Source organism: Kitasatospora sp. NPDC101108, from assembly GCF_055584725.1.
Window position 1 is genome coordinate 51201 of the sequence record NZ_JBVJLM010000018.1, and the last position, 53651, is coordinate 104851.

General features: G+C 72.1%; 51 protein-coding genes and 1 pseudogene (1 of these 52 only partly in view). 37 read left to right on the forward strand and 15 right to left on the reverse strand.

All coding sequences use genetic code 11. From position 1 onward, the window contains the following. Together ACZ6Z8_RS30110 and ACZ6Z8_RS30115 are read left to right on the forward strand one after the other, a co-directional pair. Window positions 1-1066 carry the 3' portion of a hypothetical protein gene (locus ACZ6Z8_RS30110; RefSeq protein WP_465613194.1) on the forward strand. 839 nt of this gene lie to the left of the window's left edge, so 1066 of the gene's 1905 nt are visible here — the last part of the coding sequence; the start codon falls outside the window, past its left edge; the stop codon is at window positions 1064-1066. Next, complete coding sequence (locus ACZ6Z8_RS30115) at window positions 1056-4220, forward strand: hypothetical protein (protein WP_465613195.1); 3165 nt, start codon at window positions 1056-1058, stop codon at window positions 4218-4220. Before ACZ6Z8_RS30110 ends, ACZ6Z8_RS30115 begins: the two co-directional genes overlap by 11 nt. 281 nt (window positions 4221-4501) lie before the next feature. Here the strand turns inward: ACZ6Z8_RS30115 and ACZ6Z8_RS30120 are convergent, their stop codons facing one another. After that, entirely contained in the window at window positions 4502-4648 is a 147-nt protein-coding gene (locus ACZ6Z8_RS30120) for a hypothetical protein (protein WP_465613196.1), read from the reverse strand. 103 nt (window positions 4649-4751) lie between these two features. On the opposite strand from ACZ6Z8_RS30120, the gene ACZ6Z8_RS30125 reads away from it, so the two are divergent. The 6 genes from ACZ6Z8_RS30125 (at window position 4752) to ACZ6Z8_RS30150 (ending at window position 12684) form a co-directional block, all read left to right on the forward strand. Then, window positions 4752-6911 carry a major capsid protein gene (locus tag ACZ6Z8_RS30125; RefSeq protein WP_465613197.1) on the forward strand — a complete coding sequence of 720 codons (2160 nt, stop codon included), beginning with the start codon at window positions 4752-4754 and terminating at the stop codon, window positions 6909-6911. Window positions 6912-7019: 108 nt separating this feature from the next. Further along, complete coding sequence (locus ACZ6Z8_RS30130) at window positions 7020-8219, forward strand: hypothetical protein (RefSeq protein WP_465613198.1); 1200 nt, start codon at window positions 7020-7022, stop codon at window positions 8217-8219. 48 nt (window positions 8220-8267) lie between these two features. After that, window positions 8268-9620, forward strand: a complete 1353-nt coding sequence (locus ACZ6Z8_RS30135; RefSeq protein WP_465613199.1) for a hypothetical protein — start codon at window positions 8268-8270, stop codon at window positions 9618-9620. A 120-nt stretch (window positions 9621-9740) separates the two neighbouring features. Then, window positions 9741-10655, forward strand: coding sequence for a hypothetical protein (locus ACZ6Z8_RS30140; RefSeq protein ID WP_465613200.1), 915 nt, complete (start codon window positions 9741-9743; stop codon window positions 10653-10655). A gap of 41 nt (window positions 10656-10696) precedes the next feature. After that, window positions 10697-12139, forward strand: a complete 1443-nt coding sequence (locus tag ACZ6Z8_RS30145; RefSeq protein ID WP_465613201.1) for a collagen-like triple helix repeat-containing protein — start codon at window positions 10697-10699, stop codon at window positions 12137-12139. Further along, the gene (locus ACZ6Z8_RS30150) at window positions 12136-12684 is read left to right on the forward strand and encodes a hypothetical protein (RefSeq protein WP_465613202.1); all 549 of its coding nucleotides are present in this window, start codon (window positions 12136-12138) and stop codon (window positions 12682-12684) included. Before ACZ6Z8_RS30145 ends, ACZ6Z8_RS30150 begins: the two co-directional genes overlap by 4 nt. On the opposite strand, the gene ACZ6Z8_RS30155 is transcribed toward ACZ6Z8_RS30150, so the two are convergent. Beyond that, on the reverse strand, window positions 12663-12968 hold the full coding sequence (locus ACZ6Z8_RS30155; protein WP_465613203.1) for a hypothetical protein: 306 nt from the start codon (window positions 12966-12968) through the stop codon (window positions 12663-12665). The two genes, ACZ6Z8_RS30150 and ACZ6Z8_RS30155, sit on opposite strands and share 22 nt — an antisense overlap. A 199-nt stretch (window positions 12969-13167) precedes the next feature. Here ACZ6Z8_RS30155 and ACZ6Z8_RS30160 point away from each other — a divergent pair, with 199 nt between their 5' ends. The 5 genes from ACZ6Z8_RS30160 (at window position 13168) to ACZ6Z8_RS30180 (ending at window position 17780) form a co-directional block, all read left to right on the forward strand. Next, the gene (locus tag ACZ6Z8_RS30160; RefSeq protein ID WP_465613204.1) at window positions 13168-13899 is read left to right on the forward strand and encodes a PP2C family protein-serine/threonine phosphatase; all 732 of its coding nucleotides are present in this window, start codon (window positions 13168-13170) and stop codon (window positions 13897-13899) included. A 599-nt stretch (window positions 13900-14498) separates the two neighbouring features. Then, the gene (locus tag ACZ6Z8_RS30165) at window positions 14499-15872 is read left to right on the forward strand and encodes a helix-turn-helix domain-containing protein (RefSeq protein ID WP_465613205.1); all 1374 of its coding nucleotides are present in this window, start codon (window positions 14499-14501) and stop codon (window positions 15870-15872) included. A gap of 179 nt (window positions 15873-16051) precedes the next feature. Beyond that, window positions 16052-16459: a hypothetical protein gene (locus ACZ6Z8_RS30170; RefSeq protein WP_465613206.1), complete on the forward strand. Its 408-nt coding sequence runs from the start codon at window positions 16052-16054 to the stop codon at window positions 16457-16459. Further along, window positions 16456-16914 carry a hypothetical protein gene (locus ACZ6Z8_RS30175; RefSeq protein ID WP_465613207.1) on the forward strand — a complete coding sequence of 153 codons (459 nt, stop codon included), beginning with the start codon at window positions 16456-16458 and terminating at the stop codon, window positions 16912-16914. The genes ACZ6Z8_RS30170 and ACZ6Z8_RS30175 overlap by 4 nt, the downstream gene beginning before the upstream one ends. Window positions 16915-17498: 584 nt before the next feature. Then, window positions 17499-17780 carry a hypothetical protein gene (locus ACZ6Z8_RS30180; protein ID WP_465613208.1) on the forward strand — a complete coding sequence of 94 codons (282 nt, stop codon included), beginning with the start codon at window positions 17499-17501 and terminating at the stop codon, window positions 17778-17780. On the opposite strand, the gene ACZ6Z8_RS30185 is transcribed toward ACZ6Z8_RS30180, so the two are convergent. Beyond that, window positions 17777-18190: a hypothetical protein gene (locus ACZ6Z8_RS30185; RefSeq protein ID WP_465613209.1), complete on the reverse strand. Its 414-nt coding sequence runs from the start codon at window positions 18188-18190 to the stop codon at window positions 17777-17779. The two genes, ACZ6Z8_RS30180 and ACZ6Z8_RS30185, sit on opposite strands and share 4 nt — an antisense overlap. 352 nt (window positions 18191-18542) lie before the next feature. Here ACZ6Z8_RS30185 and ACZ6Z8_RS30190 point away from each other — a divergent pair, with 352 nt between their 5' ends. After that, entirely contained in the window at window positions 18543-19007 is a 465-nt protein-coding gene (locus ACZ6Z8_RS30190) for an HK97 gp10 family phage protein (RefSeq protein WP_465613210.1), read from the forward strand. Between the two features lie 63 nt (window positions 19008-19070). After that, a complete protein-coding gene (locus tag ACZ6Z8_RS30195; protein WP_465613211.1) occupies window positions 19071-19343 on the forward strand; it encodes a DUF2829 domain-containing protein in 273 nt (90 codons plus the stop codon). 77 nt (window positions 19344-19420) lie between these two features. Here the strand turns inward: ACZ6Z8_RS30195 and ACZ6Z8_RS30200 are convergent, their stop codons facing one another. From ACZ6Z8_RS30200 to ACZ6Z8_RS30210, 3 genes are all read right to left on the reverse strand, one after another. After that, window positions 19421-19660: a hypothetical protein gene (locus ACZ6Z8_RS30200; RefSeq protein WP_465613212.1), complete on the reverse strand. Its 240-nt coding sequence runs from the start codon at window positions 19658-19660 to the stop codon at window positions 19421-19423. A gap of 253 nt (window positions 19661-19913) precedes the next feature. Beyond that, on the reverse strand, window positions 19914-20444 hold the full coding sequence (locus ACZ6Z8_RS30205) for a hypothetical protein (RefSeq protein ID WP_465613213.1): 531 nt from the start codon (window positions 20442-20444) through the stop codon (window positions 19914-19916). 71 nt (window positions 20445-20515) lie between these two features. After that, window positions 20516-20815, reverse strand: a complete 300-nt coding sequence (locus ACZ6Z8_RS30210) for a hypothetical protein (protein ID WP_465613214.1) — start codon at window positions 20813-20815, stop codon at window positions 20516-20518. A 233-nt stretch (window positions 20816-21048) separates the two neighbouring features. Here ACZ6Z8_RS30210 and ACZ6Z8_RS30215 point away from each other — a divergent pair, with 233 nt between their 5' ends. The 10 genes from ACZ6Z8_RS30215 (at window position 21049) to ACZ6Z8_RS30260 (ending at window position 37794) form a co-directional block, all read left to right on the forward strand. After that, the gene (locus ACZ6Z8_RS30215; RefSeq protein ID WP_465613215.1) at window positions 21049-21513 is read left to right on the forward strand and encodes a hypothetical protein; all 465 of its coding nucleotides are present in this window, start codon (window positions 21049-21051) and stop codon (window positions 21511-21513) included. Then, on the forward strand, window positions 21510-22082 hold the full coding sequence (locus ACZ6Z8_RS30220; protein WP_465613216.1) for a hypothetical protein: 573 nt from the start codon (window positions 21510-21512) through the stop codon (window positions 22080-22082). Before ACZ6Z8_RS30215 ends, ACZ6Z8_RS30220 begins: the two co-directional genes overlap by 4 nt. A 76-nt stretch (window positions 22083-22158) precedes the next feature. After that, window positions 22159-27171 (forward strand): hypothetical protein, encoded by a 5013-nt coding sequence (locus ACZ6Z8_RS30225; protein ID WP_465613217.1) that lies wholly within the window; start codon window positions 22159-22161, stop codon window positions 27169-27171. Window positions 27172-27183: 12 nt separating this feature from the next. Then, the gene (locus ACZ6Z8_RS30230) at window positions 27184-28359 is read left to right on the forward strand and encodes a hypothetical protein (protein WP_465613218.1); all 1176 of its coding nucleotides are present in this window, start codon (window positions 27184-27186) and stop codon (window positions 28357-28359) included. 21 nt (window positions 28360-28380) lie between these two features. Continuing rightward, window positions 28381-28707 (forward strand): hypothetical protein, encoded by a 327-nt coding sequence (locus tag ACZ6Z8_RS30235; protein WP_465613219.1) that lies wholly within the window; start codon window positions 28381-28383, stop codon window positions 28705-28707. Between the two features lie 67 nt (window positions 28708-28774). Then, window positions 28775-30079 (forward strand): hypothetical protein, encoded by a 1305-nt coding sequence (locus ACZ6Z8_RS30240; RefSeq protein ID WP_465613220.1) that lies wholly within the window; start codon window positions 28775-28777, stop codon window positions 30077-30079. A gap of 35 nt (window positions 30080-30114) precedes the next feature. Next, window positions 30115-31953: a hypothetical protein gene (locus ACZ6Z8_RS30245; RefSeq protein ID WP_465613221.1), complete on the forward strand. Its 1839-nt coding sequence runs from the start codon at window positions 30115-30117 to the stop codon at window positions 31951-31953. 25 nt (window positions 31954-31978) lie between these two features. Beyond that, window positions 31979-33796, forward strand: coding sequence for a hypothetical protein (locus ACZ6Z8_RS30250; RefSeq protein ID WP_465613222.1), 1818 nt, complete (start codon window positions 31979-31981; stop codon window positions 33794-33796). A 15-nt stretch (window positions 33797-33811) separates the two neighbouring features. Next, a complete protein-coding gene (locus ACZ6Z8_RS30255) occupies window positions 33812-35737 on the forward strand; it encodes a hypothetical protein (RefSeq protein WP_465613223.1) in 1926 nt (641 codons plus the stop codon). Window positions 35738-35748: 11 nt separating this feature from the next. Further along, window positions 35749-37794: a hypothetical protein gene (locus ACZ6Z8_RS30260; protein ID WP_465613224.1), complete on the forward strand. Its 2046-nt coding sequence runs from the start codon at window positions 35749-35751 to the stop codon at window positions 37792-37794. Between the two features lie 110 nt (window positions 37795-37904). On the opposite strand, the gene ACZ6Z8_RS30265 is transcribed toward ACZ6Z8_RS30260, so the two are convergent. After that, entirely contained in the window at window positions 37905-38420 is a 516-nt protein-coding gene (locus ACZ6Z8_RS30265) for a hypothetical protein (protein ID WP_465613225.1), read from the reverse strand. An 18-nt stretch (window positions 38421-38438) separates the two neighbouring features. Continuing rightward, window positions 38439-39272: a GntR family transcriptional regulator gene (locus ACZ6Z8_RS30270; RefSeq protein WP_465613226.1), complete on the reverse strand. Its 834-nt coding sequence runs from the start codon at window positions 39270-39272 to the stop codon at window positions 38439-38441. Between the two features lie 135 nt (window positions 39273-39407). Between ACZ6Z8_RS30270 and ACZ6Z8_RS30275 the strand changes: the two genes are divergently transcribed. From ACZ6Z8_RS30275 to ACZ6Z8_RS30330, 12 genes are all read left to right on the forward strand, one after another. After that, window positions 39408-39632, forward strand: a complete 225-nt coding sequence (locus ACZ6Z8_RS30275; RefSeq protein ID WP_465613227.1) for a hypothetical protein — start codon at window positions 39408-39410, stop codon at window positions 39630-39632. Continuing rightward, window positions 39629-39757 carry a hypothetical protein gene (locus ACZ6Z8_RS30280; RefSeq protein ID WP_465613228.1) on the forward strand — a complete coding sequence of 43 codons (129 nt, stop codon included), beginning with the start codon at window positions 39629-39631 and terminating at the stop codon, window positions 39755-39757. Before ACZ6Z8_RS30275 ends, ACZ6Z8_RS30280 begins: the two co-directional genes overlap by 4 nt. Beyond that, entirely contained in the window at window positions 39758-41494 is a 1737-nt protein-coding gene (locus ACZ6Z8_RS30285) for a hypothetical protein (protein WP_465613229.1), read from the forward strand. A 31-nt stretch (window positions 41495-41525) separates the two neighbouring features. Next, window positions 41526-41756 (forward strand): hypothetical protein, encoded by a 231-nt coding sequence (locus tag ACZ6Z8_RS30290; protein ID WP_465613230.1) that lies wholly within the window; start codon window positions 41526-41528, stop codon window positions 41754-41756. 161 nt (window positions 41757-41917) lie between these two features. Continuing rightward, the gene (locus ACZ6Z8_RS30295) at window positions 41918-42259 is read left to right on the forward strand and encodes a hypothetical protein (RefSeq protein ID WP_465613231.1); all 342 of its coding nucleotides are present in this window, start codon (window positions 41918-41920) and stop codon (window positions 42257-42259) included. Between the two features lie 52 nt (window positions 42260-42311). Continuing rightward, window positions 42312-42758: a hypothetical protein gene (locus ACZ6Z8_RS30300; protein ID WP_465613232.1), complete on the forward strand. Its 447-nt coding sequence runs from the start codon at window positions 42312-42314 to the stop codon at window positions 42756-42758. 5 nt (window positions 42759-42763) lie between these two features. Beyond that, on the forward strand, window positions 42764-43843 hold the full coding sequence (locus ACZ6Z8_RS30305) for a hypothetical protein (RefSeq protein WP_465613233.1): 1080 nt from the start codon (window positions 42764-42766) through the stop codon (window positions 43841-43843). A 76-nt stretch (window positions 43844-43919) separates the two neighbouring features. Then, on the forward strand, window positions 43920-46187 hold the full coding sequence (locus ACZ6Z8_RS30310) for a hypothetical protein (protein WP_465613234.1): 2268 nt from the start codon (window positions 43920-43922) through the stop codon (window positions 46185-46187). A 201-nt stretch (window positions 46188-46388) separates the two neighbouring features. Beyond that, window positions 46389-46733, forward strand: a complete 345-nt coding sequence (locus ACZ6Z8_RS30315) for a hypothetical protein (protein ID WP_465613235.1) — start codon at window positions 46389-46391, stop codon at window positions 46731-46733. A 123-nt stretch (window positions 46734-46856) separates the two neighbouring features. Next, on the forward strand, window positions 46857-47444 hold the full coding sequence (locus ACZ6Z8_RS30320) for a hypothetical protein (protein ID WP_465613236.1): 588 nt from the start codon (window positions 46857-46859) through the stop codon (window positions 47442-47444). Between the two features lie 117 nt (window positions 47445-47561). Further along, entirely contained in the window at window positions 47562-48395 is an 834-nt protein-coding gene (locus ACZ6Z8_RS30325; protein WP_465613237.1) for a nucleotide-binding protein, read from the forward strand. Continuing rightward, a complete protein-coding gene (locus ACZ6Z8_RS30330; protein WP_465613238.1) occupies window positions 48395-48697 on the forward strand; it encodes a hypothetical protein in 303 nt (100 codons plus the stop codon). The genes ACZ6Z8_RS30325 and ACZ6Z8_RS30330 overlap by 1 nt, the downstream gene beginning before the upstream one ends. A gap of 96 nt (window positions 48698-48793) precedes the next feature. On the opposite strand, the gene ACZ6Z8_RS30335 is transcribed toward ACZ6Z8_RS30330, so the two are convergent. The 7 genes and pseudogenes from ACZ6Z8_RS30335 to ACZ6Z8_RS30365 all read right to left on the reverse strand — a co-directional run. Beyond that, window positions 48794-49363 carry a hypothetical protein gene (locus ACZ6Z8_RS30335; RefSeq protein ID WP_465613239.1) on the reverse strand — a complete coding sequence of 190 codons (570 nt, stop codon included), beginning with the start codon at window positions 49361-49363 and terminating at the stop codon, window positions 48794-48796. Between the two features lie 63 nt (window positions 49364-49426). Next, on the reverse strand, window positions 49427-49825 hold the full coding sequence (locus ACZ6Z8_RS30340) for an SsgA family sporulation/cell division regulator (RefSeq protein ID WP_465613240.1): 399 nt from the start codon (window positions 49823-49825) through the stop codon (window positions 49427-49429). Between the two features lie 147 nt (window positions 49826-49972). Further along, window positions 49973-50866: a phosphotransferase enzyme family protein gene (locus tag ACZ6Z8_RS30345; protein ID WP_465613241.1), complete on the reverse strand. Its 894-nt coding sequence runs from the start codon at window positions 50864-50866 to the stop codon at window positions 49973-49975. A 78-nt stretch (window positions 50867-50944) separates the two neighbouring features. Next, a complete protein-coding gene (locus ACZ6Z8_RS30350) occupies window positions 50945-51142 on the reverse strand; it encodes a hypothetical protein (protein ID WP_465613242.1) in 198 nt (65 codons plus the stop codon). Between the two features lie 75 nt (window positions 51143-51217). Further along, window positions 51218-51811: a hypothetical protein gene (locus ACZ6Z8_RS30355; RefSeq protein ID WP_465613243.1), complete on the reverse strand. Its 594-nt coding sequence runs from the start codon at window positions 51809-51811 to the stop codon at window positions 51218-51220. Between the two features lie 163 nt (window positions 51812-51974). Further along, a complete protein-coding gene (locus ACZ6Z8_RS30360; protein ID WP_465613244.1) occupies window positions 51975-52541 on the reverse strand; it encodes a hypothetical protein in 567 nt (188 codons plus the stop codon). Between the two features lie 157 nt (window positions 52542-52698). Next, window positions 52699-53651 (reverse strand): annotated as a pseudogene (locus ACZ6Z8_RS30365) (hypothetical protein); the annotation flags it as partial.

Genomic DNA, 53651 nt, shown 5'->3' on the forward strand with positions numbered 1-53651 from the left:
CCGGGATCACGCATCCGCCATGGTCCCCATCATCGTCTCCGGCCCGGCGGAAGCCGGGGAGAAGATCAAGTGGTTGACGTTCAGCACTCCGCTGGACGGCCGTGCCGCCGAGCTTCGCGACGCCGCGATCCGCCGAATAGCCGTGGGCCTCAACATGCCGGCGGAGATCCTCGTCGGCGGCCTCGGCGCCGCAAATCACTGGTCCGCCTGGGCGATTGAGGAGTCCGGTATCAAGCTCCACACGGAGCCGATGCTCGGCCTGATCGCCAGCGCACTGACCGAGGAGTTCTACCGGCCCGCGCTCGAAGCGCTCTACCGGGCCAACCCGAAGGCGGCGAAGGAAGACCCCGAGAACTTCGCCATCTGGTACGACACCACCGAGTTGGCGCAGCGCCCGAACCGGGGGCCGGAGGCGATCCAGGCGCACGGCATGGACCTCCTGAGCGACGACAGCACGTTGCGCGAACTCGGGTTCTCGGCCGAGGACAAGCCGAGCGAAGAGGAGCGCCGGCGCCGGCTCTTCGAGCGCCTGGTGCTCGCCAACCCCTCCCTCGCCCCCACCCTGCTCCCGCTGATCGGCATCTCCGTCCCGCAGATCACCGCCGTACCGCCTCCGGCCGCCGACGCACCGGCTGCGGAAGCGCCGGCGGTGGAGCGGGCCCCCGGGCGGTCCTCGCGCAACGACCCTCCGGCGCTCCCGGCCGCCACGGTCCAGCCGTCCGACCGCCACGTCGAGCTGTGCACCATGGCCGTCCTGCGGGCCCTCGACCGGGCCGGACAGTGGCTGATCAACAAGGGCGGCCGGGCCCGGCGCGGACAGCTCGCCGAGGTGTCCCAGTACGAAATCCACCTCCACATCCCGGCGCTGGCCCAGAACCTGGATCAGATGCTCGCGGACGCCTTCAGGGACTTCCACGCCGCGCTGCCCGATGAGCCGTGCATCCACGCCGCCGTCGACGGCTACGTGCGCGCCCTTCTCGAAGCCGGGTGCCGGCACGAACCCCGCTACCTCCTCGCCGCGCTGCGGCAGGCCGGGTGCACGCCGGAGGTTCGCGATGCCGCCTGAGCAGACCCTCGCCCAGTGGGACCGGGAGCTGCGCGATGCCGTCGACCACGCGGTGGCCGACTACCTCGCGTCCGTGCGAGCCGCGGTGGTGCTCAGCGTCAGCAGTGCGGCGGCCGCCGAGTTCGCGCCCCTCCTCGACCTCGGCGCCTGGCCCCCGGCGTCCCGGTGGGCCCAGGCCGTACGCGACCGCGTCGTCCCCGTCCTCGCCCGCCTCTACGCCGCCCGGTGGCACGCCGCTACCGGCACCGCCCCGGCGGCGGGGGTGGCGCAGGAGTGGGCGCGGCGGGCCGGGGACGGTATCGCCGGCAACTCGTTCCCGGGGCGGGTGGAGGACGCGGTGGACCGGCTGGTGCAGGACTCCCGGGCGGACGGCGAGGAGGACGTGCGGACGGCGCAGCGGGTGCGCGACCTGCTGCGGCTGGACGCGCCGGCGCGCCGGATTCGGCAGGAGTTGGAGTCGCTGCGTCGGCGGCTGGCGGACGCCTTCGGTGGTGAGAGGGAGGCGATCGAGGGGCGGATCACGGAGCTGGCGGCCGAGGGGCGTGAGGTGACGCAGTGGGCGGGGGCGTCGGAGCGGACGGCGCGGGCGGCCGCGCTGCACGCCTTCAACGGCGCCGTCTTCGACGCGGCGGTCTCGGGGGCGGAGGGGGTGTCGAAGCGGTGGGTGCGGCACCGGCCGCACGACACGGCGACGCGGGCGGCGCACGTGGCGGCGGACGGTCAGGTCCGGTCGCTCCTGGAGCACTTCGACGTGGGGGGCGAGGCACTGTTGTACCCGGGCGATCCGTCCGGTTCGCCCGACAATCTGATGAATTGTCGGTGCACCCTGGAGACCATCACCGCCGCCACAGCGGCGTCGACGGAGGAGACGGAAGCGATGACCGACACCGTGACCAAGGAGCGGCCGCGCACGGCCGACGACGCGATACCGGGGCCTGAGGAGACGGGCCAAGGGGGAGGGACGCCCGTCAGCGAGTACTGGCGCGGGGTGCTCGCCCCGCTCGGGCAGTTCGCGTCGAGCAGGGACCGGCGCCTGATTCTCCCGCCGCCGGACGGCACGATCCGCGTGCGCCCCCTGCCCCTCCCGCTGCTCTACCAGCCGACGCTGGAGTCCGGGCACGCCGGCGCCAAGCTCGGCATCGGGGTCATCGACCGGGTGTGGATCGACGGCGCGAACCTCATGGGCGAGGGCCGCTTCGACATGGCGGACCCCGACGCTGCGGAGATCGCCCGCAAGGTCGCCGGCCAGTTCGTCAGGTTCGTTTCCGTCGATCTTGACGATGACGAGCAGGCCGTGGGGTGCGTGGGGGAGGACAACCGGCTCGCCGACTGCGCGGAGCTCGGCGCGGAGGAGGTGATGGACCGTGAGGGCACGGTGTTCACCTCCTGGCGGCTGATGGGCGCCACCCTGGTCTCCCACCCCGCGTTCGCGGACGCCTTCATCAGCCCCGCTGACGGCCCCTCGGCGATCGACGAGCAGGTCATCACGGCGAGCGCGCACACCAACACCGCGCTTCCCTACGCCCCGCGCGACACCCCGTGGGACGAGGAGTCGGCGGCCGCCGCCCTCGCGGCCTACGCCACCACCGCCACCGGCGAACTCGACCTTGCCCGGTACGGGGAGGGCTTCCTGTACCAGGCGCCGCCCGGGCCGGACGGCCCGAAGGCCACCGACTTCTCCCTGCCGTTCGCCACCCTCCTTGACGGCCGGCCCACCGCCGTCTGGGCTGGTGTGCAGGCGGCCGGCGCCGCCCTCGCCGACCCGGCCGCCGCCGGGGTGCCCGAGGACCAGGTGGAGGCCGTACGCGGCACTGCCGCCGCCCTGTACGACTCGGCGGCCGACGCGTTCAAGGTGCAGGACGTCGCGCTGCCGTGGTCGTCGGGGAAGGAGGACCGGCAGACGGCGGCCCTGAGCGTCACCGAGTACGCGGCCGGCCAGTTCGCGCCCGCCTCCTGGCGCCCGAACGCGGAGTGGTTCCAGCGCCCGCGGCTCGACGGGCCGACCGCGTGGACGGTCACCCCGACCGGCCGCGTCGTCGGTCACCTCGCCGTCTGGGACCTCTGCCACACCGGCATCGACCGTACGTGCGTGACCGCTCCGCACTCGGCCACTGACTACGCCTACTACCGCTCGCGGCCTCTGCAGACGTCCGCCGGCGTCGTGCACGTCGGTCTCGTCACGATGGACATCGGTCACGCCCCGCTGCGCGCCGGGTGGGCGGCGGCGAGTGCGCACTACGACAACACGGAGGCCATCGCGGCCGCCGTGGCGTGCGGCGAGGACGAGTACGGCATCTGGCTGGCCGGCCAGATCCTTCCGGGGCTGAGCGATGAGAAGGTGGCCCGCCTCGCCCTGTCCGGGGTGAGCGGTGACTGGCGCACCATCCGGGGCAGCATGGAACTCGTTGCGGCCCTCGCCGTGCCCGTCGAGGGCTACCCGAAGCGTCGGCCGGCGATGGCCCACAACGGCTACGGCGGAACGCCGTTCGCCGTTGTGGGCGCCGGTTCCCTTCCCCCGGCCGGGCCGCCGGTGGCGGAGCCGACGTTCGCCACCGTGCGGCCGGGCGACGTCGACCCGCAGGAAGCGGCGGCGCGGTTGGAGGCGGCGCGCGCGCGGATGGCCAAGCTGCGCGGCGAGATGATCGGCCGCCGTCTCCTGGAGGCGTGCACCCGGACGGCGGTGACCGCCGCCGGGCCGGCGCCGGCCGATGAGTCGCCGGAGGAGGACGGCGAGGACCAGGCCACGGAGGACTGGGAGGACGAGATCGCGGAGGCGGTGATCGAGTTCCTGACCTCCCCCGAGGGCGCCGACTTCCTCCGCGCCCTCCTGGACGAACTCGACGACGAGGAGGACCAGGGCGAGGGCGACGACGGGGAGATGGCCAAGAACTGGGTCGACCAGGCGGGCGGCCTCCCGCCGTACATCAAGCGGATCTCGAAGCACCTGCGCGACGGCGGGATGGACCAGAGCCACGCCATCGCCACCGCCGTGAACGCGGTGAAGAAGATGTGCGCCGGCACCGGCAAGGGCGGCCCGGGCGACCGGCTCAACTTCCCTGGCGCGCAGCGGAAGGTCAACCCGGCGTCCGTCGCGCAGGCATGCGAGGCGGTCGCGTCGTGGGAAGCGAAGAAGGCCAAGTCGAAGGCGAAGTGAGGAGCGAGTCATGTGCAACTGCGGTGGCCGTAGGGCCAACCCCGATGGTGGGTCGGAGTGGAACGGGACGGCGTCCCCCCGGTGGGAGTGGACTCCGGCTGACGGCGGGCCGTCTCAGCGGTACTGGTCCGAGCCGGAGGCGCAGCGGGCGGTGGCTGCGTTCGGCGGGACGTACCGCGAAGTCGGGGCGGAGTGATGTGCGGGTGCAACGCGCGCAACGGGACCGCCGGCGTTGCCGGGTGGCCGTGGAAGTTGATCCGTGGTGACGGGTCGGAGGACTTCTACAAGGACCCGGTGACGGCGAACCAGCATGCCGCTATGACCGGTGGCACGGTGGTGTGGGCCGGGGAGGGCGAGGCGCCGAAGCAGGGGGCGTCGTAGCGGTCCGGGTTGGTGTGGTGGCGGGTTCGGGTGTCCGAGCCCGCCATCGGCCGTTCCTGGGACCGTTTCGTCGCCCCTTGATGGCGTGGCGCCCGAAACACGTGTCCGATTTGTCTGGTCAAGGTCGTACGCTTGCCTTGCTGCTGGCTGGTGGGCCGAGCACGGATCGACGTGCTCGAAAGGCCCACGATGGAACTCGACGACATCCTCGAAGCGCTCCGCATCGCGGACGGCGACGACCTGCCCGAGGCGATCTCAGCCGCCGTCCGAGCGGCCGCCGAAGAGGGCGCGGACATGGAGGCGCTCCAGGCCGGTGCGGTCCAGCGCTTCCGTGACCTCCAGACCCAGGTGGAGGAGGAGGACTCCTTCACCGAAGAGCAGCTGTCCGCGATCGAGACCCTGGTCCAGGTCGTCGAGGCGCTGCGCACCTACAACCAGGAGGTCCAGGCGGCGGCCGCCGCCGCCCGGGAGCGCCTGGCCGCCCTGTCCGGCCGGGTCGAGGGGACCGCGTCGGAGTTCCAGGCCGACGAGGAGCCCGAGGACGAGGACAGCGACGCCGGCGAGGAGCAGGGTGACGACGCGTCCGGCGGCGGCAACGCGGACGGCGGGAACCAGGGCGGGGACGGCGGCACCTCCACCGGCGGTTCGGGCGGGGAGCAGGGCGGCGACGGCGGGAGCGTGACCGCCGGTGCCAGCGGCGGCGGTACCGGCTCGCGCGGCGGGGCAATCTCGCGCCGCGCCCCCATCCCGCTGGGCATGATGCGCCGCCAGCCCGCGCAGCAGGGCGGCCGCAGCCCGTTCGGTTCGGCCGACGAGCGCGCGGTGCGCTACACCGTGTCGGCGGCCGAGGTCCCCGGCGGCTACGCCTCCCGCCGCGCGATCACCGACATCGGACAGCTCGGCGCTCTGGTCTCCAACCGCGTGGAGGCGCTGTTCCGGTCCGGCACCAGCGGCAAGGCGCCGGTGGCGACCGTGACCCGGCACGCGTCGGAGCGGATGACGATCAAGGGCGAGGCCGACACCGAGGGCGTGATCGAGTACGCCACCAACGAGAGGAACCTCAAGGGCGGCTCCCTCATCGCGTCCGCCGGCGGAACCGGCGGCATGCCCCGGCCCGGCTGGTGCGTCCCGATGGAAACCAACTGGGACCTCGTCCCGGACCCGCAGGGCGACGACGGCTTCTTCGACTGCCCGGAGGTGACGACGAGTCGGGCGGGCATCCGCTACCCGGAGGCGTACGACTTCTCGGCGCTCTGGGGCGGCACCGGCTTCTACCAGACGGTCGACGGCACCGGTCACCCGCCGTTCAGCCCGGCCGCGACCGGCGTGGGCACCATCGGCACCGACAAGAAGAGCGCGGTCGAGATCCCCTGCCCCACCTGGACCGACTGCGAGACCGAGCTGATCGGTCTGATCGTCCGGAACAGCATCCTCCTCGACAAGACCTTCCCCACCTGGGTCTCCGACTTCACCGAGCGCGTGATCAAGGCGCACCGCCGGAAGATCAACGCGTTCAAGCTGGCCAAGCTGGAGGCCCTCGCGACGTCGAAGCAGACGTTCGCCCTCACCTCGACCGGGACGGTGGAGCCGGTCTACGACGGTACCCACGGCCCGGGCATGACCGAGTCGGTGCTCAGCATCATCGAGCTGGTCGTCGAGAACTTCCGCTACAAGTACCGGCTTCCGCGCGCGGCCACCCTGGAGATGGTGGCTCCGTACTGGCTGCTCGGCCTGGTCCGCGCCGACCTCTCCCGCAAGCTCGGCAACGCGCCCGGCCGCCTGGAGGTCTCCGACGCGCAGATCACCGAGTACCTGCACCAGCGCGGCGTGAACGTCCAGTGGGTCATGGACTGGCAGGACGCCTTCGCGACGGCCGGCGCCGGCATCTGGGGCGCCCCCGGTACCTCCAGCGTCCCGACCCCGCTGACCGGCGGCCAGATCGGTGCCGGGTTCGGCACCCCGGCCGGCCTCAAGGAGTGGCCGAACTCCGTGAAGCTCGTGCTGTACCCGGCCGGCACGGTCTTCGCGCTCACCCAGTCGATCATCACGCTCGACGCCACGTACGACCACCCCTCCTTGATGGAGAACAAGTACACGGCCCTGATGACCGAGCAGGGCATCAACCTGTGCCGCCGGGCCTTCACGCCGACTCTGGTCGAGATCACCGGGCTGTGCCCGTCCGGCCTGTCGGGCGGCGTGGGCTACTCCACCTGCAAGCCGCCGGCGGGCGGCGGCTCCCTCATGGCCGAGCCGGAGCCGGTGAGCGCCGCGCCGGCGCCGACGTCGGCGGCCGCGAAGAAGAGCAGCTAGGCGGCCCCAAGGCACGCGGCGGGCGCCCTTCTTCCCCGCCCCGGAAGGGGCGCCCGCCGCGTCTGACCCCCTCTCCCCGCCCGCTGCCGCCCGTATCGGAGTGATCCCGTGGTCTTCCCGCCCTCGTCGTCGACCCCCCGCGTGGAGGTGGACGGCCCGGACATCCCGCCTCTCCCGTACGGGCTCCGCTCGACGGCGACCGTCATCGACGACGACTCGGCCGGGTGGCAGTACGGGGTGACGTACCGGTCGAAGGGGTTGTGCGGCGTCGGTCAGCACGTCTGGCCGGGCCCCTGCAACTCCCTCCTCGACCCCTCCACGCTGCCCCTGCCGGTCAACCTGGCCATCTCCTGGTCGTACGGGCCGGCCCGGACCGTGGGCGGGGCGACGACGTACCCGATCCTCGTCACCGTCGCCCCCAACCCGACCACCGGCCTTCCGGACCAGATGGTCGTTCAGGTGCAGGCGCCGGGCCGGCCCTGGACAACCGTGCCGGTACCGACGCCGGCGCCCGTGGTGGTGGGCGAGGTCACCCCGGACTTCTCCTACCCCATCACCGTACGGGCCCAGGTGTCCGGTGCCGGCGTCCCGCCGCTGGAGGAGAGGTCGGCGACGATGACGGCGCCACCGGGCCCGACCGCCTCCACCCCCCTCTCCTTCACCTTCACCGCCACCGGCGGGTCGAAGACCCGTGACGGCGGGCCGTCGTGGGTCGTGTCGGACGAGTACGCGGTGTACGCGACGGCGGAGTGCCAGCCGGGCGGCTTCGTCGACCTGGCCGCCGAGATCGCCCTCTCCCGCCTCGACCGGGGCGAGTGGCGGGCGATCGAACGCCGGCTCTGGGAGGTCTGGGCGCAGCTCGCGGGGGAGAAGGCGCACCAGGACGTGCCGCTGAACGCGACCGTCATGGACGGCCTGCGCTCCCTGGACGTGCAGATCGGTGACTGCCTCGGCGGCGTCGGTGTCCTGCACGTCCCGCGCGCGGCCGCCTGGTGCCTCAAGTGCGCCCGGGCGATCGAGCAGAACGGCGAGCAGTACCTGTCGCCGCTCGGCACGCCCGTGGTGTTCGGCTCCGGCTACAACCCGGCGTTCGGCCCGGTCGGGGTGCCGGTGCCGGCGGGCCAGATGCCGGTGTACGCGACCGGGCCGGTGACGGTGCGCCGGGGGCCGGTGATCAAGAGCGAGGTGTTCGACCAGCTCACGAACCGGTACCTCGCCGTGGCGGAGCGGCAGTACGCGGTGACCTGGGACTGCTGCGTCCTGTCCGGAGTGATCTCCCAGTGCGGGGGCTGCGACTGCCCAAGTTAGCGCCGTCGCGAGTGAGTTGAGCGAGTTCGGTACGTCCAGGAGGTCACGATGACCAGCATTGCAGCCAGCTACTACCAGGGCCAGGTGGCCCGCTTCACACGGCTGGACGCCTGCGGGCGTCCGGTCTACGGCCCCAACAACGTCGTCGTCACGGACGGATTCATCTCCGTGAAGATCGCTCCGAACGTCGACAACGGGTCGGCGATCACGGCGACGAAGGCGAACGGCTCGTCGTGCGTGAACGTCGCGGCGAAGCAGAAGATCCAGTACTACGACGTCGAACTCCAGCTCTGCGAGGTCGACCCGTCGTTGGTCGGCATCCTGAACCCCACGTGGGAGCCCTACTGTGACCGCGCGGGCAACATCGTCGGCTTCGACGCGTCCGGCGACCTCGACACCACGACCGGGTACGCGATGGAGCTGTGGATGGGCGTCGCCTCCGACGTCGACACCTGCTCCGGCGAAGGTGCGCAAGGGTCCTACGGATACCTCCTACTGCCCCGCCTAGTCGGCGGGGCGGTGGGGGACATCACCGTCGCGGGTGAGGCCGTGACGTTCACCTTCAACGGCCAGTCGAAGCGGCAGTCCGGTTGGGGGCGCGGCCCGTACCGCGTCGAACTCGCGGACGGTGTCCCGTCCCGCCTGGGCAAGCCCATCGGCCGGCGCACCGACTTCCGCCAGTTCGTCACCTCGATGGCGCCTCCGCAGCCGATGGCCGGCGCGCAGCAGCTCGACAAGCTGCCGGCCGACCCGGCCGAGATCCGGGTGACGCGGGTCGACGACACCACCGTCCGGGTCTTCGTCAACAACCACGGCTCCGGGTCGGTTGACGTCGACTGGGGCGACACCCCGGCCGTGACGTCGGTGGTGAAGGACGGCGCGTCGGCCACCCACACCTACACGTCGGCGAGCGGAGCGAAGACGATCACGGTGAAGGACAAGACCTACCCGGTGACCGGGACCGTGTCCCGCCCGGTCACCCTGCCCCTGGCCACCCCGCCCGGGGACGTCCCCGTCGTGACGTTCGCGCACGCCGTGAACCCCGACGACCCGGGCGACCAGAACTTCGTCACCGCGACGGTGAAGGTGGGGAAGTGGGGGGTGCGTACCGACGCGGAGGCGACGTCGGTCGACTCCTGCATCGGCGGTGCCGGCGCCACCGTCGCCCGCCCCGACGTCTGGATCGACTTCGGCGACGGGTCGAAGCGGATGGGCGTCCGGCTCGACCCGGCCACCGGCACGGGCACCGTGGCCCACGGCTTCCCGCGCCTGGGCTACTACACCGTCGTCGCGACCCGCGACGACAACTCGCAGGTCCGGGGGACGACGCAGGTCGCGATCCCCGTTGCCGGCGGCTCCGGGTTCGCCCCCGAGGTCGCGAAGGCCGGCGCGAAGGCGTAGCGGCACCGCGCGGGCCCGCACAGACCTCGCCGTTCTGTGCGGGCCCGCATCACGTAGCAGGCGAGCGGCAAGGGAGGCAGGGACGTGGAAGGCACAGCCGCGGACGGCACGGGGCCGGGTATGACGGTCCCCCCGCCGCCCCCACCGCCGGTGGCGCCGATGCAGCGGGGGCCGGCCACCCGCACCTGCGGCATCTGGCCCGTCGATCCGGCCTGCACCCCGTGCAACTGGCCCACCGGCCCCATCGCCACCTGGTCGGCCGCGCACGTCGCGGCCGCCGAGTGGGCGACGGAGATCCTGCGCGGCCTGACCGGCGGGCAGTTCGGGGTGTGCCACACCCTCGTCCGGCCGTGCCGGCGGCCGCCGGCGTACCAGCCGGACTTCCGCGACCCGTACCCATACGCCGGCGGGTCCGGCCTCGGGTGGGTACGGCCCGTCAACCTCGGCGGCGGCGGGTGGATCGACATGGTCTGCGGTGCCGGGTGCGCCGGCGACTGCAGCTGCGCCCCGTTGAGCCAGCTGGACCTTCCCGGGCCGGTGGCCGAGGTGCTGGAGGTGCGGCAGGACGGGGTGGTGGTGCCGGGGTCCGCGTGGCGGGTCGACGACAACCGGTTCCTCGTCCGTACGGACGGCGGCACCTGGCCCTGGTGCCAGGACATGAGCAAGCCGGACACCGAGCCGAACACCCTCTCCGTGCGGTACCTCATCGGTCGGGACGTCCCGCCGGCCGGGGTACGCGCCCACACCACCCTGGCGATGGAGCTGTACCGGCAGTGCACGGGCGACCCGGCGTGCCGGTTGCCGGAACGGGTGACGCAGGTGACCCGCGAGGGCGTGACGTACTCCATGGTCGACCCGCAGGAGTGGTTGCAGCAGGGCCTCACCGGCCTTGCCGCCGTCGACACCTGGCTCCGGCTCGTCAACCCGAACGCGATCCGGACGCCGCCGACCGTCCTGTCCCCCGACTTCCGCCCCGCCCGGCGCCGGAACCTGCCGTGGCCCGGCGCCACCCCGACGAACGGACTGCCATGGTGACCACCCCGCCGACGCCCCCGTCCTGCGTGTTCCCGCCGACCGTGCCCACGCGGGAAGTCGAGGGCTCGTACTTCGACTCCCAGGGCTGTCCGCTGCGCGGGCGGGTGGAGTTCGAGGGCCCGCCGGTCGTCACGCTCTCCAACCCGCCCATGTTCGTCTCCGCGCGCACCATCGTGCCCCTCAACGCCGGCCGCTTCTCGGTGCGGCTGCTCACCAACGACGGCCCGGGCATGAACCCGACCGGCTGGACGTACCAGGTGACGGTGTTCCTCGAGGGCCGGCCGTGCGAGTCGTACGCGATCATGGTCCCGCCGGGAACCACCACCCTGCACCTCAAGGACCTCGCGCCGTCCGTGCCGAACCCCGGGGTGTACGTGCCGGTCCCCGGCCCGCCGGGGGAGGCGGGGCCGAAGGGCGACACCGGCGCGGCGGGGCCGAAGGGGGACACGGGCGGGCCCGGGCCGAAGGGTGTGCAGGGTGATCCGGGCCCGAGGGGGCCGGAAGGTCCGGCCGGTCCGGCGGGGCCCGCCGGCCGTGACCGGCCACGCCGCCTCACCATCTACTACGGCATCCCCAACGGCGTGAACCTGCGCTACTCCGACGACTACGCCGAGCAGGTCTTCGCCCGCTACGACTACACCGTCTTCGGCACCGGGCTGGAGGTGCCGGCGCACGCGTACTACGAGTCGACGAAGCGCATCATCGCGGGGATCAAGCGGCTCAACGACCGCGCCCGCGTCCTTGGCTACGTCGATATCGGGGTGAACGCGCCGCCGGACCCGGCGCCGACGATGACGGAGATCAAGACGGCGATCGACCAGTGGTCGACGATCGGCGCAACCGACGTGTTCCTCGACCGCGCCGGCTACGACTACGGGACGACGCGGGCGCGGCAGAACGAGGTGGTGGACTACGCCCACGCGGCGGGCCTCGGCGTGTGCATGAACGCGTGGGTGCCCGACGACGCGATGGGCCGCGTCGTCGGGCCGGCCAACCCGGACGGCACCCCGCCGCGCCTCGACCACCGGGACACCTACCTCCTGGAGAGCTGGGTGACCAACACCGACAGCTACGCCGCGACGGGCGGGTACGCGGGGATGTACGCGACGAAGACGAAGGCGGACCAGGCCCGCGCGTACCGTGGCCTGCTCGGCGTCAAACTGCTGGCCGTCAGCACGGTGGACTACTCCGCGCACACCGAGGCGGAGATCGTCCAGTACGAGCGGATGACCGAGTGCCTGGGCGTCGCCTTCGGCCTCGACGCCTACGGCACCACCGCGACCAACTACGCCGCCGACGCCCGCAACACCAACGTCCTCCGGCCCGCCCGGTACTCGCGCGACGTCCCCTCCACCATGGACCTGGCGGAGACGTACGTCATCGACTCCGCGTGGACGACGGTCGAGCGGGCGGATGTGCCGTGCCGGGTGCAGTACGACACCGCGACGTCCACCTACACCTACGCCCTGGGCTCCGCGTGGTGACCGCAGGCGACCCGGCTGGGTGGCCGAAGCTACCCGCGGCTCCGGACAAGGTGCTCGGCGTCGCGCACGGCCTCCTCGACTCGCTGTGCCAGGGTGCGGCGGCGGCCGGCCGGCCGCTGTGCCGCTGCTGCCTCCACCACGGGGAGCGGCCGCCGGCGTCGGACGGCTGCATGTGCGAGTGCACGCCGGTCGAGGGCGGGCAGGGCAAGGGTCAGGGGTGGGTGCGTGTCGTCCGCTCCGAACTCGTCGCCGGTGTGCAGTCGGCCGGCCGGGCGCACGTGCGGTGCCGGCCGCCGGGCCGGTGGCGGACGACGTACGAGGTGGGGGTGTTCCGCTGCATCGCCTCCGTGGGCGCGCAACCGGCGACGTGCGAGCAGCGGGAGAGGGACGCCCACCAGGGCGCGGCGGACCAGTGGCTGCTCCGGTGGATCGCCTCCTGCTCCCCGGCCCTCGACGGCGTCCCCCTCGTCGGCGCCACGGTCGTCCCCCTCGGGCCGCTCGGCGGCTGCGCCGGGTCTTCGATTCAGATCGTGGTGGACCTCTGAGCGCGCTGCCGGCGGAGTTCCTTGAGGTAGCCGCAGCCGTTCGGGCATCCGTCTGTCTCCAGCAGACGGGGTTCCACGTCGTAGAGGTGCCCGCACTCCCCGCACATGTCGACGTGCGCGTCCGGATCGCAGTCGGGGTGCTCGCAGTCGGGAGCGGGGCAGGTGCATTCGATCAGGCGGACGCGGTCGGGGTTGTCGACGGCCCAGGCGGCTTGACGGTAGGTCTCCCCGGTGGCCTTCATCCGGTCGCGGATGCTGGACTTGCGGCGACGGTCGCTCGGCATGGCGCTCTCCCTCGGGCACGGTGTGGTGTGCGCGGTGTGGAGCTACCTGGTCGGAGGCGTCGCCTCGTCAGGGCCGGCGCGACGGCCCGAAGCACGGGGAGGCTAGCAGCAGCCGGAGTTCGGCGGCCACCTGGCGGCCGGGGTGCCCAAGCCGCGTGATCCCGCCCGGCCGGCGTACGGGCCGCCCTAGAGTGCTGGCATGACAGTTGACAGCACGCGGGTCGTCGTGGGAACGGCGACCCGGCGAGGGACGGACGAACACAACGGCGACGCGGCGTACGCCTACACCACCGCCGACCTCACCACGGCGGTCGGGCTGATGGACGGCACCGGCCACTCGCCGAAGATCAGCCATGCCGCCGCGCTGCTCGCCGAGGTCGGCGCCCGCTTCGGTGCCCAGCTCGGCGGCATGGCCGCCCTCCTGAGCGCTGCCAAGCTGATCGCCGACCCGGGGGCGGAGGAGGAGATCGAGGCGGAGGCGGTCGGCATGGTCGCCGTCGCCACCATCGAGGGCCCCACCACCATCCACTGGGTCGGCGACATCCGCGCGTACGGCTGGGACGGCGGGCGCGAGGTTGATCACCGGCTGCGCCACTACACCACCGACCACACCGTGGCCGAGTTCCTCCGGGTCGGCGGAGGGGTGGTGCCGGAGATCGCCGACACCCACTCGCACTGGGTCCGCACCAGCATGTCCAGGGCGTGCGTCGCGACGGTCGGCGAGGTCGAGATCGACGACCGGACGGTGGTCCTGACGACGGACGGCGTGCACGACGTCCTGACGCTGGAGCAGATGGCGGAGGTGCTGGCGGAGCACGGCAAGGACCCGGCGGCCGCCGCGAAGGCGCTCGTCGACCGCGCGGTCCAGGTGGCCGGCGACGAGAACCGCGACGACGCGAGCGCGGTCGTCCTGCTGCGCCCGGCTGCCTGACGCTCAACCTGCCGGACGGCCCGTCACCCTAGGTTGATCTTGATCCCCGCTGATCGGCTGTGACCGTTCCCCCGCCGATCGGCGGTCTGCTTTGCCCAACCCGCGACAGGACTTTGCCCGGCGTTGGTCGGCCACGAAGCAGCAGCGTGGAGCGGCTTGCTGACGAACCACCAGGTCACAGCGTTGCTGGTCACCGTAGTGCCGTAGATCCGCACCTACGGGTGTACGGGGCGACGGCTCTACGGTTTGATCAAGTTTATTCATCAACAGGGGTGACGTTGTCACACTGTGTGTGGTTTGATCACGTTGGGATCGCACGAGTGCCCGCCAATCCAGGCGGGCCGGCGGCGCCCGCGTGACCGTCCCCCGGGGTTGTGACCGGCCGGGGAACCAGACGGAGCAGGGCCCGGAAACACGAAAGCCCCCGCAGGAGGCGGGGGCTTCGGGTGGCCCGAGGGAGGGTGGAACTTCCCTAGGCCGTCCGCTCCACCGTGCAGAGGAGGAGCGTTGCGTCTCGTCATGAGCGTACGTGCATCTTTGATCATTCACCAGCCCACTACGTCGGGCGTGATCCGCGTCACTCTCGCGGGGGTGAATCCGTGAGTTCCCCGGACACCTTCGCTCTCGACCGGTACGACGACGAGGACGAGACCGGAAGCGTCGGATTTCGACCCGGACGCAGCTCCCGATTCGGGGACGCGGACGAGAGCGACGAAGCCCCCTACGGGATGCGGCCCGGACGCCGCTCGCGCTTCCGCCACGCCCAGACCCCGCAGTGGGCCCTCCTCATGACCGCGCTGTCCGACCAGGCGTACCGCGTCTACTCGCTCATGTGCGCGCACCTCAACTTCGACGCGGACGACGGCGTCGCCTACCCCTCGCAGGGGCTCATGGCGGAGGCCCTGGGCAAGTCGGAGGGGACCATCTCCCGGATCGTCACCAAGGAGCTCACGGTCCTCGGCCTGGTCGACGTCGAGACCGAGCGGTACGGGACCAACCGCAGCCGCCGGCGGAACATCTACATCGTCCACGAGGAGCCGCCGCCGGGGTGGCAGGGCCACGCGTCCATCGCCGAACTCCACCGCCTGCGGAAGGCGCGCAAGAAGGCGGAGCGGGCCGCGAAGGAGGCCGCCGAAGCGCTTAACGCGGACGTTTCCGCAGGTCAGCCCGGACCCCGCAAATCTGAGGGGTCCGGGGCCACCAAATTTGCGGGGTCCGGACGCCGCAAAAACGTGGTGGTAACTACACCAATGTCTAACTACACGAATGATCAAGCGGCCTCCGGCCGCGCAGCGGCCCCGACCGCCCGTAGGGCAGGTACAGGTAGTAGCGCGCGCGCGACGCGAAGCGCCTCCGGCGCGGCCGGCAAGACGACGTCGACGGGGAGGATGAGCAGGAAGCAGGCGACCGCCTACCGGGAGGTCATCGCGGCTCTGCCCGACCTGCTCCGCACCGCCGGCCCGAAGCCCCTGCCGAAGACCATCCCCCCGAACCCGCTCGGCTCGCTCATCCGCGAGCAGCTCGAGCACCGAAGCGTGCAGCAGCTGGTGGCCCGGATCAACCGCCGCTGGACCACCGGCGGCTGGGAGGCCAAGCTCTCCGGCCGGGAAGCGGCCGAGGAGCTGATGAGCGGCATCGGCCTGGCCGTCGCCCTGCTCCGCCCCAGCCGGTGTTCCGACGACCGGTGCGAGGACGGTGTCCTCCTCGACGCCGACAACACCGACCGTCCGTGCGCGGCGTGCGAGGAGTGGGCCAGGAACCGCCGTGAACGCCCTGGTAGCGACCGGCCGACCGTCCCGTCCCCCCGTCGCGGCGACGGCCCGCCAAGCGCCCAGGAGCGGCCGCGCTGCTGCGACTGCGGCGAGACCTTCCCCGCCACCGTGCCCGTGCCCCCTGACGGCGTGTGCGGCCCCTGCCACCGCGAGGCGGCCGACGCGTTCGCCGCACGCGGCTTCGACGTCGGCGGCCGTTGACCGGCCCCGGCGGTACTGTGCCGGCCGGCGCGCCGCCGGACCGCCGGCCGCTGCCCCAGGGCGCGCCGGACGGGGCCACCCCGGCTGGTGCTGGGAACGGGCTCGCCCGAACCTCCTCAAGTCGATAGATTTAGGTCATCGTTAGGGCGTTGGCCCAACGGAACCGAAGGGACACCCCCGTGACCACCGACCAGATCATCGCCGCGCTGCGCGCCGGTACCCAGCGCAGCACCAACTACCGCGACAGCGTCGCCCTGGAGCTCCTCGCCGACCACCGCCGCTGGATCGACCGGCCCGCCTTCCTCGACTGCTGCGCCTTCACCGATGCGGTCGACGGCGTCCCGCAGTCCGGCATCATCCTGTGGGACAAGGTGGCCGACCTGCTCGCCACCAAGGCGGCCGACCGTGACGCCATCGGCTCCCCGACCTCCTGGGTCATCCTCGCCACCGCCCACCTCGTCGCCGCCGACACCCTCGGCCTCGCCCGACTGGACGAGACCAACTCCCGGCTGGCCGCCGTCGCCCTCGTCAGCGCGACCTACGGCCCGCACCCCGTGGTCGAGGACGCCGAGATGAGCCGCGGGTGAGCGCGACGACCGTCTACCAGAGCGAGGGCATCCCGGACTGCAACGCCGTCCTGACCGCCGTGCAGATCCAGGAGGGCGGCTTGCAGCGGTACCACCCCTTGATCGCACTCGCGATGTGGCCGAGCGTGCCCCGGGCGGAGGTCGAGGCGTTCGTGGACCGCCACCACTTCGTCCCGGCGGAGGAGACGGCCAGGGCCACCGTGTCACAGGCCCGTTGGACGCTGGAGAGGGACGGGCGGCTGACGGTCTCCCTCCTGGCGGAGGACGGCCCGGCCCGGTTCGTCCTGCCGGGCAGCGTCAACCACACGCAGTGGGCGGCGCTGGCCATGCAGGGCGGCGGTTCGGCCTCCCTGATGGTCATGACCGGCCTTCCGTCGTGCGACCTCAGCGGCGTCGTCCGCGCCCTCACGGACAGCACCTACTGGCACCTCAGCATGGGCGAGATACGACTCTGACGCCCGCTGGCACCTGGCCCCGGCCCGCAAGACCTGTGACGGTCTTGCGGGCCTCGCTGCTTTCCGGGCCACGGGATTTATAAGGTCGCGTACATGGCAATTGTTGGCGTTGCGTCAAAGAGGGGGGATATGAAACCGATTTGGATAAACCTCTGGTCAACTCCGATCATCGCGTTACCCTGGTCAGATGAGCGACCCGCTCCCGAGACCGCAGGTCTGGGGGTTGAATCACGGGGGTGTGTGTGAGTTCCGGGAATGTCCTCGCGGTCTCGGCGTCTGTGCCCGATCCGTCAGGAGAAGCCGAGAAAAGGTTGTGCGCGCGATACCACGAATTCGCGGATGAGATTGAGCGGTCGTGTCCCCGGAGCGAAGCCACCGTAGGGGCCCTCGATTTGCTTCATGACGCACTGCTCGCCTCGATCGGCTCTCTCGCGCCCGCGCGCCCGGGCCGCCGGCGTCAGCCGATTCTCCGCTGACCCCTGGACCCGAATGTCCACATTCGCATTGTTTGGCCAGTTCGAGACTTAACGCCAGCAATGGTCAATATCGTTGCGTTTGACCTGATCGTCAATCATCGTTGACCCATGCATGAGCCGATGAAAGGTCGTCGCCCTCTTCGCAGTACGGCCCGCGTCCCCGGGTGGTGCGGCCCCTGCCACGTCCGCGCCATCATCGCCTCCGAGGCGGGCACCTGCCGGATCTGGAGCTGCCCGTCCTGCGAGGAGCGGTGGGTTCAGGCGGTGGACCGCCAGCCGGTGCACCCCACCCTCGACTTCGGCGGCCGCGAGGTCGCCATAGCCACGGCCCGGGCGGCCATAGCCGCCGCCCGGGCCGCGAACGCGCTGTCCCGCCCCCCGAAGACCTAAGCCCCGGCCCGCTCCTCCTCGGCCGCCGGCGGCTCGTCCGCCTCCACCGTCCCCTGAATCAGCCTGCCGCTCTCCACCATGAGGTCGCCCAGCGCATCCGCCGGACTTCCCCCCGCCAACCGAGAGTTGAAGAACACCGGGGACAGGTAGAACGGGAGGTACTGGTCCGCTTCCTCGAAGTGCTTCTGACGCTCCTCCCACGTCTCCCACGACTCCCGGCCGGGGCACACACACCCGGTGCTCTCCGCATGAACGTGACCGGCCTCCCACCCCCGCAGCGCGGCGGCCAGGATGACGGTGTGGAGGTCGTCCCCCCGCGCCAGCATCTGGTACGACGCCGCCATGATCATTGCCAGCTCCGGGGAGTCCTTCGGCGGGTGAGGCCCCGCGCTCTCAGCGCTCTGCGTCATACCCGGACGCTACCCGCCGCGCCCCCGCGCTTCCGTCCGCTGGCCGGAATCCGCAGCCCCCAGGACGTCCGCCGGCCGCGAGCCGCTACGATCATGCCCGCGCGGTGCACGGCCGGCGGACTGGCGTCCACCTCCGGTGTCCTGGGGCCCGCGTCCCCTCGGCCGCCCGGCACATCGCTGCCGGGCGGCCGAGTAGCATGATGAAGCCGCCCGGCACCTCGCACAGGATGCAACCGGGCGGCCGTGCACCGCGCGATGGATCACCTGTGCGGCCCGGGTAGCCCCCCGGGCCGCACAACCGCGTTCAGGGCCAGCGCAAGACGTCCGACGTCGACGGATGCACCATGGACCCATGCCGAGCCACTTCCGTCTCCGCCTCGACCAGACCGCCATCGACAACCTCCTGACCGGCCCCGGCGGCGCCGTCGACCAGTACATGGAGAGCGCCGCCGACGAAGTGCTCGCCGCCCTCATCCGGGAGGCCCCGCACCGCACCGGCACCCTCGCCGCGTCCATCACGAAGGAGCGCGAGGAGCTGCGCGGGCACAGCCTCCGCTACCGGATCGGCTCGCCCCTCTGGCGCGCCGTCCTCACCAGCCAGGGAACCGGCATCTACGGGCCCCGCCACGCCCCCATCGTCCCCACCCGGGCGAAGGTGCTCCGGTGGCAGGGACCAGGCGGGACGATGTTCGCCCCCTCCGTCAAGGGCCAGCGCCCGAACGACTGGCTGTGGCGCGGCCTCCAGGTGCTGACCGGCCGCTTCGCTCTGCGCCGCAACGTGCACGTCGACGGCAACCGCAACGGCGCCGAGGCGTAGACCCACCACGCCCGTAGCGCCGTACCACCGCCGATGCGGTGCTACGGCGCTACGGTGCCCCCCATGAACTTCGAACGCGCCCTCGGCGACATCAAGACCGGCCGGCGGATGACCCGCCAGGCGTGGGACGGCACCGGCGCCTGGGTCACCTTCCAGGCCGGCTACCCGGACGGCATCGCCATCAACTCCAACACCTCCACCGCGATCGGCGAGCCGGAAGGCACCGTCGCCGTCTTCCCGCCCTACCTCCTCGCCCGGACCGCGAAGGGCGAGTACGTCCCGTGGGCCCCCAACCAGGAGGACATCCTCGCCGACGACTGGCACCCCGCCGGCTAGCCCCCACCGTGCGACGCAAGGACGCCCCTGTCAGCCACAATCCGACAGGGGCGTCCAGTGCCGTGTCACGGTGGGGCCTACCGGCCCGTCAGGCGCCGCCACATCATCGACGCGTCGCTCTTGACGATCTCCACGAACCTCGGCCTGATCTTCGAGTGGAAGAACACCGGCCACATCAGGGCCACCGCAACGAGAGCGGCACCGAAGGTGAGGTGTGTTACCGCGTCGATGTCGAAGCCCTTCTCCCGATCCTTCTTCGTGAAGACCGTCGCAAGGTATCCGGCCAGTGCCAGGCCGACGCCGAGGTAGAACAGCACTGCGGCACCCCAACTCATGGGGCTCCCTTCCACGGTGGCGCGGCCGTCCGTGCCGGCCGCGATCCCGGGCCACGCTAGAGGGCGCCTGGAACAACGGCCAAACCCGCCCCCGCTAGGGCCGTCACGTCACCGTCACACCGGCCGGGGCCATGAGCAGACGCAGAACGCCCCCGACCGGGCCGCGACCGGCGGGGGCGTCCGCATCTCTCCACCGCCCAGGACCCCACGTGCCGGGCGCCAGAGAGAGCCTTGGTTACCCGGGCGCGGCCGCGCCCGGGCAGTCGTACAGGTAGTGGTCGAGGGCGGCCGCCGTGAGCTCGGCCAGCGACAGCACCTCGTCCGACCACCGGCCGACCACCGCGCGCCCGTCCGGGCACCGCCCGCACCGCAAGGCGTAGGCGGTCGTCCACTGCAAGGAGTCGTGGTCGACCGACGCGGTGAACGTGGCGGCGTCGAAGCCAGCCGCGGGCCCGGCCCCTTGCGCCAGGTGCTCGCGCAGCGCCTCGTCCACCTCGGCGACCGATCCCACGCCGGCGTCGAGACAGGCCATGGCCCGCCACACAGCAGTGAGCTTCCGCGCGTACGCGGCCGCGAGGCTGAGGTAGGCGAGGACGGCCCGGCTGTCGGCGGCCGCACCGTGCGCACTGACCACCGGCATCCGGCCCTCCGCGACCTCCTGCAACCGGGCGGCCATCCGCCGCACCGCCGCCGGGTCGACCGCCGCACCCACCGCCTCGGGCCCCCGGAACAGGCCGTCGTACGCCGTGCCCTGGTCACCAGCCACCGTCAGCACCTTCCTCCCAGCGGGCCCCGGGGCCGGCGGGTGGGCCGGCCCCGGGGGACGTCGAACACCTGCTACTGCGCCACCTCATGGGACGTCGCCCGCTCGACCGCCGGCGCGACACCGAGCGGCTTGAAGATGGTCTTGTACGAGGTGGTCGACACGACGACGGCGAGCAGCACGGTGGACAGCACGGTGCGGCCGGTGAACTCGCCGGCGAAGAACGCGGTGCCGATGCCGGCTACCGCGCTCACCACGAGGGCGACCAGCGTCCGCAGCGGCTTCGACCACTCCGGTTGCTGGACGACGGCGACCACGATGGGGGTGAAGAACGACACGATCAGTGCCCAGAGCTGAGCGTCGGTCAGGTTCACAGGAGGACTCCTCGGGACGAAGGGGGTCGTGCGGGCCGCCCGTGGCGCCGCTGCGCCGTCCGGGGGACAAATCGGACGGTACATCTACGGCGTGCCGTATCGACGGATCTACGGCCATACGGGGGAACGCGCTGACGGAGATCCGTGCCCCCGTCGATCGCCAGCCGTACGCTGGCCCTGCTGCTGGCTGGTGGGCCGGGCGCGACATCGACGTGCCCGAAAGGCCCCACACCATGGCAACCGACTTCGACATCCCCGAGATCGACGCCGACGCCGGCTACGTCCCCCCGGCGATCCCCGACGCCAACCTCACCCTCGGCGGCCGGCGCTACCACCTCTCCTCGCCCGAGCCGTCCATGTGGGACGCCATCGTCGGCCTGGACGAGCGCGGCGCGGACGAGGACACCGCCCTCGCCTTCCTCGCCGCGACGATGTCCGCCGAGGACTACGCCGAGGTGACCGAGCGGGCGAAGGACCCCGACGACGTCCTCGACGTCTTCCAGCTCATCTACGCGACCAACAAGGTCGGCGCCGTCTACGGCAAGATCATCGGCGAACACCTCGCCTCCCTCGACGCCGCACCCAACCGTGCGCAGCGCCGGGCCGCGCAGCGCGCCCAGGGCCGCCAGCTGCCGGCGGCCGAGCCGAAGACCGTGCCCGCGCGCAAGAGCCCGGCCCGCCGTACCGGCGGGCGGTGAGGCTCGGCCAGCCGCTCCCCGACGAGCACGGGCTCCCGTTCCGCGTGAACGGCGTCGACCTCCGGTTGGCGCCGTTCGGCGGTTGGGAGGCGATCGGGTGGGCGGCCGCCGGGGACTGGGCCGCGATCATCCCCCGACAGCTCGACCCGGACTCGCTCGACTACATCGGTGCCCGCCTCGACAACCCCGACGACGCGCTCGACCTCACCCGCTGCCACGGCATCGCCGTGGGCCTGGCGGAAGAGATCTACGGGGTTCCGTGGTGGGCGGCCATGCGCCTTGCCGCCGTCGCGTCGGACCGCTGGCAGGCGTACAGCATGTGGTGCAGCGGAACCGGCTTCGATCCGCACTGGGCCACCGCGCCGATGATCTGCGCCTCCGTCCTGTCCTGGATCGCCTCACACTGCGAGGACAACACCGAGTGGTCGCGGTACGAGGCGAAGATTTTCGCGCCGCCAGCCAGCGCCCGGCAGTCGGGACACGCCAGCGCCCAGATGACCTCGGTCGACGACTTCATCGCGCAGATGAAGTCGATGGGGAACGCGGGCGACGACGGCGACGACGACTGACCGACCACCCGTCTAACCTGGTCATGCCGCTGGCTGGTGGGCCGGGCGCGATTCACGCGCGCTCGGGAGGGGCCAGATGGGCGGCATTGGCGAGGGCTCCGTCGAGATCGTGGCGGACGCGTCGAGGTTCAACGACGGCCTCGACGCCAAGCTGACGGCGGCCGGCACGAAGGCAGCCCGCAGCTTCGACAGGGGCTTCCGGGCCGGCCTCAAGAACGCCGTCGTCGAAGTCGACGTACGGCCGCGCGCCGACCAGTTCCGGGAACGCCTCGCCCGCGACCTGCGGAACCTGCGCGCCGAGGTGACCCTGACGCCGGGCACCGCGAAGTTCCGGACGGACCTGCGCGCCGCCCTGGCCAAGCTCCCCGCCGTCGCGGTGCCCGTGACCCCGTCAGCGGCCCGGTTCCGGCAGGAGCTACGGACCGCCCTCACCAACCTCCCCGCCGTGCCCGTGAAGGTCACGGGGAACACCACCCGGTTCCACGCCGACCTCCGCGCCGCCCTGGAGAAGCTGCCAGCCGCGAAGATCAGCATGGCAGCCAACACCTCCAAGCTCCGCGCCGACCTGCGCGCCGCCCTGGAGAAGCTGCCCACGGCCCGGGTGCCGGCCGTCGCCAACACCGCGAAGCTGCGCGCCGATCTGCGCGAGGCCGTCGCGAAGCCGCCCACGGCCCGCGTGCCGGTCACGCCGGACATGTCGAAGTTCCGGGCGGACCTGCGCGCCGCCCTGGAGAAGCTCCCGGCTGGCCGCGTACCCGTCACCCCGGACACCTCCGGGTTCCGCGCCGCCCTGGTCGAGAAGCTCGCGAAGCTGCCGGCGGTCAAGGTGCCGGTGACCCCGGACACCTCCTCGTTCCGCGCCGACCTCGTCGCGAAGCTGGAGAAGCTGCCGGGCGTCAAGGTGCCGGTGGCGCCGGACGTGTCGAAGTTCCGGGCCGAGCTGCGCGCCGCCCTGGCCGACCTTCCGGCGGCCAAGGTACCGGTGGCCCCGGACGTGTCGAAGTTCCGGGCGGAACTGGGCGGGAAGCTCGCGAAGCTGCCGGCGTTCAAGGCCACCGTCTCCCCGGACACCTCAACGTTCCGGTCGGACCTCGGGGCGAAGCTCGCGAAGCTGCCGGCGTTCAAGGCCACCGTCTCCCCGGACACCTCCGCGTTCAAGGACGAGCTTCGAGGGAAGCTCGACAAGCTGCCGGCCTTCAAGGCGAGGGTGTCCCCGGACACCTCGGCGTTCAAGGAGGAGCTGAGCGCCAAGCTCGACAAGCTGCCGGCCGCGAAGGTCCGGGTCACCCCCGACATATCCGGGTTCCGCTCCGACCTCAACGCCAAGCTCGCCACGATGGCGCCGGCGAAGGTCCGGGTGGAAGCGAGCCTCACCGGGTTCCGCCGCAACCTTCAGGCCGCCCTCAAGGCCCTCCCGCCCGTCGAGGTACCCGTCCGGGCGGACGTCGACAAGCTGTGGCGGCAGATCCAGCGCGACATGCGCCGGGCCGAGAAGATCGAAGTCAAGGTCGTCCCGAACCTCACCGGGTTCCGCGAGCGGGTACGCACCGCCACCCGCAACCTCCGGGCGGAAGTTGAGATCCGGCCCCGGGTCGACCGCAACCCGATCGAGCAGGCCGGCCGTGGGGTCGGCGAGCGCTTCTCCGCCGGCCTGTCCGGAGCCCTCGGCGCGATCGGCTCCATCGGCCGGATCATGGCGCTCGGCACCGCCTTCCTCGTCGTCGGCGCCCAGGCGGCGGCCGCCGCCGGCAGCGTCGTCACCTTCGTAGCCACCCTGTCCCTCGGGCTCGGCGCGGTGGCCGGCATCCCCGCCGGGATCGCCCTGGCCGGCGCCGCCATCGCGACCCTCAAGGTCGCCACCTCCGGCCTGGGCGAGGCGTTCGGCACCGCCCTCACCGGCTCCAGCGCCGACTTCGCGAAGGCCCTGGAGGACATGTCGCCGGCCGTGGCGAAGGCGGCCCGCGAGGTCCGCACCCTCAAGCCCTCCCTGGACGAGCTCAAGTCGTCCGTCCAGGGCGCGTTCCTCGGTCAACTCACCGGCCAGTTCGCCGCGTTGAAGACCAACATCGGCCCGCTGCGCGAGGGCATGACGGCCGTCGCCACCGAGTTCGGCAAGGCGGCCTCAACCGCCCTGCAGTTCGCCGCGTCGGCACAGACCGGTACGGCCATCCGCACGATCTTCGACGAGCTGCGGATGTCGATCGCCAACGCCGCCTCCGGCCTCGGCCCGCTGCTCGACGGCTTCCGCGCCCTGGCCGTCGCCGTCGCCCCGGTGTTCACCGAGATGTCGGTCGGCCTCGGCGACAACATCCGCAAGTTCGGCGAGTTCATGAGCCGCGCCGCCGCGTCGGGCCAGGCGGTCGGGTGGGTGCAGGACGCCCGGGAGGTCTTCACCGTCCTCGCCGGAGTCATCGGCAACGTCGGGAAGATCTTCAACTCGGTGTTCTCCGCCGCCCGCGAACAGGGCGGCAACATCATCGCGGTCATCTTCCAGCTGACGAAGAACGTCTCGGACTTCCTCTCCTCCGCGCAGGGGATGTCGATCCTCAACAGCATCTTCGCCACCCTCCAGCAGCTCGGGGCGGCGGTCGGGCCGATCTTCCTCCAGCTGATCGGCATCGTCGGCGGCCTCGCCCCGACCCTCGCCGAAATCGTCAAGCTGCTGGGGCCGGCCGTGTCCGGCGTCGTCGGACAGCTCGGCCAAGCGGTCTCCGGCCTCGGCCCCACCCTCCTGACCCTCGGTCAGGCGGTGACGTCCACCATCACGGCGCTCGGTCCCGCCCTGGGCCCGCTGGCCCAGTCCATCGGGCTCATAGCCCAGGCCATCGCCCCCCTGCTGCCCGTCCTCGGACAGCTCGTCACCGTCGTCGTCCAGGGGCTTGGGGCCGCCATCGTGGCCGTCGCCCCCAGCATCATCCAGTTCTCCAGCGCACTGGCGGACGCCCTCGGACCGGTGCTCACCGCACTCGCCCCCGTCCTGGTCCAGGTCGGCCAGTTCATCGGCGTCCTCCTGGCCGGAGCGCTCCAGATCGTCACCCCGCTCCTCGCCCCGGTCGGGCAGCTCCTGACGATCGTCCTCAAGTCGCTGGAGCCACTGCTACCGGTCCTCACCCAGGTAGCGGCGCAGCTTGGCGGTGTCCTCGGCCAAGCCGCGGTTGCCCTGGCCGACGCGCTCGGCCAGGTCCTCAGCGCGATCGGCCCGTTGCTCCCGCAGCTCGTCTCCGGCCTCGCCCCGATCCTGCCGCTCCTCGGCGACGCCTTCGTGCAGGTCGTCCAGGCGCTCCTGCCGCTGCTGCCGGCCATCGCCCAACTCGCCGTCTCCCTGGTGCAGGTGGTCGTACCGCTCATCCCGCTCGCGACCCTCGTGGTGAAGTTCGGGGTCGCCATCGCCGGGTGGCTCGTCGCCAACGCGGTGATCCCCGTCCTCCAGCTGATCGTCAGCGCGCTGGCCGGGCTGGCGAACGTCCTGAGCTGGGTCATCGACAAGGCGATGGCCTTCCGGGACGCCGTCTTCCGCGTCCTGATCGAGTTCGGAAAGCGGCTGGTCACGGTCTTCTCCGAGGGCTGGGAGAAGGCGAAGGAGGCGGTGTCCAAGGGCATCGACGCCGTGGTGGGGTTCTTCACCTCGCTGCCCGGGCGGCTGTCCGCGATCTGGTCCAGCGTCACCAGCACGGTCTCCGCCGGGTTCGACAAGGTGGTGGCGTTCTTCACCTCGCTGCCGGGCAAGGCGAGCGCCGCCCTGTCCTCCCTCGGCTCGTCCATCTCCTCCGCCATGTCCGCCGGGTGGTCGGCCGCCTCCGACGCGGTCTCCGCCGGCATCGACGCCGTGGTGGGGTTCTTCACGGCCCTGCCGGGCCGGGCCGTCGCGGGCCTGTCCGCCCTCGGCGGCATGCTCGTCAACTTCTTCTCCAACGCCTTCGACGAGCTGCTGTTCGCCATCGGCGGCGCCATCGCGATCGTCGTCTTCACGTTCTTCCGCCTGCCCACCCTGATCGCCGACGCGATGGTGGACTTCGGCGCGAAGCTCGTCGACTGGTTCGTCTCCGCCTGGGACGCCCTGTCCTCCGCCGTCGTCTCCGGCTTCAACGCCACCGTCGCCTGGTTCACCGCCCTGCCCGGCAACCTGATGGCCGGCCTGTCCGCGCTCGGCTCGCTCCTGGTGGACTGGTGGAACAGCGCGTGGGACTCGACGACGAGCGCCATCTCCTCCGGCTTCGACGCCACGGTGGCGTTCTTCGCCGCCCTGCCCGACCAGATCATGGCCGCGTTGTCCGCGTTCGGGTCGCTGCTGGTCGGCTGGTGGAACAGCGCGTGGGACGCAACGACGAGCGCGATCTCTGCCGGGTTCAACGCCGCCGTCGCCTGGTTCGCCGCCCTGCCCGGCCAGATCATCGCGGCCGTCTCCGCGTTCGGCAGCATGCTCATGTCGTGGATGTCGAGCGCGTGGAACGCCGCGTACGGGCCCGCGCGCGCCGGCGTCGACGCCGTCGTCGGCTTCTTCTCCTCCCTCCCCGGCCGCGCTGGCAGCGCCCTGTCCTCCCTGGCCAGCACCGTAAGCAACGCCGTCTCCTCGGCGGTCGAGGGGGCGAAGGACCTCGCGTCGAAGGGCGTCGACGCGGTCGTCAACTTCTTCTCCGCTCTGCCCGGGCGCATCACCAACTTCACCAGCTCGATCGGCTCCAGCATCTGGGGCGGCCTCAAGTCCGCGATCAACACCGGCATCGGCTGGCTCAACAAGATCATCGACGGCTACAACTCCGTCGGCGGCAAACTCGGCCTCGGCTCGATCAGCCACATCGGCCAGCTCGCCAACGGCGACATCGTCATGTCCCCGCGCGTCGCCCTGATCGGCGAGGCGGGCCCCGAGGTCGTCATCCCCCTCAGCCGCCCCGACCGCGCGATGCAGCTCGCCCGCGACTCCGGCCTCCTCGACCTCATCGCCCGCCAGCAGGGCGAGCGCGGCACCAAGGACAGCGGGTCGGCCAAGCGCGAGCCGGTCAACGTGACCGTCGTCGTCCAGTCCAACGCCTCCGACGAACGGCTCCTGGCCCGCCGCGTCGTCGACGACCTCCTCGACGTCTTCGCCTAAGGAGCCCTGCCCGTGGTCGCCGCCATAGCCCCGACCTACCCGACCGGTCAGCCCCTCGGCTGCCCCTCGCGCTACTCCGCCGCGATCCACTGGCGCGGCGGCGGCCGCGTGTTCATCGGCGCCGCCGACCTCCAGGACGCGGTGAAGTCGGTGAAGTGGGACCGGCGGCTCAAGGAGACCAGCCGCGGACAGCTGGTCCTCTCGCGCGTGCGCACCAGCGACGAATGCTGCGCCGCGCTCGCCCAGGTCGAGCCAGCCGTCCACGAGCTGATCGTCTACCGGGACGACGAGCCGTTGTGGATGGGCCCGGTGTACGAGGTGACGCAGACCGACGAGGTGTTCACGATCGACGCCCGGGACGTCACCCAGTGGCTGGCGACGATCATCAACACGGAGAAGGTGGGGCGCACCGGGGCCACGGACATCGTCGACGTCGCGGCGTCCGTGATCACCGCGAACATGAACTCCCCGCTGTGCTGCCCCGCCGACTTCCCCAACATCCTCCCGTACCTGAAAACCTTCCCCGCCGGCGTCACCTGGTCCGCCGGCCCCCGCACCGGCTGGGCCAACCCTGTGCTCGACATCGTCGAGTACGCGTCCGCGCAGGGCTTCGAGTGGACCGTCAACCTCCGCTCGATCTGCCTGCGCCCCGGCGCCGGTGTCACCCCGGACCCGGCCCGGCCGTGGACGTGGCCCCAGGCCACCTTGCAGGCCGACGACTTCGGCGGCCAGGTCACGGTGACCCGGTCGTGGGCGGCTGGCGCCACCAGGGCGTTCGGGACGTCCCAGACGAACCAGTACGCCGGGCGGACCGTGTCCGTGGGCCTCGACTGCACCCCGTACGGCCGGATCGACACCATCGCCCGCGTCAACGGCCTCTCCGACCTCAATGCCGCCGCCGAGACGGCCGCCCTCCTCAACGCCGCCCGCGAACGCCTGCGCGGCCGCTACCCGATCCCCACCTCCCTCAAGGTGGCCGAGGACGCCCGGCTATCGCCGAACGCGCCGATCACCATCCCCCAGCTCGTCCCGGGCAACCGGGTCGACGTCGTCTTCGCCGACTACTGCCGGCCGGTGGTGCAGGGGATGCGGCTGGTCATGGTCACCGGCCACTGGGAGGCGTCGGGGGAGACGATCGGAGTGTCCCTCGCCCCGCTGCTCGCCGACCCCGTCGACGTCGCCCCGTAGCCCACCGAAGGAGAAGTCACCATGCCGATGGCCGAAGTCCCCGGTGCGCTCTGGGCGCTGCCCACCCGCTTCCGCCTCGCCGCCCTCCTGACCGGCGGGGCCGAGCAGGGCATCACGGTGCCCCCCAACCCCCCCACGCCCCCCGCCCTGGCCGCGCGCGCGGCCGCCCTGGCGGACGCCACCACCGACGCGGCCGCCGACGAGGGGGAGCCCGCGCCGGACCCCGACGACGCCCGCCTCCTCATCGAGGTGCACGGGATCATGTACGCCGCCCCCACGGACGGCAGCGGGCAGTGGCGGACGTGGCCGGACATGCAGATGTGCCCCACACCGACGCGCAACCCGTAACCTGGGCTGAGCTGCTGGCTGGTGGGCCGGGCCGACGAGACGTCGTGTCCGAAGGGGGCCGGCCAGAGTGGTCTACACCGGGTGGGCGAACTTCGCCGGCAGCGAGCTGGTCAACGACGCTCGCGCGTGGGCGTACGCCCAGCGGTACGGCATCCCCTACGAGTGCCCGCCCTGCGCTGGCCTGCCCACCGCCCTCGGCGGCCCCGAGTACACCACGCCCATCGACGACGACGCCCCGTGGTACGACCCGTCCCGCCCCGAATCCGCCCGCGTCCTCGGCTTCGTCGGGCTCGACTTCGACGGACTGCAGGCGTCCACCGCGCAGCGGACGGCCACCTCCGTCATCGGCGACGGCGCGCTCCTCGGCCCGTTGCGGATGAAGGCGCGGGAGATGCGGTTCAAGGTCCTGGTGCTCTCGCTCGACGACGCCGCCGCCTCCTATGCGCTGGAGTACCTGGCCGCGATGCTGCGCGGTCAGGGGTGCGGTGGCGCCGCTTGCACCGGCGACCCGCTGTGCCTCTTCACCACCTGCCCCACCGGCTCCGCCCCGGCCGGCGCCACCACCCCGGCCGCGCCCGGCGACCGTGAACTCCGCACCCTCTACGACGTCGGCCTCCTCGACGGCCCCTTCGAGCGGTCGCGGGAGTACATGTACGGGCCCGACGCGGGCGGCGGGTGCGAGGGCGGCAACCCCACCTTCTCCGTCGTGGAGTTCACGTTGGTGGCCGGCAAGCCTTGGTTGTACCGGCAGCCGGCCATCACCCCCGCCTCCAACTGGGTCGACCTCGCGCAAGGTGTCCTCGTCCCGAACTTCGACCCCGACGCGGTGTACGACCGGTGCCCGCCGGTGGCACAGTGCGCCGTCGACCCCGACTGCGTCCCCCCGCCGCTGCCACCCCTGCCACCCCTGCCCGTTGACCCCTGCTACCCGCGCGGCCCCATGCTCGCCCGCCGCACCATGCTCACCGTCCGGCCGGACGAGGTGCCGGAGTGGGGGGACTCCGTCCCCGTCCTGGAGTTCTTCACCGGTGACCGGCCCCTGCGCCGCGTCACCGTCCGGTGGTACGCCAACCCGATCGGGATCGACTGCACGGCCCAGGAGCCGGACCCCTGCGCGGCCTGCGTGGACATCAACATCGCCTACCTGCCCGCCCGGGCGAACGTCCTGATCGACGGCCGGGTACAGCGCGCCACCGTCGACTGCTCCGGCGGCACCGGCCGGGTCCGGATGATCGGGCCGAAGGGCGGACCGTTCGAGTGGCCCACCTTCTCCTGCGGCTCCGGCTGGTGCATGGAGATCGTCAGCAGCAGCGACCTTGGCACCGGTGCCCGGGCCCGGGTCCAGATCGTCGGAAGGGCGGATGCGGCATGAGTCGTTGCGGTTGCGCCGGAGGATGCTCCTGCTACATGGTCGGCGGGGACAGCACGACCGTGTCCGGCAACGGGTCGACGGCGGCGAACTACGCCGTCAACGTCGACTTCACCAAGCCGGGCGGCACCGGCGGCCTCCACCTCCTCAACGAGTGCCTCCCGTCCTCCCTCACGGACGGACTCCAGTACGTCCCCAACGTCAACCCGGCCCTCCCCGGGAAGCTCACGCTGCGGATCAGCGGCGACGCGGGAAACGCCGTCAAAATCGGCAGCGACGGCGGCCTCTACGTGCCGGCCGCGATCCGGCCCCCCGGCCTGCTGTGCGAACGCAAGGTCAGCACGCTTCCCACGTCCGGCCAGCTGTGGGGGCGCACCGGCGCCGGCCCGAACATCTTCCCTTGGAACGTCATCCGCTCGGCGCGCGCCGCCGCCGCCCTGCGCCTGGACGGCGTCCTCCTGGACGTCAGCGTCCTGGCGGACGGAACCCCCGTCATCGCGCCGTACCAGACGTTCGAGGACGACTGGGCCGCCGACACCTGCACCATCGCACCGGGCGCCTGCCAGTCCGCGATGTCGTACCTGCCCTACCCGACGTACTCGTATGACCAGGTCGGCCTTCCGCAGTGGAAGAACCTCGTCGTCACGTCCGAGTGGTGGTTCGCCCCGTCCGAGAGGAACCAGTGGGGTGCGAACACCTGCCTCGAGGTAATCGACGAGATGGCCGGGATGATGGTCCTCGGCTGGCGCATGCCGCCGCAGTCCGCCGGCAAGGGCCTGGAGGCGGCGCTGCTGCGCCTCATACAGCGCACGTGCACGCAGGCATCGACCGTCGTCGTGTCCGAGGACTACACCCGGCTCGCCGCCTTCACCGCCGCCGGGATCGAAACCGGCGCCTACATCAGCACCAACGCCGACCTCGCCGCGAACCCGCCCGCCTCCCTCGTCGCCGCCGGCGTGAAGTGGGCGTTCGTCGACGCCCGCCGGTCGGACACCGAGATCCTGGCGTACAAGGTCGCCCCGTTGAAGACGGTGGCGGTGAACATGTCCCGCCGGTCGCAGCGGACCCGGGAGACCTCCCTCGGCATCTCCGGGGTGGTGTCCGACGACCCGGTGTACTACGCGGCGAAGGCGGCGCCGATGACGCGGGCCCCGTGGGTGTTCGGGAACTTCGTCTCCGGGCAGCTGCACGAGGAGATCGACCAGCAGCTCTACCGTCCCAACCGGCGCGGCCGGCCCCTCACCACCGCCGACGACCCGAACGGCGGGTGGGAGATGCCGCCGATCCCCACAGCCGCGGAGAAGGTGCGCACCCTCACCCTCGGCTGGGCCACCCCCAACCCGCTCACCGTGATCGGCACCTCGCAGATCCTCACCTACACGTGGCGCCAGCAGTACCGCGACCCGGTGCCGGCGGCCGGTGCCGGCGTCGGCCTGGGCCTGATGGTCATGGTCGACACCGACCAGCCGTACGCGGACGTGACGACCAGCACACCGCCGCGCTCCTACAACCCGCCCTCGTACTACCACTGCTACATGGCGCCCAGCGGGACCATGCAGATCAACGGCCGGTACAACGGCGCGGCGATGACGCCGGCGTCCGCGAGCGCCGGATCACCGGCGCCGGCCGCGAACACGTGGGTCACCCTCCGGGTGAAGATCACACCGTCCTCCGTCATCTTCGAGCGGCTCAACGGGAGCGGCGTCGCCGTGCAGTCGGTGACGTACACCCACACCACACCGGCCGCGACCGCGATGCGCACCAACGTGCAGGCGGGCCGGTGGGCGCACCTGCGCAAGCAGAAGGGCGACGCGGCCGGCAGCCCCGACTTCGTCGGCTGGTTCCAGGACCTGACCGTCACCGTCTCGTCGTCCTGACCGGACCGAACCGAAGGAGGAGAACGTGACGACGCTGTTCGGATGCGGTTGCGTGCAGGTGTGCCAGTGCCGGTTCCAGGGAGGGGTGGGAACGGCCGTCACCGGGACCGGCGACGACTCCAACCCGGTCATCATCACCATGGACCTCACCACCGCCCAGCCGCAGGTGGCCGACCTCGTCGGCGCCAACCTCGGCCCCGGCCTCACCTACGACAAGGCCTCCCGCCGCATCCGCGTCCGGGTGTCGGAGGACGCCGGCAACACCCTCTCCGTCGACAACTCCGGCGTCTACTCCCCGGGCACCTCCTCCGGCTGCTCGCGCACCGTCGCGTCCCTGCCCACCTCCGGCGTGCTGTTCGGCTCCCGGGGCGCCGGCACCAACACCTACCCCTGGGGCCTCATCCGCTCCGCCCGGGCCGCCGCCGACCTCGACCTCCACGGCATCTACCTGCCCGTCACCTCCTTGTGGGACGGAACCCCCGTCACCCCCTCCTGCTCCACCCTCGGGGACGGCTGCATGGCCTACGCCACCGACATCGCGGCGAAGTACGGCCTGGACTACCACGACATGTCGATCCAGGCGTGGCGCAACCAGATCGTCAACGTCGACACCTGGTACCCCAACGCCCGCCCCTGGAGCGGCCTCGCCGTCCCGGGCGAGCAGGGGGCGATCAACACCGGCCCGTACAGCGGGATCAACAGCGGCCTCTCCCAGATCGGCGCGAACACGGTCGGGCAGGTCATCAACGAGGTCGGCGACCGCCTCGTGATCGCCTACCTCCTACTGCCCAGCCCGGACAACCTGCTGGAGATCGCCCTGCGGGACACGATCGTCAACGCGTGCGCGCAGCAGTCGTCGATCGTCCTCGCGACGACCTACCAGCGCACGATGATCGCCTCCGCCGCCGGCATCCAGACCGGCGTGGTCCTCGCCACCGCCGCCGACATCGCCGCGAACCCGCCGGCCGCGATCGTCGACGCCGGATGCGACTGGGTGTTCGTGAGCCGGTACCTGACGGACGCGCAGATAGCGCCGTACCGCGTCGCGGGGCTGAGCGTCATGGTGATGGGCATCGCCCGACGCGGGCAGGGCAAGGCGCAGGAGGTGCGCGTCCAGGCCCGGGGGGTGGTGTCCGAGGACGCGGCCTACTACGGGTTCAAGCAGCGGCCGCTCCGGCGCGACCTGTGGCCGTTCGGCCAGTACATGGCGGGCCAGCTCCACACCGGCGTCGACACCGACCCGTACAACATCGCGAAGAAGGGGAAGTGGTTCGACACCGGGAGCGCGGGGCCGTCCGGGTTCAAGGGGTGGGTGCCGGGCCAGGCGGTGGCGGAGAACCTGACCACGGTCATCCTCGGGTGGGCCTGCCCCCTGCCGAAGCCGACCAGCTACACCATCACCTGGTCCCACCAGTTCCAGAAGCGGCCGGCCGGCGCGGACGACGGACCGGCCCAGAACGGCATCGGCCTGCTCATCGCCCTCGACGACGACAGCGACGTGGCGGACGGGCAGGTGCCGGCCAACTACTACTGGCTGCACCAAACCCCGGACGGCAAGCTCGTCGTCAGCCGTCGCTGGAACAACCTCGACGCCGTGTTCCTCACAGCGGGCAGTGCGGTCCCGCTGAACACCTGGCAGCACTTCCGGGTCACCGTCACCCCGACCACCATCACCCTCGACCGCCTCGACAAGCCCGGCGCCGCCGGCGTCTCCCAACAGTCCGTAGCGCTGAACGAGTCGGGGCCGTTCCCGCGAGGGCCCTACGTCGCCCTCCACCGGCATCAGGACAAGCTCGACCCGATGACCGGGGCCTGGGCCAACTTCGAGTACACCTCCGTCTGAAAGGGGCTGGCAACCATGGGACGTTGCGGGTGCGCGACGAAGTGCGGCTGCGCGGTGAAGGGCGCCAAGGGCATACGGGTAACCGGCGCCGGGGGCCTCAACGCGCCGCTCGTCGCCGGGATCGACCCGGGGCCGTGGGGGCAGGAGGTGTGCGCTCAGGTCGGGCGGGTGCTCGCCGCGACGATCGACCCCGGCAGCGGCCTGGGCGCCGTCGCCGGGCCCCCGCCGGCCATCCGTGCCACCATCTCCACCCGCACGGGCAACACCATCTCCATCGCCCCGTCCGACCGGGGCCTGTACAAGGCGGCGACCAACCCCACCCCGCCGCCGTCCCCCGACTGCACCGTCACCGTCTCCGGCCTGCCCACCCGCCACCTCGTCGTCGGCCGCAGCGGCTACGGAGAGAACGTGCAGCCGTGGAACATGCACAAGTCCGTGCGGGCCGCCGTCGACAGCCGCCTCGACGCCGTCCACATCGACGTCTCCGGCCTCGGGGACGGCACCGCCGTCATCGCCCCCTACTGGACGTTCGGAAGCCCGACCGAGACCCAGCCCGGGGTGATCCCCGGCACCGGCACCAACTGGACCGACAACTGGGACAAGATCAACGGCTTCCGGTACGACCAGATCGGTCTCCCGCAGTGGAAGAGCCTGCTCATCGTCAAGGACTCTTACGGCTTCTTCGGCGGCGGCGAGTACTACCAGTGGGGCGGCGAGACCGTCTCGGACATGCTCAACGAGGTCGCCGGACGCATCGTCATCTTCTACCGGCTCCCGCGCAACAACCCCACCACCACCCCCGGGTCGCCCACCTTCTCCGGCCTCTCCGACCCCACCTTCACCGCCGCCTCCAGCGCGCTGCTCCCCACCCTGCTGCGGCACTGCGTGCAGGCGTCCAGCGTGGTCCTGGCGTACGGGCAGTACCAGGACGTGACGTCGCCGTTCTTCGCCGACTGGGCCGCCGCCGGGATCGAGCGGGGGGTGTGGATCGAGACGGCCGACCACGTGACGGCGAACCCCCCGGCCGCCCTCGTCGCCGCCGGCGTGCGATGGGTGTACCTGTCCGTCCAGCTCGGCACGTACTACGGGCAGGCGGCGAAGGCGTACGTGGACGTGGGCCTCAGTGTCGTCTACCTCGGCCTCGGCCGGCGGGCCAACAAGCCGACCGAGGAGGAGTTCAAGGTCCGTGGCGTGTGCTCCAGCGACCCGCTCTACTACGCGCAGGCGGAGCCGGTGCGCACCCGCGACATCTGGCCCTTCAACATCGGCGGCGCCGGCGGCAGCGCGATGTACATGTCCGGCCAGCTACACGACGGCTTCGACAACTACAACTTCCGGCCCTACACCGTGCGCGGGGAGGGCTCGCGCGCGCCCAACTGGGAACTCGACGGCGGGTGGCGCCTGCCCTTCACCGGCCGGTCCTCCGCCACCTCCTCCTCCAACATCGTCCTCGGCTGGGCCGGCCCCCTCGCGGTACCGGAGCAGTGGCGGATGACGTGGGAGATGCGCTTCGACCAGTTCTCCAGCGGCAACGACGGGATGAACGCCGGCATCATCTGGTCGCTCCGCGACGACTCCCGCGTCCGCGACACCCCCGGCGAGCCCCTCCCGCACGACTTCTCGTACTCCGGGGTGCGGCAAAACGGGGAGGTGTTCATCGGAGTGAACTCCGGCACCGCCGGCCGCTACACCGGCACCTTCGCCGCCAACGGCCGCCTCACCACCGGCGTCTGGTACTCCTTCGAACTCGTCGTGTCGCCCTCCGAGATCCGGTTCCGGATGCGCGACCGCAACAACGCCGCCCAGTGGGAGGCGGAGGCCCGCCTCGTCGACTCCTCCCACCGCTGGCCCTACCTGTCCATCAACGCCAACGGGGACACCACCCTCGCGAACTCCCCCCTCGTCTGCTTCCGCAACCTGCGGATCAACCCCAACAGCTAGGAGAAACGATCATGTGCGGATGCTGGGGCCGGGGCAACAGCGGGGGCGGCACCGCAGGGTGCACCTGCGCCATCGCGGCCGGAACGGGAATCAGCGTCACCCCCGGCTCGACACCCGGGTCGTACACCGTCACGGCCCGCCCCACCGACCTGGTTTCGGCCGATTCCCCGAACACCCTCACCACCGGCTCGGACGGCAAACTGCGGGCCACCGTGGCCAGCGCCGACGTGGTCGCGGCCGTCACCGGCACCGCCTCGATGTGGGCATGCGGCCTCACCGCCGACCAGGCGGCCAAGACGGTGGGTGTGAAGCTGCGCCCCGCCGGCGGTCTCGCTTGCGATCCCGCGACCGGGCTGTACACCGTCGTCGACCCCGCCGCCGGCAACGCCCTGGTCCTCGGCCCCACTGGCCTGCGCGTCGACTGCACGGCCGTCGTGGCGTGCACGGCGGCCGCCGTCGACACCACCGATACCGGCCTGCCCCGCCTCGTCTACACCGGCGGCAGGTTCGCCGTTCAGCGGGCGCAGCCGGTGGCCCGCGTCGCCGCCCTGCGCGCCTCCACGGTGGAGATGGTCGGGGGCAGTGCCGGCGGCGCCCTGCTGCTGCGCCCGCCCGCCTCCCCGGAGGCCCTCGACTACGCCCTCGTCAACCAGCTCACGATGATCCACAACCCGGTGATGGCGACGGCGGACGGGCGGGCGGCGTGGGTGCCCAACCGCACCGGCCCGTGGGCCGAACCCTGGTACACCACCGGCTCCACCGTCCCCGTCGCCTCCTCCACCGTGACCGAGGCGCAGTGGCGGACGTGGGTCACCAACGCCGGCGACCACGTCACCCACCGCGGCTCGGCCGAAGCGCCGAACATGGTCAAGGGCACGCCGGTGCCCGGCGCTGCGTCGCCGCCGTCCGGCACCGGCGGCTGGTACGGGCACGAGGCGCAGGCGCACACCGGGCTGATGTTCCGCGACGTCCTCGACCGCGTCGCCGGCCGGGCGGTGGTCATCCCCGAGGTGGCGACGGCGGCCGCCCTGACCGCCGTCCTCGCCGACCTCGACAACAACCCCGACGCCCGCGCCTCGGTCATCATCGCGTGCACCACCCTGGCCCTCGCCACCACCGCCGCGTCGACGGGCAAGGGCGTGGCGGTGGCCGTGGCCGTCCTCCAGGGCGAGCAGGGAACGAAGACACCGGCGGCCATCGCCGCCACCGGCGCCACGTGGGCGATCGTCGCGTGGGACATCCCGACGATCGCCACGTACAACACGGCGAGCGTGGCGGCCATCGCCTACGGGGTCAGCAGGCACTCGGCCCGCAACGTGCTGGAGGGCCAGGGGGTGAAGCGGTTGATCTCGCACGACCCGCTGTACTGCCGCTCCGCGCCGGCGGCCTACCGGTCCGTCACCGACCCGTGGTCGAGCAAGTTCGATGGGCCGGGCGAGTTGACCGCCCTCACCGACGCCGGCCTCTACCTGCACAGCGACGTGTCCGGGTCGTACCCGTGGGACGTGCGCGGCTACTACGACGAGGGCGGCGGCAAGGTGTTGCCGAAGGGCTTCGTGCAGCCCGGCGCCCTGGCCCCCACCCTCCTCCTCGGCTGGATGGGCCCGATCACCGAGCCGCAGTACACGATCACCCTGCGGCTCTCCCTCCTCAGCGCCACCGCACAGTCGAACGCGGCCGTGGGCCTGTGGTTCGCCCAGCCCGACGACTCCATGGCCGGGCAGTGGGGGTACCGGGCGGTGATCGACCCCGTGACCGGCACGGTGTCCCTCGTGCAGCTCGGCGCCGGCGGCTCCACCGCCACCTCGCCCGGTGCGGCGCCGGCCGTGGGCGACGTCTTCGGCCTGGTCGCCACGGTCACCTACGCGGGGGTGAGCGTGCAGCGGGTCGACGCGGCCGGGGCGCCGGTCGGTTCCCCGGCCTCCATCGCCGGCGCCGCCTGGCGCGGTGCCTACGCCGGGGTGGTCATGGACAAGGTGGGGATCGACGCCGGCGTCCGGCTCCTCTCCGCCGCCCTCACCTTCCCCGCCCCGGCGGCGCCCGCTCCCCGCCCGTAGACACGACGGTGGCGGCCCCTCCTGGCATCCAGGAGGGGCCGCCACCACGTTTCCCCGGCCCATCATCACCCGGGCGCCCGCATTCCCCAGGCACCCGGCAGAGCGCGCCGCTACGCCCACTCCTCGGCGGTGTAGAAGCGCCGCAGGACCGGCGTCCCGCCCTTTGGGTCGGGCGGGGTGACGCCGAGCAGCGAGACGTGCAGCACGGCGGAGTTGTGGCAGTCGACCGTGAGGCCGTACCCGGCGACCGGGACATGCGCCCGTGTCGACCACCGCTCGATCCCGCCGACCTCCGACGACCTGGCCGCCTTCACCGCGTTGATCATGAACCCCTCGACACCTTCCATCGGGTACCGCCCCCGGTCGTCCGGGGTGAGCGGTCCGGCCGGTTCGTACGGCAGCGGCGTTCCGTGGGCCGGCAGCGGTTCCGGGTGGTCAGGACCGAGATCGCCCCGAGCGCTCTCGCCTATCACCTGCCACCACACCGCCGCGCCGTTGGGCAGGCGGATGACCACACCGTACGGATGCACCGTGTGCTGTGCCTGGGAGAACAGCAGGGCCGGCATGTCCGGCGCGGCTGTCTTCACGCCGTCGAACAGGACCCGTTGGAAGCGGTCGGGGCGCATGGCTCCCCCCTTCGAGTGCTACTCGTCGTCGGTGTCGATGGCCCAGGAGTTCTCGAGTTCCCACAGGTGGGTCGGCAGTACGTGGAGGGTCACCTCGACCACGCGGCCGTCCGCCGTCGACGCGATGTGGAGGATCTCGTAGACCGTGGCGTCGGACGGCAATCCGAAGAACTCGGCCTCGTCGATCCGTACGGTCCGGGTGTTGGTGATCTCCCGGATGCGCTGCTGCTTGAACCCGGCGCGGGCGAGAGCGGAGATCATGCCGCCCGGTCCGGTGTCCTGCTGGTCCAGGCCGGCGGCGTACGCGACGTCGGAGGGGATGTAGGAGTCGGCGATCTGCACGGCGACCTCGACCGGCTCGCCGCCGTCCTCGGGCCGGGTGGCGGCGAACATGCGCCGCTGGCGGCAGATCGTGTTGGTGCCCGGCTCGACGCCGAGGAACGTGGCGACGCGGCCGGGCGGGGTGTCGAGGGTGACGACGGTCTGGGAGCGGGGCGAGTAGCCGGCCGCTTCCAGCTCGGCCTGGAAGGCTCCCTTGGCCTGGGCGCCGTCCGGGCCGACCCGCTCGCGGTTGGGGCGCTGGTAGCGCTCGCTCGCCTTGCGGGTGAACTTCGTGTCGATCGGGGACACGCGATTTCCCTTCGTGGATTTGATCACCAGGCCCTCGCGGGCGAGGTCGGTGAGAGCACGGCCTACGGTGGCCCGGGCGGCGCCGAGTTCGTCGGCGATCTCCTGCTCGGTGGGCAGGCGAGCGCCCGGGCGGTAGGCGGGCCAGGAGTCGGGGTCGCCGATGCGCGACTTGATGAGGGCCGCGACGTCCCGGTAACCGGGCGGCTTCTGCGGTTTGGTCATGGCGTCACCTTAGGTATGCGCAGCAACGAAGTCAATTGACGCGCAATGGATTGACTTGCGCGGCATCCAAGTGTCAGGGTGGGCCCACGCCCCGAACCGGGGCGCAGTGGACGCCAACACTTCCGGAGCTTCGTCGTGGGAAAACACGCCGCACCGCCGCACGTCCCGCCCGTCATCAGCGCCCCCGGCACGACCGCCGCCGGCCGCCACGCCGCCCACCTGATCCCCGCCCAGGGGACCGTGCCGGCTGTGCCGCGCCGCCGACCGCCGGCCGATGTCGCCCCCTTCTTCGCCCGCGCGGCCGACGCCCGGAAGGGTGGAATCCAGGTCGCCGGCCTCGCCCCGAGGGGGCACCTGTGACGCGCCGCAGCAGGACGAGCGACGGGGTGAAGACCCTCACCGCCCTCGTCGTCTGGGTCCTCGTGATCATGTGTCTCGTCGTCGTGTTCGCCGCCAACCAGATGAAGACCCCCGGAGCGCACTAAGTGACCACCGCAACGACGGCCGTCGCGTCCCCCGGCGCGACGGCCGGCACCACCCCGGCCCTCCGCAACATCCCCGCCCCCCGCAGCACCAGCACCGCGGCTTCCCCTGGCGCGCGGCACATCAGCAAGGAGGAGTTCGACGACGCCGTGAAGGCGCTCGCCGACCTCCTGGCGATCAGCACCTTCGTGACGCGGCTGCTCATCGGCCTCGGCCTCGGCGGCCTCATCTTCACCGCCGCCAACGTGACCGTCTTCGCGATGGCACACGACACATGGGCCGGCATCGCCTGGATGCTCGACCCGCTCGCGTCGCTCTCGCTGCTGGGTGTCCTCTACGTCGACGGACGCCTCATCCCCCACGGGGTGAAGCCCGGCGGCTGGGCCCTCATCCTGCGGTGGATCGCCGGCCTCGGCACCTGGTCCATGAACGTCTGGCCGAGCGTGTTCACGACCGGCAAGCTCAACTTCCACCACGTCGACCCGGGCGGCGTCCTCCTTCACTCCTTCGTCCCCCTGCTGGTCATCACCGTGGCGGAGGCGGCCGGCTACTACCGCAAGAAGATCACCGCCCTGTCCGCCTCCCACGAAATCACTCTGCGTGAGTTCGAGGCGCAGGAGGAACGGCGCGCGGAGGAGGCCCGCCGGCAGGCCCAGGAGGCGCAGCGGGAGGAGCGCCGGCGCCAGGACGCCAGGGACGAGGCCGACCGCAAGGAGGCGGCGGAGGCGGCGAAGCGTGCGGCCGAGGCGCAGGAGTCCGCCGCGAAGCGTGCGGCTGCCGAGCGTGTGGCGGAAGCGAACCGTGCGGCTGCCGAGGCCCAGGCGAAGCGTGATGCGGAAGCGAAGCGTGCGGCTCGTGCGCACGAACTGGCACTGGCTCAGGAGGCGAACCGTGCGGCCAGGATCGCGGCCGAGCAGGAGGCCGCGAAGGAGGTCGAGGAGACGAAGCGTGCGGCCGCCCAGGCGGAAGCGGAAGCGAAGCGTGCGGCTGCCGAGGCGGAGGCCGAGGCGAACCGTGCGGCTGCCGAAGCCGAGGCGAAGGCGAAGAAGGAGATCGAGGAGACCCGCCTCCGCCTGGCGCACGAAGCGGCCGAACGGGACCGCGAGGCGCAGCGACAGGCCGCGATCGTGAAGGCCGAGGCTGAGGCCGAGGCGACCCGGTTGCAGGCAAAGGCGCAGGTCAAGGCGCAGGAGGAGGCTCTCGTCCTCCAGCGCGAGCAGGCCGCCGCACAGATCCGGATCGCCGAGGAGGAGGCGAAGGCGCGCGCCGCACAGGCCGCCGCACGGGCCGCACAGAAGTCCGTGCGGAACGTCGTGAAGACACCCGCACAGATCGAATCGGGAGCCGCACAGAACGCGCGTTCGGCCGCACGAAACGACGCCGGCGCGACCGCACAGAACGCGCGTTCGGTCGCACAGAACGTCGACGACGCCCCGCACGGATCACGCTCGCTCCCCGCACGGATCGCCGCACAGTTGCCCGCACGGGAGGGCGAGAAGCCGCGCGCGTACCAGGCGCGGTTGCGTCACCTCGCCGAGCTGGAGGCCGCACGGATCGCCATGGACGGCGACACGATCACCGGCGCACAGCTCGGCGCGCTCTTCAACTTCGAGGAGCGCTGGGGGCAGGCGCGGATCACCGAGAGCACCACGCGGTGGGAGACGGACCCGGAGTTCAAGGACGAGGTCGAGACCCTGTGGCTCGAACTCTCCGTCGAGCCGGACACCGCCAACAGGTAACACACAGTAACGATTGGAAGGGGTGGCGGCGGTGCCGTCGAAGCGTCAGATCGCAGCTCGGCAGCGGAAGGCCAACTACTGGGCCGAGCGCATGGCCGCCGCCGCCACCCCGGCCGAGGAGCTGAAAGTGTCGGTCGGCCGCCTGGTCGCCGTCCTCAACAGCCTCCCGGCCGGCACCGCCGCCGGGTCCGTGAGACGGCTCACCGAGATGGTCGACGACCTCCGGACCGACCTCACCCACTCCGGCCCGCACGAGACATAACCGCAGGTCAGAGCGCAAGTCTGCAAGTCCGCACGTCCGCAAGTCTGCAAGGGGGCGGCCCCCGGGGGAGGCCCAACGCGTGCGCGCGCACCCGCGTGCACGTGAGCGCCCGCGCGCGGGCGCGCGATTCTACGCCACAACTCGCTTAAGGGGTAGGGGAAATGACTGCGATTCCGGCTGCGGTGACGTTCTGGTTCCTCGTGGCGATCGGCATCCTCTACGCCGGCGCCTCCACCCACGGGCGGCTCTTCGTCCGCCTCCTCATCGCCACGGCCACCGCCCTCTTCGGCCTCGCCGTCCTGGCCCGCCTCGGCGCCTTCGACGTCCCGCACCCGCTGCGCCTGGCCACCGTCTCGACGCCGCTGCTCCTGGTCCTCTTCGGCTACTGCGCCGCCCTCGTCGTGGGGGAGCGGCGCGTACCGGTCCAGCACGACTCGCTCGCCCCCATCGGCCTCATGTCCGCGCTGCTCCTGGTGCCCGTCGTCCTCGTCGCCATCGGCTGACCGCGCACCGCACCGACCACCACCCGACAACCAACCCAAGGGGTAGGAATCCATGACCACCAACACCACGATCACGCTGACCGTCGGTCTCATCGCCTGGGTGCTGGCGGGCCTCCTGTGGAAGGTCAACACCTCCCGCAGGTTCCCCCGGCTCATCGCCCGGGCCACCGTCCTTCTCGTCCTGATCGGCGCGGTCGGCGTCACGGCGGCGAAGCCGGGCGAGTGGCTGCACGCGGTGGTGACCGCCGTCAACGGCTGGACCGCCGGGCAGGCGTGGATCGGCGTCTCCCTGCTGGCCATCGGCGCCGTCTGGGTCGTCGGCGTCACCCTGCTCAACTTCATCAACGCGCAGATCACGGACCGGACGCTGATCTACACCGCGTTCGCCCCGCTGTCCGCCGGCATCATCCCCGGCGCGGTCGGCGCCGCCTGCCTGTCCGTCATCGGCAACATCTCGAACAGCCTCGGCGGGTGGATCGCCTCCGGATTCCAGGGCTGATCCCGGTGATCGAACTCATCATCGGCGCCGGTGCCCTGGCGTGGAGGGTGGAGGGCGAGGCTGTGAAGGCCCACCTGCGCTACCACGTGGAGCTCAAGAAGGCCGACATCAAGGCGAAGGCGCGGGCCGCCCCGCGAACCGCCCTGAACGCCACCGGCCGCATCGCGAAGAGGTGGGCGACGTCCGCCCTGGAGGCGGGCACCGACTACGCCGTCGAGGGCCTGTGGAAGGTCCACGACTACTTGAAGGCGTGGCATGAGGAGTTCCCGGCGGTCCGGGAGCAGATCAACCAGACGTACCGGCGAATCCAGGCGGAGGGGTACGGCGATGAGCTACCCGTGGCGCAACAAGCTCCTTCGAGGACGGCGTCGGCCGCCGGCCCGGCGCCCCGACCCCCGAAACCCGGGCCGGCCCCGCCCCCGCCCGTGGTTCAGCCCCCGGACCCTGGTCCCGCTGGGCACTCACACGGCGGCCTGACCATCCCCTCGGGCATCTACCCGTACCCGGGGACCACGCCGCAGCACCCGGCGGCGACACCCGGCCGCGTCCGTACCGCACCGCCTGCCGGCGGCCTCCCGGCCCCCCGGCCCGCTTCCCCCCGCCCCGTCATGAAGGAGAACCGCCCGATGGCGAACATCCAGTCCGTCCCCGCCCCCGACCCCGCCACCATCCTCGGCATCGACCTGCCCGACGTGAGCACCCTCGGGAAGGTCCCGCAGGAGACGGTCACGAACTACGACTCCCTGCGGGCGAAGATGACCGCAATCAGCATGCAGTCGACGGCTCAGAACGTCATCGCCCAGGGCGACGCGGTCCGCTCCCTGATGCAGTCGCAGGGGAGCGAAGCCGACGCCCTCGCCCTCCAGGCGAGGGGCCTGGACAAGGTCACCGTCGAGCTGGTGACCAACCTTGCCGCCGTCGACGTCGAGTATGCGAAGGCCCAGGCCGCCGTGGCCCAGGCCGCCGAGCAGCGGATGGTGCTGGCGCAGCTGATCAACGACTGGGTCACCAAGGTCTACGACCACCAGGTCCGCTTCTACAACGAGGGCGGCGGCACAGTCTCCGCCGACTTCCTCCGCAGCTGAACCCTTGGGGCCCCCGTCCACCGGGGCCCCACCCCCTGCCTCTCCCCACCTCACCCCACCGACAGGACGGCCCGTCATGGCGCGCACCACCGCCCCGAAGACCACCAACCAGCACCTCATCGACCCCGCCCTCCTCCAGGCCCTTGAGGCGCAGCGCGCACAGTTGATCGGCCAGATGCCGGCCGTGGCCGCCGCCGAGCCGCCGAAGACGTCCGACCGGGCTGCGCGCTTCGACCGCTGGTGGCGCTCCCTGGGCCAGCCGCTCAAGGGGTGCGTCGGCCTGATGGTCGGCGGCTACTGCCTCGTCCGCTCCGCCATCGTCTACCGCCGCGCCCTCGCGCCCTTCTACGCGGCCGCCGGCGCGTTCGCCGCCCCCGCCCTCCTCCACCCGCACGGCACCGCCGGTGCCATCGGCGCCGGCGCCCTGGCGGCCGGTGTCGGAGTGGAGACGTGGCTGCGCACCACCGGCGGCCCGCCCGTCCCCGGCCTACGCCGCCGGCCCCTCGCCGGCCGGAAGGAGCAGCTGTTCGCCGAGTCCCTCGCCCTCACCGCCGCCACGTGGCTGGTCGCCGCGACCATCGGCGGCCCGGCCGCACCGCCCTTCCCCGGCCTGCTCGGCGCCGCCACCGTGGCGTTCGGCATCCCGTGGTGGTGGCACATGCAGCAGGCCCCCACGGTGGACGAGGAGGCCGTCGACGACGTCGACCAGGAGGACGGCGAGGAGGACGAGGACCAGGAGGACGAGGACCAGGAGGAGGAAGGGATCTACCAGCTCTGGTACGACCACGTCGCCGCGAACTTCGGCGCCCTGCCCGGCTCCGACCTCGACAACCTCGTCTACGGCGACGGCTGGTGGTCCGCCACGATCGTGCAGCCGCGAGGCCGCGGCTCGTACGACCGGGCCATGGGCGCTGTGCCCGGCATCGCGTCGACGTACGACGTCCCCAACGAACTGGTCGAGATCTCGCACGGGCCGAAGCGGACCGGCAACCGGGTCAAGGTCACCGTGTACGAGCGCAACCCGCTGATGGACCCCTTCACCTGGGAGGGCCCCCACCTGCTCGACCCCAACACCGGCATCGCCCGCCTCGGCCGCTACTTCAACGGCGAGCCCGTCCCGTACCGCTTCTACCGGCGCGGCTCCGGCCCCGTGCACACCCTCATCGCCGGGACCAGCGACGCCGGGAAGAGTCAGGTGGTGAGCAAGCTGCTCATGTACGAGCGGGCAAGCCCGTTCTTCGTGAGCTGGGTCGGCGACCCTCAGCGCGGACAGTCCCTCCCCGCGTGGCAGGACCAGGTGTCCTACTTCGCGGACACCGAGCGGGAGATGCAGATCCAGCTGGAAGAGGCCGTGCGGTTCATGTACGGCCGGAACGAGGATCTGGCCGCGCTGGAATGGATCGACGAGTACGGCAACAAGCGGCGCGGTGTCGAATCCTTCGACCCCATCGCCCTGGGCCTGCCGATCCTCTCCATCACCCACGACGAGGCGCACCGGGTCCTCAAGCTGGGATCGAAGGCGGTGAACGACGCGGAGAACTTCGCGACGATGGCCCGCAAGTGCGGCGGGAAGCTGCGTCTTGTCGTGCACGTCCCCACGATCGACAACATCGGCGGCTCCAACATGCTCAAGGAGATGCTGACGTCTGGGAACGTCCTCGTGTTCCGCACCGCGTCCCAGACGACGGGTCAGGTCGCGTTCCAGGGGGCGATGCCGGTTCAGCCGCACCTCATCCCGAAGGAGTGGGAGGACGGCTCCACCACGGCCGGCGTCGGCTTCGCCTCGACCCCCGGCGGCCGGTCCGCCATGATGCGCACCGACCTCGTCCGCAACCTGCCCCGGTGGCAGTCCCGCTACCAGGTCCAGGACCTCCAGGGCCGCGACGCCGAGCACCTGACCGAGGCGTTCACGCGGTGGCAGGAGCGCCGGGACCAGCGGCGCCAGGGTGTGCTCCTGCCCTCGGCGGAGATCCCCGGGAAGGCCCTCGCGAAGCAGGCTCTCGAAGAGGCGCACGCGCTGGTGCAGGCGACACCGGACGGTGTGGAAGACGCCATCGCGGACGCCAAGGCGCAGGCGGTGGCGGACGCCAAGCGCGCGCAGGCGGTCAGCGGCCCGGCGATGGCGCCGACCGCCCGGGTCGACATCCTCACCTACCTCATGGGCCGGCCGGGCGAGCAGGTGTCGAACAAGGAGGTCATGGCCGCGACCGGCATCGTGGCGAAGACGGTGGCCAGCTCCCTGGACCGGCTCGCCGACGACGAGCTGATCGTGAAGGTCGCCCGGGGGAAGTGGATGTACGTCCAGCAGCAGCAGGTGGGCCGGGAGTTGGTCGCGGCCGGGTAAGTGAGCAGGTGAACGGAGGTTCGGGGCCCAGCCGGGGAACGGCCGGGCCCCGAACGCGTGCACGGGCCCGTGCACGCCCTGCGGCGCGGCACGTGGCCTGATACCGCCGCCGTGGCGTGTTCACCCCGCCACGGGCCGCCTACCATGCACGAACGGCCCACCCCGTCCGGGGGCGGGCGGAGACCGGTACGAGAGGTGACGGTGACAGGCGACTCGGACGAGGTGGCGAACCTTCGGACCGCCCTGCAGCGGAACGCCGACCTCGTCAACAAGTTCCCGGCAGGCTCAGCCGCCCACGCGTACGCGCTGGAGGAAGCCAACGCGGCCGCCGACAGGCTCCAGGCGTTGAAGGGCGGAGCGCGGCCGCGCCGGCGCGGCTTCCCCGGCGGCTTCCGCCTCGCCCTGGTCCTCGGCCTGCTGGCCCTGGTGGTGCAGCTGCTCGGCCCGGCCGGCACCGCCACCAACACCACCGCCGGCGTCCTCGGCATCGCCGCCATCACGGCCGCCACCCTCGCCGCGAACGCCAGCCAGCGCGCGAGGCGCTGACCACCCAGCACGCCGGCCACCGGCCGCGCCCCGCGACACCGGGGGCGCGGCCGGTCCGTTTTTCCTACCAGCCCCGGGTGTGTCGCGCCGTCGTTGACCACACCGCCGACCACGGTGGTCGGCATGAGACAGATGACGCGGCGGACGTGCGCGGCGGTGGCGGTGGCCGTGGTGGCGGTCACGATGGGCGGGTGGGCCGCTGTGCCCCCATCCGCCCCGCCCGCCCCGCCGGAGGTACGGCTGCGCCTCGTCTGGCTCCCCGGGGACGTCGCGCCCGTGAGCCTGCCGGACCCGGCGGAGTGGTGCCCGCCGGTGGAGGACGACACATCGCTGTCCCTCCCGGCGGCCGCTGCTGCGCCATCCGAGGTGGGCCCGGCCGCTCCGGGCGCAGCGTCCCCCCTGGCCCCTGTCCGTACGGTGGCGACGGCTCCGCCGCCGGCACGGACGGGGGTCGGTCAGCTGCCGGCGGCGCCGAACGGAAGCGCGGCGCCGCCGGTTCAACACGCCACCGTCCCGGCCGTACCTCTGCCGGCGGCCGGGAACGGTGGTCCCAACGCCCGGTCGGCGTCCTCGCCGGACCTCCTCGTCGCCGCCCGGGCCGACACGGCCGCCGGCGGCCTCGACCGCTTCGCGGGCGCCGTCGCGCTCAGCTCGGCGGCTCTGCTCCTCGGCTTCGGGGCCTGGCTGATCGCCCGCCCCCGCCGGTCGTAGACCCCCTGGCCAACCCCCGTGAGGCCCGCGTCGGTTGTCGGCGCGGGCCTCACGCGTGCGGGCCGGCCGTCGCGCCGTAGGTACGGAGTTCCGTGATCACGGTCTAGCGTTGGGGCCATGAGTGAACGAAACCGGGCACCGCACCGAGACAAGGGCGGCGGGTACACCACCGTCATCGACGACGACGGATGCGAGATCGTCTACGACGAACGCGGCAAGGTCGTCGTGTACGTGTGGGTCTGCATCAACATGAAGCCGGGCACGGGGAAGACCACCTCGGCGGCCTTCCTCGCCCAGGCCCTCCACGAGTTGAAGAAGAAGCCGCTGCTGGTCGACGCCGACCCCGGCGGCACGAAGATCAAGCTGAGCAGGGCGCCTCAGGAACTCGACGGATTGCCGCGTCTGGTCCGCTGGGACAAGAAGGCGCCGTTCGAGTTCCCGGTCCTGGGCTTGGCCGTCCGCGACCTCCACCGGATTCTCCCCGGCGTTGCGCGGCAGGAGGGAGTGACGCACGTCGTCATCGACTCCCCGCCGGTCGAGGACGAGCAGTCGATCGCCGTCTCGGCCGCGAAGGCCGCGACGACGAACGTCATCTGCCTCACCCCCTCCTCCAGCGAGGAGGACGCCACCGTTGACATCCTCGAGGTGCTCGACGATGCGACCTACCAGCTGGAGACGCAGCCGCGGTCGGTCACCCTCCTCAACCGGGTGACGCAGCCGCGACGCAACGTGGCGGCCGCCGCCCTGCGCATCGTCCTGACCGAGGAGGGACACCACGTCCTGGACGCGGTGATCCCCTTCAACAAGTATTTCTCGCGGTCCCACGGGAGTGAGATCACGGCGAAGGGCACCGCGTACGAGGACGCGGCGAAGGAGATCCTGCGGCTCGAAGCGATCGAGCGCGGCGAGATCGAGGACGACACCGACGAGAACGAGATGGAGAGCGTCTGATGGTCAGCAGCGCATCGGCCGAGAAGGCGGCAGCAGAGGCCCGCCGCAACCGGGACCGGAACGACCGGGGCGGCGGGCGGCGTCGTGAGGTCGAGGGACCGCGAACGGACCCGTTCAAGACCACCGTGACCCTGGAACCCGCCTTGCACCAGGAGACGAAGGTATGGCTGGCGATGAACGGAAGCCCCGCCTTCGCCGACACCGTGCGGGCCCTCCTGGAAGTCCTCACCAACCCCCGGTCGGACGACCCGAAGGGGTTGGAGCAGGCGGTGAAGCGCCGCATCCGCGAGTCGAAGAGCTGACCGCCGGGCGCCGGCCGTCCCGGCGCTGAACGAACGGCGCCTCCACCCCTTGAAGAGGAAGGGGTGGAGGCGCCGTCGTCTGCTTCGCCGACCGGGTCAGCCGCCTGCGGGCGCGAGGTCCCGGGCCCAGGCCCGGACCCGGGCCAGCCGGGCGCCCCGTTCCCCGGCCGGCGTGCGCACCGGTGCCGGGACGCCGAGGGCCCGGGCGTACTCCTCGCGCCCGCTGTAGTACGCGGCCAGGACGGCGGCCGCGTACGGGTCCGTTCCGCCCGGGGCCATCCGGAGCCGGACGACGGAGGCGAGCGGGTCGGCGAACCGGGTCGCCTCACTCTGGTGCACCCGGTAGTCCTCCACCCGGTGGGTCGCCGGCACCGCCAGGCCGTAGACGACCAGCCTGCGCGGGTCCGTCAGCCCCTCGACCTCGAACAGTTCGGTGTACGCGGTGTAGTCGGCGGCCGGGAGCAGCGCCCCCTCCACCGCGCGCACGGCACCGTCGAGGGGGCGTTCGTCGGGGCGGAGCCGCACCCACGGGACCGACGTCTGCGGCCGCCGGCCGGACCCGGCCGGGCGCTGGTAGACCAGGACCGCGCCGGCGCGGTCCACGATGACTACGGCCGCGCCGTACTCGGCCGGGTGGTACCGGGGGGTCGTGGTCGTCTCGCTCATGTGTCCAGCGTAGGCACGGGGTGCGTCGGCCGGCGGCTCGGCGCACGGCGGGGCCGGAGGCCGCTACTCGGTGGTCTCGTGGCCCAGGCCGGCGATGGCGGCGAGTTCCGCGTCGAGGGCGTCAGCGCCCAGTTCCTCGCCGATCTTCACGAGGCGGTCGGTGCGGGTGAGGAAGGCGATCAGCGGCGAGGCGGGGCTGTGGACCAGGGCCTCGCCTTCGGGGGACCGCAGCAGGATGCAGACCTCGGGCGAACCGGCGTTGCCGGCGGGGAAGATGTGGACGTCTCCTTCGCCGGCCGGCCCCTGGATGCCGGCGAGGAGGAGGTCACGGCCGAACGTCCACCTCACCGGGACGTCGGTGGGCAGGTGGAAGGTCATTGCCACGGCGTACGGATCGCTGGCGTCGTACTCGACATCGGCGATGATCCGATAGGACATCTCGGACGAGGCCACCAGGCTCATTGAGATGCTTGCCTCGATCTTGCTGTCGCGCCGCATTACGCCAACCCCCACGCGTGTTGATCTTCCAGGTGCGGCGGATGCTACTCGCCGACGCCGACAAACGGCCCCGCCTTTTCGGGGTGTCCCGGGCGGGGCCGTCGTCGTGGCCTACAAGGGGCGCCAACCCCAGGGGTACGGGCGCCGTTCGCGCACGCACGCGAGGCGGTAGTGCGCCTGGGCGCGGGCGGCCGGGCCGGCGTCGGTGTGGCGAAGGGCGAAGAGGAGGGCGACGAGGTTGCGCACGTCGCGGATCGCCCGGTACTCCGGGGTGTCGGCGATGTCGGGGAGGCCGTACGCGGCAACGAACTCGCGGTGGAACCCGGTGAAACCGGCGTACACCTCCTCGTCCCACAGCGACGTCGCGCGGTCGTAGGCGGCCGGGCCGATGGCCAGCGTCTCCAGGTCGATGAGGACGGGGCCGCGTGCGGTGGTCATGGTGTTGTGGACGCCGGCGTCCCCGTGGATCACGCACGGGGCGGGCCAGGCGATGGCACGCCACCGGGCTTCCACCCGTTCCGCCTCCTTGGTGAGCCACCGTCGGTTGGCGTCGCTGACCTGCGCCCAGCCGATGCGGTCGGCGAAGCCGCGGAAGACGTCGAAGCGGGGGATGGGGAGGTCGGCGGGGACGGGGAGGTCGTGGAGGCGGCGCAGCAGCCGGCCGACGTCGGCGCCGGTCGCGGGGGCGCCGTCGCCGAGGTCCTCCCAGAAGGTGACGGCGTGCCGGCCGACCCAGACGGCGGAGTGGTGGGCGGGGCGGACGACTGGCACCCCGCTCTCGTCCATCCACCGGGCGGCCGCCAGCTCGGCGACAGCGCGGTGGGAACGGGACGCGCGGTGGATGCGGACGATGACGGAAGCCATGTCCGGGTGAGGGTCGGCCAGGCGCCAGATGTGGTTGTCGCGCAGGCGCAGCGCGGTGGTGCGGCTGTCGTCGTAGTGGTAGCCGGCGGCGGTGGCGGCGGCGGGGAGGATCGAGGCGGACGGTATACCGGTGGTCTCCATGGCGGTGCCCCTCCTTGGGGCCGAGGCGCGGTGCGGGCGGTCGCCGGGCCGGACGGGCCCGGCCCGGCGACCGGCGGGTCAGGAGGTGGCCGTGGCGGCCGTCGTGCGCGCCGCGTTCACGGCGGCGGCGATCTTCGTATCGGCGACCTGCTGCGCGGCGGTGTAGGGCATGTTCGCGTGGATGTCGGCGGTCAGGAGGTCGCGCCAGAGTCCGGCGTCGCGCCCGGCGAGGCGGGCTTCGACGGCGTAGCCGATGAGCTGCTGTCGGGTGAGCACTGCGGGTTGCCCTTCGGTCGCGGTTCGGGTGAGCGGGGGCCCGGCCGGGTGGGCCGGGCCCCCGGGAGGGGGTGGTCAGGGGCGGGTCGTCGCGGTGATCGCGTCGTCCGGGTTCATGGCCGCCGGGACGTCGTGGCCGGTGAAGACGATGTGCCGGGCGATGTACGTGGTCTGCGAGTCGCTGTTGCCGGGCGGGACGGTGATGGCGTGGATGGTGACGGCGGGGAGGTCACTGGCGTGGGTGCCCGGGGCGAGCCCGTTGTGGGCGGCGGACCACAGCTCGGTCGCGTGATCCTCCGCCCACTCCGGGATGTAGTCGGCGCGGTGGCGGTTCAGCAGGGCGTCGAGGTCGGCGACCAGGAGGCGGACGGGCACCCCGAGGATGGTGATCTCGTCCACGTAGCCGGGCTGCACCGGGCGGCCCGCCTTCACGGCGGCGTCGTGGGCGTGAAGGTAGTGGTCGATGCGCGCGAACTGGGCCTCGGCGGCGTGGCCGGTGGAGAGGGCGAAGAGGTCGGCGGAGTAGAGCTCGACCGGCCGCTCGTCCTGGTCGACGGTGGCGGCGAAGACGGCACGGCGGACGTCGGTGAGGAGGAACTGACGGACGCGTCCGCCGGGCGTGTGCTCGCCCTCGTAGATGTCGGGGAGGGCGGCGGGGTGGGTGGTCATGGGGTTCCTTCCGGTCGCTGTTTCGATGACCTAAATCTATCCCGCGAGGGTGGGGGAGGCAAGGCTCAGGCCATCGGCGACCACTCCCGGGGCGCGCCGGCGGGAGGCGGCAGAATGCCGGCGCCCCGGACGGGATATCCCGTCCGGGGCGCCGGACGGCCCCTCACGCCCCCGCGCGGTACCCGGCGATGTCGGCCCCGGCGTGCCGGGCGACGGCCGCCAGGAGGGCCACCTGCCGGATCGCGTGCTTGCGCGTCAGTCCTCCCACGACCAGGGCATCGACCACGCCCACCACCTTCGCCGCGTCCAGGTCGGCGACCTCGAGGTCGTCCGCCAGCGGCGCGACGTACTTGTTGTGGCGGCGGGTGTAGTTGGCCAGCGTGGTTCCGGTGGCCAACTCTTCGCGGTGCTCGGCGATGTAGGCGCCCACCGTCCCGGCCGGGCGCTCCGCCCCGGCGGGGGCCTCGGCGCTGGGGGCCGGGCCTTCCGGGGTGTCGGATATCTGCGCACCGGCGGCCTCGGCGGCGGCCTCGTGCATCGCGTCGATCTTCGCCGCCTTCTCGTACGCGTTGAGGCATGCGATGTGGACGCGCCCGGCGGACTGCTGGCGGTTCGGGCTCTCGGTGTACCGGCCCCCGCACCACGCGGCGTCCTGGTGCCAGATGTGGAGGACCGGGCTGGTGCTGTTGGCGACCACATAGGTGAACTCGGTCTTGGTCTCGGTGCTCATCGTGCTGCCCCTCTCGGTTCGGCGGCCGGGCCGCTCCCTTTCGATGACTTAAATCTATCGCTCCAGGTGCCTGAGGCAAGCTCGTCCCCAGGGCGACCGACAAGTCCAGTTCAGGGCGGTGCGGGGCCGGGATCACCGGCCCCGCACTGGTCGTCCGTCAGCCCCGCTTCCACCCGGTCACGTCCCGGCCGGCGTGCTTCGCGGCCGCGACCACCAACGCCACCTGCCGCACGGCGGTCGGCCGCTTCACGCCCTGCTCCTCCACCAGGTGGTCGACGGCCCCGGCGATGAGGTCAGCGGTCAGGTCCTCCATGCTCTTGGCGTCCAGCAGCGGCGCGATGTACTTGCCGTGGCGGCGGGTGTAGTTGGCCAGCGTGGTTCCGGTGGCCAACTCTTCGCGGTGCTCGGCGATGTAGGCGCCCACCGTCCCGGCGGCGTGCTCCACCGGCGTCGCGGCCGGGGCCGGTCGCCGCGCGGGAGTGGTCTTCGGGCGGGCCGCCGGCGTTGCAACGGGAGCGGCCGCCTTCGCCGGGGACGCCTTCGCCGCCGTCTGTGCCGACACCGCCGGGGCAGGAGCACGACGGGTCCGGGTCACTCGGTACGGCGACACCATGGCCGTCCGTCCGCCCTTCGCCCAGTCGATGGTGAGGGTGCCGTCCGAGGCGTCGACCGACACGACCCGCCCCTTCTCGTTGCTCTTGTTGCGCACGACCGTATCCCCGGGGTTGATCGGACCGGTCGTCAGGTCGTCGTCCACGGCCGGCGACTCGGCGTCCGCACCTTCCGGCACCTCGGCGACCATGCGCCCGACCAGCTGGATGATCCCCTTGAGCACCGACGAGCGGTTGCCATCGGACCACACCACGGTCACGCCAAGCGGCCCGGTGCTCTCGACGACGCCGACCTCGCCCGTGTCCTCATCCCGAACGACGTCGCCCTTCTGGTAGTCCGCCGTGTCGTCGGCCGGGGCCGGGGCGCCGGTGTCCTCCTCGGGGGCCTCCTCGTCCACGGCGACGTCCGCCGTGTCGTCGGCCGGGGCCGGGGCGCCGGCGTTCTCCTCGGGGGCCTCCTCGTCCACGGCGACGTCCGCCGTGTCGTCGGCCGGGGCCG

Bases quoted from the DNA above. Each gene is read 5' to 3' on its own strand.
- ACZ6Z8_RS30360 (WP_465613244.1), bottom strand. From the start codon at position 52,541: ATGAGCACCGAGACCAAGACCGAGTTCACCTATGTGGTCGCCAACAGC.
- ACZ6Z8_RS30355 (WP_465613243.1), bottom strand. From the start codon at position 51,811: ATGACCACCCACCCCGCCGCCCTCCCCGACATCTACGAGGGCGAGCAC.
- ACZ6Z8_RS30140 (WP_465613200.1), top strand. From the start codon at position 9,741: ATGACGGTCCCCCCGCCGCCCCCACCGCCGGTGGCGCCGATGCAGCGG.
- ACZ6Z8_RS30195 (WP_465613211.1), top strand. From the start codon at position 19,071: ATGAACTTCGAACGCGCCCTCGGCGACATCAAGACCGGCCGGCGGATG.
- ACZ6Z8_RS30335 (WP_465613239.1), bottom strand. From the start codon at position 49,363: ATGAGCGAGACGACCACGACCCCCCGGTACCACCCGGCCGAGTACGGC.
- ACZ6Z8_RS30245 (WP_465613221.1), top strand. From the start codon at position 30,115: ATGGTCGGCGGGGACAGCACGACCGTGTCCGGCAACGGGTCGACGGCG.
- ACZ6Z8_RS30300 (WP_465613232.1), top strand. From the start codon at position 42,312: ATGACCACCAACACCACGATCACGCTGACCGTCGGTCTCATCGCCTGG.
- ACZ6Z8_RS30120 (WP_465613196.1), bottom strand. From the start codon at position 4,648: ATGGCGGGCTCGGACACCCGAACCCGCCACCACACCAACCCGGACCGC.
- ACZ6Z8_RS30270 (WP_465613226.1), bottom strand. From the start codon at position 39,272: ATGACCAAACCGCAGAAGCCGCCCGGTTACCGGGACGTCGCGGCCCTC.
- ACZ6Z8_RS30180 (WP_465613208.1), top strand. From the start codon at position 17,499: ATGCATGAGCCGATGAAAGGTCGTCGCCCTCTTCGCAGTACGGCCCGC.
- ACZ6Z8_RS30330 (WP_465613238.1), top strand. From the start codon at position 48,395: ATGGTCAGCAGCGCATCGGCCGAGAAGGCGGCAGCAGAGGCCCGCCGC.
- ACZ6Z8_RS30190 (WP_465613210.1), top strand. From the start codon at position 18,543: ATGCCGAGCCACTTCCGTCTCCGCCTCGACCAGACCGCCATCGACAAC.
- ACZ6Z8_RS30160 (WP_465613204.1), top strand. From the start codon at position 13,168: ATGACAGTTGACAGCACGCGGGTCGTCGTGGGAACGGCGACCCGGCGA.
- ACZ6Z8_RS30235 (WP_465613219.1), top strand. From the start codon at position 28,381: ATGCCGATGGCCGAAGTCCCCGGTGCGCTCTGGGCGCTGCCCACCCGC.
- ACZ6Z8_RS30255 (WP_465613223.1), top strand. From the start codon at position 33,812: ATGGGACGTTGCGGGTGCGCGACGAAGTGCGGCTGCGCGGTGAAGGGC.
- ACZ6Z8_RS30310 (WP_465613234.1), top strand. From the start codon at position 43,920: ATGGCGCGCACCACCGCCCCGAAGACCACCAACCAGCACCTCATCGAC.
- ACZ6Z8_RS30135 (WP_465613199.1), top strand. From the start codon at position 8,268: ATGACCAGCATTGCAGCCAGCTACTACCAGGGCCAGGTGGCCCGCTTC.
- ACZ6Z8_RS30155 (WP_465613203.1), bottom strand. From the start codon at position 12,968: ATGCCGAGCGACCGTCGCCGCAAGTCCAGCATCCGCGACCGGATGAAG.
- ACZ6Z8_RS30115 (WP_465613195.1), top strand. From the start codon at position 1,056: ATGCCGCCTGAGCAGACCCTCGCCCAGTGGGACCGGGAGCTGCGCGAT.
- ACZ6Z8_RS30215 (WP_465613215.1), top strand. From the start codon at position 21,049: ATGGCAACCGACTTCGACATCCCCGAGATCGACGCCGACGCCGGCTAC.
- ACZ6Z8_RS30325 (WP_465613237.1), top strand. From the start codon at position 47,562: ATGAGTGAACGAAACCGGGCACCGCACCGAGACAAGGGCGGCGGGTAC.
- ACZ6Z8_RS30265 (WP_465613225.1), bottom strand. From the start codon at position 38,420: ATGCGCCCCGACCGCTTCCAACGGGTCCTGTTCGACGGCGTGAAGACA.
- ACZ6Z8_RS30185 (WP_465613209.1), bottom strand. From the start codon at position 18,190: ATGACGCAGAGCGCTGAGAGCGCGGGGCCTCACCCGCCGAAGGACTCC.
- ACZ6Z8_RS30345 (WP_465613241.1), bottom strand. From the start codon at position 50,866: ATGGAGACCACCGGTATACCGTCCGCCTCGATCCTCCCCGCCGCCGCC.
- ACZ6Z8_RS30340 (WP_465613240.1), bottom strand. From the start codon at position 49,825: ATGAGCCTGGTGGCCTCGTCCGAGATGTCCTATCGGATCATCGCCGAT.
- ACZ6Z8_RS30260 (WP_465613224.1), top strand. From the start codon at position 35,749: ATGTGCGGATGCTGGGGCCGGGGCAACAGCGGGGGCGGCACCGCAGGG.
- ACZ6Z8_RS30295 (WP_465613231.1), top strand. From the start codon at position 41,918: ATGACTGCGATTCCGGCTGCGGTGACGTTCTGGTTCCTCGTGGCGATC.
- ACZ6Z8_RS30320 (WP_465613236.1), top strand. From the start codon at position 46,857: ATGAGACAGATGACGCGGCGGACGTGCGCGGCGGTGGCGGTGGCCGTG.
- ACZ6Z8_RS30225 (WP_465613217.1), top strand. From the start codon at position 22,159: ATGGGCGGCATTGGCGAGGGCTCCGTCGAGATCGTGGCGGACGCGTCG.